The organism is Vogesella perlucida, from assembly GCF_979366545.1.
In genome coordinates this window covers 192,160-249,034 of the sequence record NZ_CEETRO010000006.1, presented here as the reverse complement: position 1 = coordinate 249,034, position 56,875 = coordinate 192,160, and the positions used below count along the sequence as shown (strand labels likewise).

General features: G+C 57.5%; 52 protein-coding genes and 1 tRNA gene (2 of these 53 running past the window's edge). 38 read left to right on the top strand and 15 right to left on the bottom strand.

All coding sequences use genetic code 11. The annotated features are described in order from the left end of the window. The 3 genes from ACZ9XP_RS11185 to ACZ9XP_RS11175 all read right to left on the bottom strand — a co-directional run. Positions 1-1,800: the 5' portion of a DNA translocase FtsK gene (locus ACZ9XP_RS11185; protein WP_147682178.1), read on the bottom strand. Its footprint begins 501 nt before the window's first position; the window shows 1,800 of its 2,301 coding nt (coding positions 1-1,800); it begins with the start codon at positions 1,798-1,800; the stop codon falls past the left edge of the window. 73 nt (positions 1,801-1,873) lie between these two features. Then, positions 1,874-2,983 (bottom strand): anhydro-N-acetylmuramic acid kinase, encoded by a 1,110-nt coding sequence (locus tag ACZ9XP_RS11180; RefSeq protein WP_465188472.1) that lies wholly within the window; start codon positions 2,981-2,983, stop codon positions 1,874-1,876. 52 nt (positions 2,984-3,035) lie between these two features. Continuing rightward, positions 3,036-4,370, bottom strand: coding sequence for a peptidoglycan DD-metalloendopeptidase family protein (locus tag ACZ9XP_RS11175; protein ID WP_147682176.1), 1,335 nt, complete (start codon positions 4,368-4,370; stop codon positions 3,036-3,038). Positions 4,371-4,638: 268 nt separating this feature from the next. On the opposite strand from ACZ9XP_RS11175, the gene ACZ9XP_RS11170 reads away from it, so the two are divergent. Both ACZ9XP_RS11170 and recJ read left to right on the top strand, forming a co-directional pair. Further along, positions 4,639-5,646 (top strand): hypothetical protein, encoded by a 1,008-nt coding sequence (locus ACZ9XP_RS11170; RefSeq protein ID WP_147682175.1) that lies wholly within the window; start codon positions 4,639-4,641, stop codon positions 5,644-5,646. Next, positions 5,643-7,328, top strand: a complete 1,686-nt coding sequence (gene recJ, locus ACZ9XP_RS11165) for a single-stranded-DNA-specific exonuclease RecJ (RefSeq protein ID WP_147682174.1) — start codon at positions 5,643-5,645, stop codon at positions 7,326-7,328. Before ACZ9XP_RS11170 ends, recJ begins: the two co-directional genes overlap by 4 nt. 55 nt (positions 7,329-7,383) lie before the next feature. Here recJ and ACZ9XP_RS11160 read toward each other — a convergent pair whose 3' ends face one another. After that, positions 7,384-8,070: a hypothetical protein gene (locus ACZ9XP_RS11160; RefSeq protein WP_465188470.1), complete on the bottom strand. Its 687-nt coding sequence runs from the start codon at positions 8,068-8,070 to the stop codon at positions 7,384-7,386. Here ACZ9XP_RS11160 and ACZ9XP_RS11155 point away from each other — a divergent pair. From ACZ9XP_RS11155 to ACZ9XP_RS11105, 11 genes are all read left to right on the top strand, one after another. Beyond that, complete coding sequence (locus tag ACZ9XP_RS11155; protein WP_465188468.1) at positions 8,069-8,392, top strand: single-stranded DNA-binding protein; 324 nt, start codon at positions 8,069-8,071, stop codon at positions 8,390-8,392. The two genes, ACZ9XP_RS11160 and ACZ9XP_RS11155, sit on opposite strands and share 2 nt — an antisense overlap. Positions 8,393-8,394: 2 nt before the next feature. Then, positions 8,395-8,613: a hypothetical protein gene (locus ACZ9XP_RS11150; protein WP_465188466.1), complete on the top strand. Its 219-nt coding sequence runs from the start codon at positions 8,395-8,397 to the stop codon at positions 8,611-8,613. Next, positions 8,610-10,430, top strand: coding sequence for a replication endonuclease (locus ACZ9XP_RS11145; RefSeq protein ID WP_465188464.1), 1,821 nt, complete (start codon positions 8,610-8,612; stop codon positions 10,428-10,430). Before ACZ9XP_RS11150 ends, ACZ9XP_RS11145 begins: the two co-directional genes overlap by 4 nt. After that, positions 10,427-10,780, top strand: a complete 354-nt coding sequence (locus tag ACZ9XP_RS11140; RefSeq protein ID WP_465188461.1) for a hypothetical protein — start codon at positions 10,427-10,429, stop codon at positions 10,778-10,780. The genes ACZ9XP_RS11145 and ACZ9XP_RS11140 overlap by 4 nt, the downstream gene beginning before the upstream one ends. After that, a complete protein-coding gene (locus ACZ9XP_RS11135; protein ID WP_465188459.1) occupies positions 10,780-11,049 on the top strand; it encodes a hypothetical protein in 270 nt (89 codons plus the stop codon). Before ACZ9XP_RS11140 ends, ACZ9XP_RS11135 begins: the two co-directional genes overlap by 1 nt. Before the next feature lie 22 nt (positions 11,050-11,071). Further along, positions 11,072-11,284 (top strand): hypothetical protein, encoded by a 213-nt coding sequence (locus ACZ9XP_RS11130; protein ID WP_465188457.1) that lies wholly within the window; start codon positions 11,072-11,074, stop codon positions 11,282-11,284. A 1,093-nt stretch (positions 11,285-12,377) separates the two neighbouring features. Beyond that, entirely contained in the window at positions 12,378-12,962 is a 585-nt protein-coding gene (locus tag ACZ9XP_RS11125) for a hypothetical protein (RefSeq protein ID WP_465188455.1), read from the top strand. Between the two features lie 172 nt (positions 12,963-13,134). Then, entirely contained in the window at positions 13,135-13,470 is a 336-nt protein-coding gene (locus ACZ9XP_RS11120; protein WP_465188454.1) for a hypothetical protein, read from the top strand. Continuing rightward, positions 13,471-14,703 carry a zonular occludens toxin domain-containing protein gene (locus ACZ9XP_RS11115; RefSeq protein ID WP_465188453.1) on the top strand — a complete coding sequence of 411 codons (1,233 nt, stop codon included), beginning with the start codon at positions 13,471-13,473 and terminating at the stop codon, positions 14,701-14,703. It begins immediately after the preceding gene. Between the two features lie 487 nt (positions 14,704-15,190). Continuing rightward, entirely contained in the window at positions 15,191-16,447 is a 1,257-nt protein-coding gene (locus tag ACZ9XP_RS11110) for a hypothetical protein (RefSeq protein WP_465188451.1), read from the top strand. Positions 16,448-16,702: 255 nt separating this feature from the next. Continuing rightward, the gene (locus tag ACZ9XP_RS11105; protein ID WP_465188449.1) at positions 16,703-17,401 is read left to right on the top strand and encodes a hypothetical protein; all 699 of its coding nucleotides are present in this window, start codon (positions 16,703-16,705) and stop codon (positions 17,399-17,401) included. On the opposite strand, the gene ACZ9XP_RS11100 is transcribed toward ACZ9XP_RS11105, so the two are convergent. Both ACZ9XP_RS11100 and ACZ9XP_RS11095 read right to left on the bottom strand, forming a co-directional pair. After that, entirely contained in the window at positions 17,376-17,753 is a 378-nt protein-coding gene (locus ACZ9XP_RS11100) for a hypothetical protein (protein ID WP_465188447.1), read from the bottom strand. The genes ACZ9XP_RS11105 and ACZ9XP_RS11100 overlap by 26 nt on opposite strands. Positions 17,754-17,947: 194 nt before the next feature. Then, positions 17,948-18,349 (bottom strand): hypothetical protein, encoded by a 402-nt coding sequence (locus ACZ9XP_RS11095; RefSeq protein WP_465188445.1) that lies wholly within the window; start codon positions 18,347-18,349, stop codon positions 17,948-17,950. Between the two features lie 45 nt (positions 18,350-18,394). On the opposite strand from ACZ9XP_RS11095, the gene ACZ9XP_RS11090 reads away from it, so the two are divergent. From ACZ9XP_RS11090 to ACZ9XP_RS11055, 8 genes are all read left to right on the top strand, one after another. Beyond that, positions 18,395-18,631 carry a hypothetical protein gene (locus tag ACZ9XP_RS11090; RefSeq protein WP_465188444.1) on the top strand — a complete coding sequence of 79 codons (237 nt, stop codon included), beginning with the start codon at positions 18,395-18,397 and terminating at the stop codon, positions 18,629-18,631. Positions 18,632-18,641: 10 nt separating this feature from the next. Then, positions 18,642-18,968: a hypothetical protein gene (locus ACZ9XP_RS11085; RefSeq protein ID WP_465188443.1), complete on the top strand. Its 327-nt coding sequence runs from the start codon at positions 18,642-18,644 to the stop codon at positions 18,966-18,968. Positions 18,969-18,973: 5 nt separating this feature from the next. Further along, positions 18,974-20,125, top strand: a complete 1,152-nt coding sequence (locus ACZ9XP_RS11080; protein WP_465188442.1) for a phage/plasmid replication protein, II/X family — start codon at positions 18,974-18,976, stop codon at positions 20,123-20,125. Positions 20,126-20,339: 214 nt separating this feature from the next. Continuing rightward, positions 20,340-20,555 (top strand): major coat protein, encoded by a 216-nt coding sequence (locus ACZ9XP_RS11075; RefSeq protein ID WP_465188441.1) that lies wholly within the window; start codon positions 20,340-20,342, stop codon positions 20,553-20,555. A 162-nt stretch (positions 20,556-20,717) separates the two neighbouring features. Beyond that, entirely contained in the window at positions 20,718-22,430 is a 1,713-nt protein-coding gene (locus ACZ9XP_RS11070) for a hypothetical protein (RefSeq protein WP_465188440.1), read from the top strand. A gap of 5 nt (positions 22,431-22,435) precedes the next feature. Next, entirely contained in the window at positions 22,436-22,756 is a 321-nt protein-coding gene (locus ACZ9XP_RS11065) for a DUF5455 family protein (protein WP_465188439.1), read from the top strand. Further along, positions 22,753-23,844 carry a zonular occludens toxin domain-containing protein gene (locus ACZ9XP_RS11060; protein WP_465188438.1) on the top strand — a complete coding sequence of 364 codons (1,092 nt, stop codon included), beginning with the start codon at positions 22,753-22,755 and terminating at the stop codon, positions 23,842-23,844. Before ACZ9XP_RS11065 ends, ACZ9XP_RS11060 begins: the two co-directional genes overlap by 4 nt. Further along, on the top strand, positions 23,841-25,064 hold the full coding sequence (locus tag ACZ9XP_RS11055; protein ID WP_465188437.1) for a type II secretion system protein GspD: 1,224 nt from the start codon (positions 23,841-23,843) through the stop codon (positions 25,062-25,064). Before ACZ9XP_RS11060 ends, ACZ9XP_RS11055 begins: the two co-directional genes overlap by 4 nt. A gap of 115 nt (positions 25,065-25,179) precedes the next feature. Here the strand turns inward: ACZ9XP_RS11055 and ACZ9XP_RS11050 are convergent, their stop codons facing one another. Continuing rightward, on the bottom strand, positions 25,180-25,509 hold the full coding sequence (locus ACZ9XP_RS11050; protein WP_465188436.1) for a hypothetical protein: 330 nt from the start codon (positions 25,507-25,509) through the stop codon (positions 25,180-25,182). 190 nt (positions 25,510-25,699) lie between these two features. Here ACZ9XP_RS11050 and ACZ9XP_RS11045 point away from each other — a divergent pair, with 190 nt between their 5' ends. Beyond that, positions 25,700-26,233 (top strand): DUF2726 domain-containing protein, encoded by a 534-nt coding sequence (locus tag ACZ9XP_RS11045; protein ID WP_465188435.1) that lies wholly within the window; start codon positions 25,700-25,702, stop codon positions 26,231-26,233. Positions 26,234-26,382: 149 nt separating this feature from the next. Further along, positions 26,383-27,282, top strand: a complete 900-nt coding sequence (locus tag ACZ9XP_RS11040; protein ID WP_465188434.1) for a hypothetical protein — start codon at positions 26,383-26,385, stop codon at positions 27,280-27,282. On the opposite strand, the gene ACZ9XP_RS11035 is transcribed toward ACZ9XP_RS11040, so the two are convergent. The 4 genes from ACZ9XP_RS11035 to ACZ9XP_RS11020 all read right to left on the bottom strand — a co-directional run bounded on the left by ACZ9XP_RS11035 (position 27,283) and on the right by ACZ9XP_RS11020 (position 31,476). Further along, complete coding sequence (locus ACZ9XP_RS11035) at positions 27,283-27,726, bottom strand: hypothetical protein (RefSeq protein WP_465188433.1); 444 nt, start codon at positions 27,724-27,726, stop codon at positions 27,283-27,285. Between the two features lie 66 nt (positions 27,727-27,792). Then, positions 27,793-28,092, bottom strand: a complete 300-nt coding sequence (locus tag ACZ9XP_RS11030) for a hypothetical protein (RefSeq protein ID WP_465188432.1) — start codon at positions 28,090-28,092, stop codon at positions 27,793-27,795. Positions 28,093-29,054: 962 nt separating this feature from the next. Further along, the gene (locus ACZ9XP_RS11025) at positions 29,055-30,662 is read right to left on the bottom strand and encodes a DNA recombination protein RmuC (protein WP_147688861.1); all 1,608 of its coding nucleotides are present in this window, start codon (positions 30,660-30,662) and stop codon (positions 29,055-29,057) included. A 124-nt stretch (positions 30,663-30,786) separates the two neighbouring features. Next, the gene (locus ACZ9XP_RS11020; RefSeq protein ID WP_147688860.1) at positions 30,787-31,476 is read right to left on the bottom strand and encodes a Bax inhibitor-1/YccA family protein; all 690 of its coding nucleotides are present in this window, start codon (positions 31,474-31,476) and stop codon (positions 30,787-30,789) included. A gap of 157 nt (positions 31,477-31,633) precedes the next feature. Between ACZ9XP_RS11020 and ACZ9XP_RS11015 the strand changes: the two genes are divergently transcribed. After that, positions 31,634-31,718 (top strand) — tRNA-Leu (locus ACZ9XP_RS11015). A 194-nt stretch (positions 31,719-31,912) separates the two neighbouring features. On the opposite strand, the gene purL is transcribed toward ACZ9XP_RS11015, so the two are convergent. Next, the gene (gene purL / locus ACZ9XP_RS11010) at positions 31,913-35,794 is read right to left on the bottom strand and encodes a phosphoribosylformylglycinamidine synthase (protein ID WP_147688859.1); all 3,882 of its coding nucleotides are present in this window, start codon (positions 35,792-35,794) and stop codon (positions 31,913-31,915) included. Positions 35,795-35,944: 150 nt separating this feature from the next. Between purL and ACZ9XP_RS11005 the strand changes: the two genes are divergently transcribed. Then, positions 35,945-36,283, top strand: coding sequence for a P-II family nitrogen regulator (locus ACZ9XP_RS11005; RefSeq protein ID WP_017509599.1), 339 nt, complete (start codon positions 35,945-35,947; stop codon positions 36,281-36,283). A gap of 235 nt (positions 36,284-36,518) precedes the next feature. Here the strand turns inward: ACZ9XP_RS11005 and ACZ9XP_RS11000 are convergent, their stop codons facing one another. Beyond that, positions 36,519-37,310, bottom strand: a complete 792-nt coding sequence (locus ACZ9XP_RS11000; protein WP_147688858.1) for an outer membrane protein assembly factor BamD — start codon at positions 37,308-37,310, stop codon at positions 36,519-36,521. 150 nt (positions 37,311-37,460) lie between these two features. Beyond that, entirely contained in the window at positions 37,461-39,650 is a 2,190-nt protein-coding gene (locus ACZ9XP_RS10995; RefSeq protein WP_147688857.1) for a PhoX family protein, read from the bottom strand. A 179-nt stretch (positions 39,651-39,829) separates the two neighbouring features. On the opposite strand from ACZ9XP_RS10995, the gene rluD reads away from it, so the two are divergent. The 9 genes from rluD (at position 39,830) to ACZ9XP_RS10950 (ending at position 51,980) form a co-directional block, all read left to right on the top strand. Next, positions 39,830-40,960: a 23S rRNA pseudouridine(1911/1915/1917) synthase RluD gene (gene rluD, locus ACZ9XP_RS10990; RefSeq protein ID WP_147688856.1), complete on the top strand. Its 1,131-nt coding sequence runs from the start codon at positions 39,830-39,832 to the stop codon at positions 40,958-40,960. Beyond that, positions 40,950-41,714, top strand: coding sequence for a peptidoglycan editing factor PgeF (gene pgeF, locus ACZ9XP_RS10985; RefSeq protein WP_465188431.1), 765 nt, complete (start codon positions 40,950-40,952; stop codon positions 41,712-41,714). Before rluD ends, pgeF begins: the two co-directional genes overlap by 11 nt. A 451-nt stretch (positions 41,715-42,165) precedes the next feature. Beyond that, positions 42,166-45,033, top strand: coding sequence for a ribonucleoside-diphosphate reductase subunit alpha (locus ACZ9XP_RS10980; RefSeq protein WP_465188430.1), 2,868 nt, complete (start codon positions 42,166-42,168; stop codon positions 45,031-45,033). A gap of 93 nt (positions 45,034-45,126) precedes the next feature. After that, on the top strand, positions 45,127-46,326 hold the full coding sequence (locus ACZ9XP_RS10975; protein WP_465188429.1) for a ribonucleotide-diphosphate reductase subunit beta: 1,200 nt from the start codon (positions 45,127-45,129) through the stop codon (positions 46,324-46,326). 75 nt (positions 46,327-46,401) lie between these two features. Further along, complete coding sequence (locus ACZ9XP_RS10970; RefSeq protein ID WP_465188428.1) at positions 46,402-47,505, top strand: ParA family protein; 1,104 nt, start codon at positions 46,402-46,404, stop codon at positions 47,503-47,505. Further along, positions 47,441-48,172 carry a hypothetical protein gene (locus ACZ9XP_RS10965; RefSeq protein ID WP_465188427.1) on the top strand — a complete coding sequence of 244 codons (732 nt, stop codon included), beginning with the start codon at positions 47,441-47,443 and terminating at the stop codon, positions 48,170-48,172. The genes ACZ9XP_RS10970 and ACZ9XP_RS10965 overlap by 65 nt, the downstream gene beginning before the upstream one ends. Positions 48,173-48,461: 289 nt before the next feature. Continuing rightward, a complete protein-coding gene (locus tag ACZ9XP_RS10960; protein WP_465188426.1) occupies positions 48,462-48,938 on the top strand; it encodes an FKBP-type peptidyl-prolyl cis-trans isomerase in 477 nt (158 codons plus the stop codon). A 254-nt stretch (positions 48,939-49,192) separates the two neighbouring features. After that, entirely contained in the window at positions 49,193-50,059 is an 867-nt protein-coding gene (locus ACZ9XP_RS10955) for a carboxylate/amino acid/amine transporter (RefSeq protein WP_465188425.1), read from the top strand. Between the two features lie 163 nt (positions 50,060-50,222). Beyond that, positions 50,223-51,980, top strand: coding sequence for an alkaline phosphatase family protein (locus ACZ9XP_RS10950; protein ID WP_465188424.1), 1,758 nt, complete (start codon positions 50,223-50,225; stop codon positions 51,978-51,980). Between the two features lie 176 nt (positions 51,981-52,156). Here ACZ9XP_RS10950 and ACZ9XP_RS10945 read toward each other — a convergent pair whose 3' ends face one another. Next, entirely contained in the window at positions 52,157-52,381 is a 225-nt protein-coding gene (locus ACZ9XP_RS10945) for a helix-turn-helix domain-containing protein (RefSeq protein WP_147688848.1), read from the bottom strand. A gap of 358 nt (positions 52,382-52,739) precedes the next feature. Between ACZ9XP_RS10945 and ACZ9XP_RS10940 the strand changes: the two genes are divergently transcribed. The 4 genes from ACZ9XP_RS10940 to yghU form a co-directional block, all read left to right on the top strand. Next, complete coding sequence (locus ACZ9XP_RS10940; RefSeq protein ID WP_147688847.1) at positions 52,740-53,795, top strand: RNA methyltransferase; 1,056 nt, start codon at positions 52,740-52,742, stop codon at positions 53,793-53,795. A gap of 103 nt (positions 53,796-53,898) precedes the next feature. Further along, a complete protein-coding gene (locus ACZ9XP_RS10935; protein WP_147688846.1) occupies positions 53,899-54,600 on the top strand; it encodes a pirin family protein in 702 nt (233 codons plus the stop codon). Between the two features lie 605 nt (positions 54,601-55,205). Further along, positions 55,206-56,363, top strand: coding sequence for a GGDEF domain-containing protein (locus tag ACZ9XP_RS10930; RefSeq protein ID WP_206211463.1), 1,158 nt, complete (start codon positions 55,206-55,208; stop codon positions 56,361-56,363). A 141-nt stretch (positions 56,364-56,504) separates the two neighbouring features. Continuing rightward, positions 56,505-56,875 carry the 5' portion of a glutathione-dependent disulfide-bond oxidoreductase gene (gene yghU, locus ACZ9XP_RS10925; RefSeq protein ID WP_465188423.1) on the top strand. The gene runs 478 nt beyond the window's last position, so only the first 371 of its 849 coding nucleotides appear in the window; the start codon lies at positions 56,505-56,507; its stop codon lies beyond the right edge, outside the window.

Sequence of the window (56,875 nt, the reverse complement as noted above, 5' to 3'; positions counted from 1 at the left end):
CTTGATCAAGCCGGTGATCACATCCACCGACGGGCGCTGGGTGGCCAGAATCAGGTGGATGCCAGCCGCACGCGCTTTTTGGGCCAGGCGGGCGATCAGCTCTTCGATTTTTTTACCTGCCACCATCATCAGGTCGGCCAGCTCGTCGATCACCACCACAATCAGCGGCAGCGTTTCCAGTGGCTCTGGCATGTCGGGTGTCAGGCTGAACGGGTTGGGTATTTTTTCACCGGCTTTTTCGGCATCACGGATTTTCTGGTTAAAACCGGCCAGGTTACGCACGCCCAGCTTGGACATCAGCCGGTAGCGGCGCTCCATTTCGCCCACACACCAGTTCAGTGCGTTGGCCGCTTGCTTCATGTCGGTTACCACGGGGGCCAGCAGATGCGGGATGCCTTCGTATACCGACAATTCCAGCATTTTCGGGTCCACCATGATCAGGCGGGCTTCTTTTGGCGTGGCCTTGTATAGCACCGACAGAATCATGGCGTTGATCGCTACCGATTTACCGGAACCGGTGGTGCCTGCCACCAGCACGTGTGGCATCTTGGCCAGGTCTGCCGAGACAGGCTGCCCGGCAATATCCTTGCCCAGCGCCATGGCCAGCTTGGACGGCATGTTTTGATAGCTTTCCGATCCGACGATTTCGGACATGCGTACAATCTGGCGTTTGGGGTTCGGCAGCTCCAGGCCCATATAGGTTTTGCCCGGGATGGTTTCTACCACGCGGATGGATACCAGGCTCAGGGCGCGGGCCAGGTCTTTCATCAGGTTGACGATCTGCGCGCCTTTTACCCCAATGGCGGGCTCGATTTCATAGCGTGTAATCACCGGGCCGGGGTAGGCGGCAATGACCTTCACATCCACGCCAAAGTCGGCCAACTTGCGTTCGATCAGACGCGAGGTGTATTCCACCGTTTCGGCAGACACCGGTTCGCCTTGTTCTTTGGGCGGCGCAAGCAGGGTCAGCCCTGGCAGGGCGTCGTCACCCGGGGCAGCAAACAGCGATTGTTGTACCGGCTTCACCGCTTTGGGGGAGACCGGCACTTCCAGCACCGGGGCTTCTATGCGTACCGGTGGCTTCTCGTCGATCTTTTTCTTTTCCTGCACCACTTTTTCTTCGCGCTGCTTGGCCACCTCTCGGCCGATCTCACGATCCTTACTAGCCTGCCAGGCTTGCCAGGCGCCTACCGTGGCATCTTCGATCTTGCCGCCCAGGCTTTCCATCAGATTTAACCAGGACAGACCGGTGAAGAGCGAGGTGCCAATGGCCGCAAGCACCAGCAAGAGCAGGCCCGCGCCGGTACCGCCAAAAGCATGTGCGGCGGCATAGCCCAGCGACTTGCCCAGCATGCCGCCAGCACCGGCCGGCAGTGCCAGTACCTTGTTGCCCAGTATCAGCGCTTCGATACTGGCGACGCTGGTGAGCGTGACGAGAAAGCCCAGTAGGGCCGCCCAGGTCATGGGGCCGGTTTGGAAATCGGCTTGTTCGATCTTGCGGTAGCCCCAGGCAATGGCAAACAGGCAGAAACCCACCAGCAGCCATGCCGCATAGCCAAACAGATAGAGCAGGATGTCGGACAGCCAGGCACCAAAGGTGCCGCCGTAATTGCGCACCTGGGTATCGGCGGAGCTATGCGACCAGCTAGGGTCGGCCGGATTGAAGCTGGCCAGGGTGATAACCAGATAAACAGCTGTCACGGCCATAAGTAGCCACCACGCTTCGCGCAGCAGCGCGGTGAGCTTGGGTGGTAGGGGTTGGGTATTTCGTACGGCAGCTTTACGCTTGAACAGGCGCATTGTTATTTAATGTATGAAGTCAGCCATGCATTATATCGGCAATTTACCCGGTATTTTATCGATCACATTACATTTACCGCGGATAAAGTGCGCCGAGTACGCGCAAACCGCGTGCGCCGGTCACTTCTGGCAGGTTGGCCGCGTGGCGGTGGCTGAAGCACCAGCCCAGCCAGGCAAACGCCGCCGCTTCGACTTGCTGCGGGCCCAGGCCCAAAACCTCAGTAGTTTCGATATGAATACCTGCAAGGTTGGCCGCAAGGCTCGCCATCAGTACCGGGTTTTGTGCGCCCCCGCCGCAGACATACAGCTCGCGGCAGCATGGGGCAAAGCGCTGCACGGCCGCGGCAATGCTGTGGCTGGTGAGTGCCAATAGCGTGGCTTGTACATCGGCATCGCGCATCGGGCCGTGTAGCTTGGTATGCGCGGCTAGCTGCGCATCCAGCCAAGGCAGGTCAAACAAGTCCCGCCCGGTGCTTTTGGGCAGGTTGGCCGCAAAATAGGGCTCTGCCAGCAGGCGATCGAGCAGTGCGCTCTGCACTTGGCCACTGGCCGCCCATGCCCCACCTGCGTCGTAATCCAGGCCGCGATGGCGGCGTATCCACGCGTCCAGCAGCATATTGCCAGGGCCGGTATCAAAGCCGATCACCGGCAAGCCCGGGCTCAGGCGGGTCAGGTTGGCGATACCGCCAATATTCAGAATGACGCGCGATACGCTGGCGCTGGCAAACACGGCCTGATGAAAAGCGGGCACCAATGGTGCGCCCTGACCACCGGCGGCGACATCACGGCTGCGCACATCGCCTATGACATCGATACCGCATAGCTCCGCCAGCAAGGCATGGTTGCCGATTTGCAAGGTATAGCCATGCTGCGGGGCGTGGCGGATGGTCTGGCCGTGGCAAAGCACCGCCCGTATGTCACCAGCAGCCAGGCCGCTGGCCTGCAGTGCCTGCTGCACAGCCTGGGCATACAAGGTGGCTAGCGCATTGCCCAGCACGACACTGCGCGCCAGCTCATCATGGCCAACCGGCTGCAGGGTAAGCACCTGCTCGCGCACGGCGGCGGGGTAGGGTACAAAAGCTTCGCCCCGTACGCGCATGGGCTGCGTGGCAAAGTCCACCACAAGGGCGTCGACACCATCCAGACTGGTGCCAGACATTAAACCGATATAAATCTCAGACATAAAAAAGCCCTGGCAAAGAGGGCTGCCAGGGCGGTACATAGGTGGGGCCGGTTTAGTCCAGCTGCGCCACGCTGACCGGAATATCCCTGAGCAGCCGAAGGTTGGCCGCCAGCTTAACGCTAGCCTGACGGAAGGCCAAGCGCTGGCTTGGCGCCAGGCCCGGTACTGGCAGTGCGGTGGTGGCCGGGTCGACTGGCTGGCCGTCGATCAGCACCTCCATATGCAGGTGCGGGCCGGTGGAGCGGCCAGTGCTGCCAACAAAGCCGATGACGTCGCCGGCTTTTACCTTGTCGCCAGGGCGCAGATCTGGCTGAAAGCTGCTCATGTGGGCGTACAGGGTGGACAGCTTGTTGCTGTGCTTCAGCACCACTACATTGCCATAGCCGCTTTGCTGCGCCACGGTGGCCACCGTGGCATCCGATGGCGCCACAATGGGCGTACCGCTGGCGGCTGCGTAATCCACCCCCTCATGCATGCGCAATGAGCGCAAAATAGGATGGAAGCGCATGCCAAAACCGGAGCTGATACGGGCGTTAACCGGCTGCATGGTAAAGCCCTTTTTCAGTGGCTTGCCGGCTGCGTCGTAATAGCCACCAAACTCGCTATCATGCTCAAAGTAAAAGGCCTGGTAGGTTTTGCCTGCACGCACGATTTCCGCCCCCAGGATATTGCCACTGGCCAGTGGCGTGCCCTTGTACTGCAGGGTTTCGTACACCAGGCTAATCTTGTCGCCAGGCCGCAGTGCGGCCAATGGCAGCTGGTCGGCAAAAATCTCGGACAAGCTGGTGCGAATCTCTACCGGCACTTGTGCTTGTGCCAGCGCGCCGGTGGCGCTGGTTTTGACCAGTACGGACCTGACCGTTTGCACGGTTTGCATTTCGGGCGCATCGGCGCTGGCTTGCCACTGGTCACCGTTTTTCTCGATCACCACCAGCACTTTTTCGCCGTTTTCATCATCATTCAGAAAACGCAGGCCAAACAGCTCGCCTTGGTCGTTAAGTTCTACCGACAAGGTGGCACCGGTACGCAGTTTCAGCAGGTCGCGTGACAGCGGGCTGGCATGGATAAAGCGCGTGGCTTCGCCGTCGTCTACGCCCAGCCGGTTCAGCAGGCGGGCGATGGTGTCGCCACGCTGCACCGCTTCGTCACGCCAGTAACGCAGGCCAGAGGGCTGCGTGGCTGCCGGTGGGGGCAGGGCCAGTTGTTCGGTAACTTGCTGCGCCAGTGGCGCCGCAGGCTTGGGCAGCGCCTGCTCCTGGGTAATCGCCAGCGCCGTCACGGCACCCATAAACGGCAGGCAGGCAGCAGCACCCAGCCAGGTCATAGGGTTGTTGATCAGCCGTGCTACCCACTTTTGCGGGAAGGCCAGCAGTTTGCGATAATCCATATTCTGATGACTCGTGTGGCATAAGCCTTCATCGCAGAACGAATCAGCTTAAATACTGTGCTGCCAAAGGGCTGCTTTGACAGCAATAAATAACGAAGCAGGGCATGCTAGCAAAAACACGGTGCCACTGCAAACCAGAAACTCCTGCCAAATCAACCTACTAGTCAAACGGACAGGGCATCCTGAACCAAAAGACAGCGCGCAGGGGCGGATGGTTCTACACACCCCAAAATTGTTTTGTTAAAAACAAAAACAGCCTGGCACTTTTATGAAACTCACCCTGCACTTGCCCGGCCTGGCCTGGTACGACGCTTATGATGGCGCAGACGTCTGCCGTGACCTCGCCACCCCGGCACTGTCGCTGATGCTAGCCCGCGGCCAACGTAGCGCCCGCCCGGCTCTGCCAAGCCAGCACCTGCTGCAAAGTTTTAACGTGCCCGCATTGGCCATCGCCGCCACCCTGGCTCGCCAGGCCGGGCTGGATACTACCGGCCGGCACTGGCTGATTGCCGACCCGGTCAATTTGCGGGTAGACCGCGATCGCGCGTTGCTGGGCGATGTAGGCATCATGAACCTGGCGCAAAGCGAAGCTGACCAGCTTGTCGCCAGCCTGAACCAGCTCTTTGCCGAAGATGGTTTTACGTTCCACGCCCCGACACCGGCGCGCTGGTTCATTTCATTACCGGCAGCCACCGGCGCCAGCTTCACCCCCTTGCCCGATGTCATTGGCCAGGACATCAACCACCATCTGCCAAGCGGGCAAAACGGTATGCGCTGGAGCCGTTATCTGAACGAAATGCAGATGCTGCTCTACACCCATGCGGCCAACGATGCGCGTGAGCTGCGTGGCGATACGCCGGTTAACAGTGTGTGGTTATGGGGAGAGCAGGGTGCCAGCAGCCCCGCGCCGCAAGCCTTTGCCCCGCTGCTATATAGTGACAACCCGCTTTATCAGGCACTGGCAGCAGAGTGCGGCATGGCTATTGAAGCTGCCCCGTATCAGTTTGCCAGCCTGCAGGGCGAGCAAGTGCACCTGGTGCTGGACTCGCTGGAAGCGGCAGCACAGTTCCGCGACGCCTGGGGTTGGCGCGAAACACTGAAGCGGCTGGAGCAAGACTGGTTCGCCCCCATGTTGGCCGCACTCAAGGCCGGCAAACTACAGGTGCTCGAACTCAGCTGCGATGGCGATGCCGGCTTCACCCTGCGCATCACCCCGCGCCAGCTGTGGAAATTCTGGCAGTCCGGCCAACCTCTCGCCACTTTGTACCCGCAATGACCCAGATCACCACCCGCAGCTACCCGGCCAGCCGGCAACAAACCCTGTGCGAGCAGGGCATCCACCCGCTGATGGCACGCCTGTACGCCGCCCGCGGCATCGATAATGCTGGCGATGTAGACTACGCACTCAAAGGCCTGTTGCCATACCACAGCATGAAAAACATCCTGGCGATGGCAGCCAGGCTGGCCGATGCCATCAGCCAACGGCAGCGCATGCTGGTCGTGGCCGATTACGACGCCGACGGCGCCACCGCCTGCACGGTGGCGGTAAAAGGCCTGGCGGCCATGGGTGGCGTGATTGACTTTATCGTGCCAAACCGTTTCGAGTACGGCTACGGGCTAACACCGGAAATCGTCGAGTTGGCCGCACAAAGCCAGCCAGACATCATCCTCACTGTCGATAATGGCATCGCCAGCGTGGCGGGTGTGGATGCCGCCAAAGCCCTGGGCATAGAGGTGCTGATCACCGACCACCACTTGCCCGGCGACACCTTGCCCGACGCACTCATCGTCAACCCCAATCAACCGGGCTGTGATTTTCCCTCCAAAAATCTGGCCGGTGTCGGGGTCATGTTTTACGTGCTGATGGCCCTGCGTGCCGAGCTGCGCCAGCGCGGCCACTTTGCGGCCAACCCCGAACCCAACCTGGGCGAGCTACTCGACATCGTCGCCCTGGGCACAGTAGCCGACGTTGTCCGGCTGGATAGAAACAACCGCATCCTGGTCGATAACGGCTTGCGCAGAATGCGGGCAGGGCGCATGGCCCCCGGTATTGGCGCGTTGTTTCGCGTTGCCGGGCGCGCAGCGCACAAAGCCAACACCTTTGATCTGGGCTTCACCCTGGGCCCCAGACTAAACGCAGCAGGGCGCCTGGACGACATGAGCCTGGGCATCGCCTGCCTCTTGGCCAGCAGCGAAGACGAAGCCATGCGCCTGGCGCAAGAGCTGGACCGCCTCAACCGCGAACGCCGCCAGATAGAACACGGCATGCAAGACGAAGCACTGGCGGCACTCACTGCCATCGATGCCGACAAATGTTACACACTGGCGCTCTATCGTGATGACTGGCATCAGGGCGTAGTGGGTATCGTGGCCTCCCGTCTGAAAGAAAAATACCACCGGCCAACCATTGTTTTTGCCCCGGGCGACGAGGGCGAAATCAAAGGGTCAGGGCGCTCCATACCCGGTTTTCACCTGCGTGATGCGCTGGACCTGGTGTACAAGCGCCATCCGGGCATGATCCTGAAATTTGGCGGCCACGCCATGGCAGCAGGGCTCACCATCGCCGAGCAGGCATTGCCGGCATTTCAGCAGGCATTCGAGGAGGTGGCGCACAGCCTGCTGGATGAAAGCGCCTTGACGCGCACACTGGAAACCGATGGCAGCCTCAGCGCCAGGGAATTGAGCCTGCCCATGGCCGAAACGTTGGCCGCAGAAGTATGGGGTCAGGGCTTTGCGCCACCCACATTTCAGGACCGCTTCCAGGTCATCAGCCAGCGCATGGTAGGCGACAAACACCTGAAGCTGCGTCTAGCCAAAGACGGCGTGCAATGTGATGGCATGATTTTCAACCGCACAGAGTGGCTGCCCGATGAAATTCATGCCGTCTATCAGCTAGCAGCCAACGAATGGCAAGGCCGCAAAGAGTTGCAGATTTACCTGCAGCACGTTGCGCCGTAGCGCTGGGCGTAAGTATGAAGCTGCATGGCGGTGCAAGCGCGTCGCCATTCAGCGCTTATGGCAACCTGTGCGCAGCAGCGACAATGTGGAAATAATGAGAAAAGGGGCGAGAAAGGCGGCTTTTTCTGCAGCAAATTTGACATAATAAACATTTGTCATAAACCGCATTTTTAACGACAGAGGCGTGCGCAGGGCTAGGCGCTGCCATCGTCGTTACCCCCAGTGCTGCCGCTATCGCTAGGCCGCTGAGGGTGCTTCTGAAATCCCGCCAAAACTCTTTACGTTCTTGATTTTTCTCACGTTCTTCTTGGCATGCGGCAATGATCTTCATGGGGTCAATGCCTAGCATCCTGCCGACCATGATGCATGCGAAATCATCCATGATTCGCTCGCCTCGCTTGTATTGCGACAGCGTGTTCCCTGAAATTTTAAGCGCTTTCGCCTTTTCCTCACCTGAGCTGCCGGGTGTCTTCTCCAGCGCTTCTAGCAAGTAGTCCCTTGACGCCTTCACGCGTTTCTCCTTGACGACTCCCTCACATGAGGGGAAAAATCCATTCCGCATCCACTCACCCGAGGGATGTTGTTCATAACCGGATTCTAGCAGGGGAACGCGATGCATATCGAACTCGCGATAGTGGTAGGGCTTCTTGCCCTGTCTCCGCTTCTTGGTCGCGCTGTTGCCGTCCTCCTGCTCCGTCTTTTTGCCGCCTGACGTCGGCTTTTTATTCGGAGTGCGCCACATGATCGTTATCGAAGTTGAAGACAAGCCCGTCACGGAAAAGCCATGGCAGCGTGATGGCCGTTCCGGTGTAAGCCGTAGCCAGACCGCCTACGCCGCCACCTACGATCAGGAAACCGGCAAGCTGAAACGTTACCCGGTTGAAACTCGCATTCGCCTTGCTGCTGATCAGGTGCCTTATGCGCCGGGTATGTATGTCCTTTCCCCGGTGTCTGTCTACGTTGGCGAGTATGACGCCATGACGCTTGCCCCGAAGCTGATTTCGGTCGAAGAGTTCATGGCCACGATTGCCCCGGCTATGGCCGCTCTTAAAAAGGCTGCCTGATCATGTTCGCCCCGAACCTGCCCGAACTCATCCCGTCACAATTCCCCGGCTATAAGCGCGTGGCGTTTGACGATTTGACCCTGTCGGAAAAGCACCACCTCCGCAAGCTCGGGGCGGAACACATGCCGGAATATACCGTTGAGCAGCTGTCTATCTACCGCTGCCCGGAAGGTATTACTTTCCTGTCGCCCCTGACTGCTGAAAAAGGTCTGGTGCGATGAACCCGCTTCGCACCGTTACCCCATTGTTTGCGCCTGTGAAGGGTCTCCACGCTCCCGCGCTGGCCGATCAGCAGTGGGCAATGCGCCGTATCAAGTCGGCTGACCTGTCCCCGGATATGTCGTCCGTCCTGCTCCGTGCATGGTCACGCAAACATGGTAGCGGTGCTGGCCGTTCTTGGATTGATGCCAATGACTGGCTTAAACGATTCGTCCATGGCGGAACTGTGGCCGGGCTGCCCCGTGATATTTGCACAGCAGCTAGAAAACGCCATGTGTACCTTGATCACGACGAAATCAGCGCGGCCGCGGAAAAACTTGCTGATGCTGTCATGCGTAGCAGCTGGCCCTATCACCCAGCGCCTGAGGTCGATGAGCTGGCAGCTGCCGCGCTACTTCCTTTGCCGTCCTCCGACATCTCAAGGGCAATCGACAAGGAAACCGGCGAGTGCGACCGGGACAAAATCGTTGCCATCAGAAAAGCCGCAAGGCTCCGCGGATGCGACCCCGTCTATTGGAAGCGTCAGATTAGGGCGGTACACGGTAGCGCTTTCGAGCGTCTCGCTGTCAATGCCGGACTCGTCAGCCGCAATAGAGCTTTGTACGTCTCCGATAGAACCCACGCCGTAGTACAGGCGCGGCGCCGCCGTTCCGCTGACATTCTGGCTAACCTCGTTGCCACCAACGAACAGGGCGACCAGTTCACCCTGCAGGAACTGGCCGACAAGTCCCCGGCCAACCCGGTGATAAAACGCGCTGAACTCATGGTGCGGGCACGTGGCCTTGAAGAGTATGCAAAAGAACAGGGCTGTGCCGCCGTTTTCGTGACGCTCACGGCTCCCGGTCACATGCACCCACGCCTGAGCAAAGGCGGCGGGGAGAACCCAAATTACACGGGCGAGGATGGCCGCCAGGTGCATGAGTACCTGAACACTGTATGGCGTCGCACCCGTGCGCAGTGGGCGCGTGATGGCGTCCAGTTCTTCGGCGTCCGCACCGTTGAGCCGCACCACGATGGAACGCCCCATTGGCACATGCTGCTTTTCGTTCAGCCCGGCCAGATAAAGACCGCGCTCCGCACTTTCCGCGCTTACTCCCTGCAGGACAGCCCGAACGAAAAGGGCGCTTGGCTGCGTCGCTTTACCTTCAAGCGAATTGACCCGGCTAAGGGCTCGGCTGTTGGCTACCTCGCCAAGTACATCAGTAAAAACATTGATGGCGGCTGCGCTGACGGTTCCACCTTGACTGGCGTAGACCATGAGTCCGGCAAATCCTCACTGGTGGAATCTGCAGCCCGTGTTGGCTCGTGGGCTTCCACAAATCGCGCTCGTCAATTCCAGTTCTTCGGCACTGCCTCTGTCACTGTTTGGCGTGAGCTTCGCCGCCTTACTGCAGATCAGGTGCAAGAGGGCTTGCGGGATCTCTTTGCAGCTGCTGACGCCTCTGATTGGGCGCAATTCATGCGCCTGTCGCTTACCGCTGACGTGCTGCCATACCGCGAAGAACGCACAAACCGCTATGAAGAGCCGGTAAAGGTTGTGCGCGGTATCACCTTCAATGGCGAAGCCATCATTACCCGTGTTCACGAATGGCGCATTGAAAGCGCGAGGGCTCGGGCTGATGCGAGCGCCAGCGAGCACAGCCCGAAGTCCTCGCCTTGGACTCGTGTCAATAACTGTACGGCTCCGATTACTTACACCGGCAGGATGCCGGAAGTACCCCCCCAGGACACACCCATTACACCCATTCCCCCGTTAACTATACCTGCTGGTCGATTGCATCCTGATTGGCATGGCTTTTTGAATGGGCTGGCATCATGAATTTTGCAGCTATCACAGAGGGGCTATCCGCAGCTATTCCGCCAATTGTCGGGGGGATTACGCTGATTGCTCTTTCCATGTTTGCGGTTCGCTTTTCACGCTACGCATACGATCAAATCATGTCTTTTCTTGCGCCTCGCTCGGAAAGCGAATCCGCACCTTCTTTTGATTTGCGCGACTTGTCAGGCTTTGAATACATAAATGACGAGGATGCCGAAGAGTTAAGGTCAATTGCCAGCAGCGGGGGCAAAGTAACTTATCAGGACGTTTATTTGTTGAATCTAACAAATAGGCTTGAGGTTGAAGACACTTTCGAGCGTCAACGTCTGCGCGATGAGGAAAGTATTTAATGCCTCAATGCGTCCGATTTGAAACGATCAAGGTTGGCGCTACCAACCTCTCAAAACCCGTCTTGGTGCTTTCTCCGCAGGATTTGGCCAGCTGCTCAACGTACATGCTAGTCACGCCTGCTGAATATACCGCCATTCAAGTTGGCGATATTTGGGCTTTTGATCCGGTGCAATCCGGCAAGTTTTTTGGCTTTAGTTTCACGCTCATTCTGAGCGTTTACCTCGTCGCATGGGGTTACGGGCAATTGCTCGACTTTGTGCGGCGTTAATTCAACCTGAAAGGGAAATACCATGAAAATCAAATCTATCGTTCTGGCCGCTGCTGCAGTACTGGCTACCGCTGTTGCTCCTGCTGCCATGGCGGCAGGTCCGGACTACTCCACTATTGCAGCTTCGGTTGACGCCACCACTATTGTTGCCGGTATCACCGCTATTGCTGGCGTAATGATGCTGCCTAAGGTTGCTCGTTGGGGCTACCGTCAGGTCATGTCCTTCCTGAAGTAATCGCCTGTCGCCGGGTGATTTTCGGGCCGGCTTTTGCCGGCTTTTTTCTTATCAGGGGTGCTACATGATCTGGAATGTACTGTTCTTTTGCCTTGGCATTGCCTGCGCCTTGGCCGTCAAGGCGGGGTTGCGAGGATGAAACGCTATCTGGCCTTCTTAGCTATCACGCTTGCTGCGACAGCACAGGCGGGGCCATTGCAGCCGGGCGGTTCTCGCTGTGTGCAGGCGGGGCGTTTTTCCACGTGCGGCGCGGCTACCACGACGTACTCACGCGTAAGCGTCACGGTTGCCGAGGCTGGTACTGACTTGATCGTAAGGCGCTCCGGTTCTGCATCGGTGCCAATTATCGTCAACGGCTCTCACCGTGACGTGCCTGTCGGTGAAACCATCGAGGCAATCCGCGTTAGTAAAAAGTCCGTTGTTCCCCCCGTTAAAAGTCTTGCATCCCGCGTTATACGCTCTCCGAACCTATGGGGCATTGTTGGCAGCATGGTAGCCAACGAACTTGTCCAGATGGGCTACGAGTGGATGGAGGAACAGAAAAACTACATGAAGCGGGAAGTCCCTAAGGATGACCCGCTAGCGCCTACCTATAGGGCGTGCAATCAAACTACGGGGGTATGTGCTGATTCGCTGCTTCGCCCCGGTGGTGACACTCTGGCGCAAGTAGCCGCACGAAACGAACTGTGGGCAAAGGTTTGCCCCGGCCTTGAATCGGGCATTCTCTATGTTAGAGCGCCTCGCTGCCCCGGCGGCTATAACGATCAGCACATTCAAGAGTATCAAATTTGCAGTACAAAGGACGGCGGTGAATATGCTTTATATCCGGGCAACTGGGTTGGCCGCTGTGACTGGCCGAAGGAGAAGAAAGTACCTCTGACTGATGAGGATTTGGGCAAGGCTTCTGAGCGGGTCGTGGAAAAGGACGGCGCTACTGTGCTTAAGGAGCTGTCAAAAGACCCAGTTTTTAGCATCAGCGGCGGCTATGAAAACCTTACCCCTAAAACAATCGGTGGCAGTCAGTTCACCATAACCATTAACCGCGCTGGCGGCATATCGGTGCTAGGCAATGGCGGTGCTTCTGTGTCTGTTGGTGAGTCTGGTTCTGGTGCGGGTACCGGTTCTGGCACTGGCTCCGGCTCTGGCTCCGGCTCTGGTAGCGGCTCTGGTAGCGGCTCTGGTACAGGCACTGGTACAGGCACTGGTACTGGCACTGGTACAGGCACTGGTACTGGCACAGGCACTGGTACTGGTACTGGCACAGGCACTGGTACTGGCACAGGCACTGGTACTGGCACAGGCACTGGTACTGGTACTGGCACAGGCACAGGCACTGGTACTGGCACAGGCACAGGCACAGGCACAGGCACTGGTACTGGTACTGGCACTGGTACTGGCACAGGCACTGGCACAGGCACTGGCACAGGCACAGGCACTGGCTCCGGTGAGGGCACGGACCCTGCAACCCCTCCGGGTGGTGGCGGTTCTGAAAAGCCAGACTGCACTACAAAGCCGGATTTACCCGAGTGCCAAAAGCCACAAGAGGGCGATTGGCAGGTGCCTGACTTCTACGAGTCCAGGGGCAGGACGTTTGTTGATGAGTGGCGAGAGTTCAGCAAGACGATCGACAAAACGCCCCTTGTTAAGTCCGTTGGCGGCTTCTTTGACGTTCAGATGATTGGCGATTGTCCAGATTGGACTATCCCGGCGTTTTCCGTGGGCTTCGCTACGCTTGGCCCTTGGCCTGTCACGGTTCAATGCGAGCCATTGTTTACCAACGTGCTGCGACTGTGCAGCGCCATTCTGATTCTTGGCGCTTCTATCGTGGCTTTTAGAGTGGCCGTATCAAAATGATGAGCTTCCTGCAGTCAATCATTAACATGATCGTCAAGCTTGGGCGATTCATAAGCAACATAGTCATTCAGGTATTCAAAGATGTATGGGAAATACTGAATGACATTGCCGTCTATCTCTTCAAATCATTGCTGGCGCTGTTTTCGGTAATCATTTCGTCCATACCCGTGCCCGATTTTATGGCTAACGGCCTGCAGGATGTTATCAGCGCCATTGACCCTGCCATCCTTTACTTTCTGGTCATGAGCGGCGTGCCTTATGCCATGTCCATCATTGGGGCAGGGTATGCCTTCATGATTGTTCGCAAGATAGCCACGCTGGGGATTTGGTAAATGATCGTCTTTCACGAAGGTTTGCCCCGAGCGGGTAAGACTTGGGAAGCCATGATGTACATGGCTTTGCCAGCCCTGAAAAAAGGCCGCCACGTCACAACCAACGTCAAGGGCGTTTCATTCGGCAAGATTGCTGAACTGCTGGAAATGGATCAGGACACCATCGAGGCACTGATAACAATCTGCCCTTGGGACTCCTCCAAGAACATCCACGCCTATGCCAAGAATGACGGGCTGGTGATACTGGATGAAGTGCAGGACTTCTTTCCACCTAACTGCAAGCTTGATGCCGACCAGACAGAATTCATCACCCAGCACGGCCAGCGTGGTATTGATATTGTTCTCTGCGGCCAGTCCTACCGGAACGTGCACGTTTTCTGGCGTGACCGTATCCAGCGCCTGATCTACTTCAAAAAGCTCTCCGCCTTGGGCTCTGAAAGTCGCTATCAGTGGCAGATGCAAGAAAAGTCCGGTCCCAACTCTTGGGCAAAAATGGGTACCGGCGTCCGTTCCTATGAGCGAAAGTATTTCGGTGTCTACAAGAGCCATACCGATGGCACAACGAACACAGGCAACCTGCAGGACGAAAGGGCGGTAATCTGGAACCGTCCTGCCGTGCGCTACGGCATACCCTTAGTGCTGGCTATTGGCCTTGGTGCCGCGTGGTTTGCCTCCTCGCTCTTCACCGGGCAAACCGACATAACCGGGCAGGGCATTGCTACTGCAGTACAGCCGGCCTCTGCGCCATCAGCTGAAAGAATTGCCGGGGTAGTTACCGAATCGGCAGTGCAGGGCGAGGAGGGGCAAACTGTCCGCGAACCTGTCACGCTTCCGCCAGATCAGTACATCCTCGCACTAGCCAAAAAGTATCGCCCTAGGTTGGCCGCATTCATGTCCATGAAAGGGCGCGTTGACGGTCTTATTGAGTTCCGCGATGAATCCTACAAGGTGCGCGAACAGATGCGGATTGCTCAACTAGTGCAATTCGGCTGGGGCTTTGAAGAGCGTGACGGATACCTACTCATGACGCGGGATGGCGCTTCTGGCGTACGTGACACAATCATTGTCACGGCATGGCCGATAGATGAATGGGGCAGGGCGAACGTGCCTAGAGAATCCATTGCAGACCGCCAATCAGGACAGGCCAGCCAGCGGCCAGAATACCCGCCAGCCATCACCACGCTACCGGATGCTACGTCCAGCATGCGAAACACGCCTTATCAGCCTGCTTGATTGTTACATCATATTTGCATAGCATCGCCATGATCAATGGGGGTGCTATGTTGTCATTTCTTCGTTCCTTGTTCACTCGCCGTAAGCTGCCGCCCGAAGAGGCGCCACGCATTCCTGGCTACACCATCAAGACATTGAAGGGCGATGTGCCCAATCCGGGAGCTCAGGCCACAAGAGAAGTGCGCCCGCCTGTCCAGCGTTCCGACTGGTTGCCCCCCAAGGGATGGAAGCCACCAGAAAAGGAAATGCACTCACACCAAATGCCCAAGCTCGTTTTGGCATGCCTTGGCGATGCCGAAAAAGCAAAGCGTCTTGCGCTATACGAATTAAGGCGCCAGCCGGGCATGTCGTTTGATGCTGCGGTTTCGTCGGCACTTCAGAGATTGCATGTTGACCGTCAGCGGTAGATGACGAGTTTGCATGCTTTTTGAATTGCCCAGTACTGTTCTTGTCGTGACATAATTTCAAAAATTAATATGGATCCCAAATGAGTTTAGAGCAGATTGAAAAACTTTGCAGCGATAACAAACTAGCCTTCGAAAAGTCACAAACCAAAGGAGGCAAGCCGTATCTGGCCGTAAAAATACCAAAAGAAAGAGATTTTACGCATATTTATATCGACGAAAGAAGGGGCGCAGCACTACTTGATGAGCTGCCAGATTTTTATTGCTATCGCTTTGTAAAGGGCTTTAATGCAATATGGTCTATGCAGAAGAAAATGCTTGAGTGCCAGGTTGATACTGGCGTCATCGGGATGATTACTGATCGCATTGTTACTAGATTAGATCCCTCTTGTTTTACACTGCAAAATGACGAATGGTTGGTAAGAATTCCAAGCCCCATAGCCGGCACAGTCATAGAATTGACACAAGCAAGTGATGCATTTGATACACTATCGAATCTTAAGAACGCACCAGCCCCAAACTTTATTAGGATTCATCAGGGCAAGCAAACGACCTTAATCATTAAGAATGTAGATATTTCAACTCACGCTGAAGCATTAAAATTAATCAAAGATATTCTTTCTTCAGTATGCTTCCAGATAAATATAAAAACTGATGTCCCAATTCAGTTGTGCTCCGAACGGAACCCCAAGGGGAGGCGAGCCTCAAGGGGTCAGGAGGCTGTGCTATCCATCCCAAATTATAAGTATGATTCCGAGCCACTTTCAATGTTTTGGGTTGCTGAAAACATTACAGATACACCACTCCTGAAATATTTCTCTTACTATCAGGCTATTGAATTCTATTTCACTATTTACTCTCAGATGGATGCGCAACGTCAGGTTAAAAATCTGCTGAAAAATCCAATGTTTGATATTGAGAATGACAAGGACCTATCAAAAATCCTCAATATTGTTAAATACAGCGGATCAAGCAATTCGTTTGGCAATGAATTAAGCCAATTGCACTCCACGCTCAGTTTGTGCGTTAACAGGGATGAGCTTAAAGCATGGCTTATTTCCAATGAGGATCGAGTTAAGCACTTTGAATCAAAGAAGGGTTCGGACAAAATAGCTGGCGTCGATTTGAAGTCAACCATGTCAGGAGATGAGTTGATGGATGCAGTGGCAAAGCGTGTTTACGAAATGAGATGCCGCATTGTTCACACAAAAGGTACGGAAAACAATGCAAACGTCCTTTATCACTTATCTAATGAAACATCCAAAATGAAACACGAGATTGAACTAATTCAATACTTGTGCAGGACTGTTATCATTTCAAACGGAAAGCCTCTTAACTGAACGGCAGGGCGTCTACACCGAGTCAAGGCCAGCAAAGCTGCCCGAAGGGTTTAGCCTTGACGCGGCCCACCAACCAATAAGCTCATGGCTGTTTCGGGGAGTTGCAAAGCACACCCCCGGAACTGCCCAGCGGCGAGCGAGGTTTTCATGCCTTCTTGTTCACTTTGCAAAAAATCCGTTCCCCAGCTATCCAAATCACATATTATACCCAATTTTATACTCTCTTTTGTTCGATCAAAAAAAAGCGGTCGATCAATGATAATCAAAGGAGCCCATTCCGCTCGGGAATCTCAATTTAACTGGCATGAAAGATTGCTTTGCAGCGACTGTGAGTCATATTTATCAGAAAATCTTGAGGTTCCATTAAAACATGTACTGTTTAAAAAACCCTCTGCCAAAAATTCGAAATTGTTGAGCATAAGTGCCGATATCGATAAGATCAGAGGTGTCTTGCTTAGCTCTCAATCGCCAAAAGTCCTCGACAGCTTGTTGAGCATCCTGTGGAGGGCATCAATATCTAACATAGAGGCATATAAGCACATTAAACTACCGGAATTTTTCGAGGAGATTCTCAGGTTGCAACTTATTACCGCGAATGCATCAAAGAGTAGGGTGGATAACTACTTCAGCGTTCGCATTATTAAGATTCTGTTTCCAGAAATTTCCAGAGAAACCCAAGGCGCCATGATTGTTCAGCCTGTCATGATTTATGCGCAGGATGATTTGCTAGTTTTTCAATTCGTCATTGGAAGGTATGCGGTGCTATATTTTCTGCACCCAAATGGGGTTTCCGGCAAAACGACTGCAGGGCTTTTGCCAAGACTTAAAAATTTACGTCGCCACAGCCGCTATATTCGATACGACAAGTTACCATTTCACGATCTTAGTACTTCCAAGAACTTGATTGATTGTATTCGGCAGGAGCAAATCAATCGGGGAATATTGAATTTATAATCATCCCGTATTTTGCCTGTTTGTGGCATTGGTTTTTAAAGTAGTCTCGTTCAACTAATAATTGTTCAATTAAATCTGCTTGTTTGCTGTAGAGGTGGTAAAGCTGCCGGTAGCGTGGCAAGCGTTCCAACTCGGCAAATTCGATGGACAGGCTTACGCCGGGGTCGATCACAAGGCGTTCGCCAATGGCCACCGTACCGTTCCATGGGCTGTCTGCCTCAATCACGTTCCGGCGTTTCCAGCGTTGCAGATATTTAACATAAATGCCCGGCACGGCTTCCTTGCCGTTTTTCCAGCGTTGTATCTGTGCAATGGTTACGTCCAGCTCAGCGGCCAGGTCGTTTTCGTGCATGGAAAAGTAAAAGAGCCTGACAAGTTCGTCAGGCTCTATCTGTTTCCACTTGGTGTGGATGGGGAAGTCTCTACGCATAACCAAAGTGGGTATTGTATCGGTTGTGCAACAGTCGATAAAACAGGCGGGAGAGAGGATTTTGGCGGCTTTTTCTGCGGTAAATTTGACATAATAAACATTATACGACGTAAATACTAAACCCCTGAGGGGGCTTTTTGAGCGTCAACTGGGCTCATTAGCGTCGTCAGAACCATCAGACCGGCCACGGCCAATGCGCCGATCTTTTTGCGAAAATCCGCCCAAAAGTCCCGTCTGGCTTGGGTTTTCTCGCGTTCCATGTTCGCTGCGGCGATGACTTCCAGCGGGTCTATACCCAGTTGGTTGGCCACCATGATGCACGCGAAGTCATCCATGATCCTGTCGCCAGATTTGTAGCCACTCAGTGCCTGAGGGCTGATCTTGAGAGCCTCAGCTTTTTTCCCATCTGGCATTTTTCCGAGCTTTTCCAGCGCCTCAATCAAGTAGTCCGTTGACAGCTTCATTCCTTTTTCCTTGTTTCTACGCAGCTGAGTAGATACGATTTTGGCTATACGCATGTGCGTATACGCATTTATTCCCCAATTCTAGCAGGCCAAAGCCCAATGGAATCCACGCGATACACGATCACTCTCGAAGGCAGCCAGCTTTATCGATTTGGTGGTGTCGGTTTGCTGCCGGTGCTTTGCTGGTTCAGCAAGCCCACAGCGCCAGACAGCGGCCGTTTCTATGAGCCTATCTGTTTTGAAAATACCGAAGCCGCACAAGCGTTTATGGCCCGTTCACCCGTGTTTTTCCGTAATGCAGTTGTGATTCCGGTAGCCAGCGCTGCCAACTCCTGAGGTAAACATCATGCAAGCAATCGCCATCGGCCTAGCCAAAATGTCCGGCACCTCCAAGGGTTCCGGCAACCAGTACGAAATGCACCGCCTAACCATCATCATCCCGAACAAAAGCGTGACCTCGGCCAAGTTCAACAAGATCGGTTTGGGCTACGAACCCATGGATTTGGCCGTTGCTGAGTCTGCTTTTTCCAAATTTCAGTCCGTTTCTTTTCCGTGCCGCATCGAGCTGACCATGGATCACGAACCACGCGGCGGCAAGGTTGAAGCCGTTGTGGCTGGCTTTACTGGCACGCCTGTTTACATCGATCTTACTGCACCTGGAAAAGCTGGCTAATCACCATGTCCGGCCACTTCATCGACTTTATCCGCATTCAGCAAACGCATGCCGTTGGCCATATGGGCGACGGTACATACCGCGAGCGCTTGCCCGTCGTTGAAGATGGCATTGTCTACAAGTTCCAGCGTGATGAAACCGGCGAATTCCCGCACGATGAGGATGGAAACCCGATTCCTGTTTACGAATCGGTTTCCCGCCGCTTCATTACCGGCTCGTATGACTCGCTTTATGTTATCCGCTGTGATGGTACCAAAGTCGAATTTGAAGGCAATGTTGGCCGTTTCTGTCGGCCTGACAATCTGTTTAACCTGGACTTTGACGCCACCATCCAGAAAGTAAACGAAATTCTGGCCACCTATGGTTTGCCGCCGTTTTCCGTTGGTGAGCCCTACGAGAAAAGCCAGCCCAGCGCCCATGATCTCAAGCATGGCTTGTTGATCGATTGGACAGGCGCAACGGTTTCAGAAGTCCACATTACCCAGAACTTCATTACCGGCTCGGCTGGCAACGCCCAAGCCGCCATTGATTGGCTTTCCACCCAATCAGTTAGCCACGTTAAGCGCACCCGAGCTCATGACACCACGGTTTCATGGGGACGCAAAGCAGGGCGCAAATACCTGAAAGCCTACCTCAAGGCGCCGGAAATGCTGGTTCATCGGCATGGCAGGCACAAAGAGGAAATCGAGCAAGACCCCGTTTACCAATACGCCCACAGTCACGGAATTTTGCGCTTTGAGCTTGAAGCCAAGCGCCTTTTGCTGCGTGACAACCATTGCCGCTTTTTGGGGGAAATCACCATGCAAAAACTCGTCCGCCTCTTTGATGACGAAGTTCAGCCACTGCTTGGCCGTGTGAAAGAAGACATTAGCCGCCTGGAGCTGGAAAGCCTCCCTGCCCCTGTGCGCATGACTGCTTCGGCCTATCTACGTGGCGAGAACGTCGCCGCCCTGCTCTCCCGCCGTACCTTTTACCGCCACCTTAAGGCGCTGCGCGATTACGGCCTGGATATCAGCGAGCCTCTGCCCACGCTGCACAAGTTCAGCCCCGTTATCAACATTGTGCAGATTCAGCCCGTGGCCTCGGTGCCGGATTGGTACTGGCAGCACCAACGCCGCATGACCTTGCGCGCCCTGCCCCAACAGGAGGCCGCCTAATCATGCTTGACCAGTATTCCGTTCAGGATCTGATTTTTATCGCCGCCCTCGTTGTGCTGTGGGCGCTCGGCTTTGCTGCGGGGTTGAAACGATGAGTACCGCAGATGCCGCCCAATTAGTCGGTTACCTGTTTTCTGCCTGGGTAGCTGGCTATGTTTGTGGCCTTTCCATTCTGGCCTTTCGTCGCTTCGTTGAACAAATCTAGGAGTTCACCATGAACCTGAAACAAAAGCTGTTTGCCGTCCCTGCCCTGCTGCTTGGTCTGGTTGCTGCCGCACATGCCGAACTGCCCGCCTCCGTTGCCACCACAGTGAATGGTGTTAAAGCCGATGGCCAAGCCATGTTTGACCTGGTCTTTCCGGTTATCGGCTTCATGCTCGGTCTGGCCATTGTCATTAAGCTGTTCAAGCGCTTTACCAACAAGGTTTAACGGCTAACGCCGTCAGGCAAAAAGGCGGCGAAAGCCGCCTTTTTTTGTAGGTTGGTTTTTGTTGTTACTCCCAACGGGAGTAACGGCAAAAGCCAACCCGCCAAGCGCAGCGCGGCAGCAAGACGTTTGTGAAGTACATGTTTGCAAGGAGCAGCCCACGCCATGAAAAACGCCCTCTCCCGATTTTTCCTGATTGTCTTTTTGATATTGCAGGTCACGTTTCCCATGCGGGCCTATGCCTACATCCCGCCGCCCGTCGTGTATGCCGGCATTCTTTCCATTTCGGCGCATGCCTCCTTGCTACTTCTCAAGTTGAGCAGTCTTTCTGTCGGTTCGTCTTCGTCCAGTTCTGGCGGTGGCGGCAACGACACGGGAGGCATGATTATTAGATTAGATGGCAATACCAGTACCCCTGTGCCTGGCTGGCCCGTAAAGCCAGGCGCTGATGGCAAGCCAGTTTCGACCCCTCCAACTTCAGCACCTAAAACGCCAGGGCGAACTGCTTACGGTCGAATCATTAACTATCAGTGGGATCCGGCGACGTCCGAATTTGTACCAGCGCCTTACACGCAAGCTCAAGTTGATGCTGCTTATGCCTCGTCATGCGCAAAAGCTGGTCTTTCCCCTGAGGGGCGCGAGTGCATTACTTGGCGCAAGGGTTTTCGCGAGAATGTGAATTTGAATAATTACGATGGCGAAGGGGCGGTTCCGGCCTCGTGCCCTACTGGTTATTCCGCTGCTTCTGGTGGCTGTGCTCTTTCCAACAGCTCGCAAGTTGAAAAGCCTTCCGGCGTGAAGTGCGAGGCCATTTTCAAGAATGGTCAGTTTGAACTTGATCCAAATAACCCAGCTTGCGATGGAAAAACCAAAGTCCAGGAGGCCAACGGTTGCGAAACTGAAGTGGCCGCAGGTGTGTACAAGCTTAATTGCGTTGGTGTGCAGGTAAACGTTTCTTCGTCTGCGATTACCTACCAATCGCCAGATTGGTCTGGAACGGTTCCCGTTTCAGTGGTTGGTGGGGCACTGACCATTTCCGTTCCATCCGATAAGCCTATGCAGTTTCCTGGTGGGTTTATGCCTGTCACCGTCGATGTGCTTGGCACCTATAACTGCGATCAACAAGGTCTTTGTGTTCCGGCTGGTATTGGCTCTGGCGGTGGGTCTACTGGCGGTGGTGGGTCTACTGGCGGTGGTGGGTCTACTGGCGGTGGTGGGTCTACCGGTGGCGGTGGGTCTACTGGTGGCGGTGGGTCTACTGGTGGTGGTGGGTCTACTGGTGGTGGTGGGTCTACTGGTGGTGGTGGGTCTACTGGTGGTGGTGGGTCTACTGGTGGTGGTGGGTCTACTGGCGGTGGGTCTACTGGCGGTGGGTCTACTGGCGGTGGCGATTCATCGGGCGGCGGTACAGGCGGTGGTGCTGCTGGTGGTGGTACTGGCACAGGCTCCGGTGAAGGTTCCGGCTCCGGCTCCGGCTCCGGCTCCGGCTCCGGCTCCGGCTCCGGCTCCGGCACAGATGGTGGCACAGGTACCGGCAACAACAAGACCACGCTGGATGACTCCGGTTTTCAAGGCCTGGGTGACAAGGCAGGCAAAGCCGGTACCGATGGTTCCGGCGCGGATGATGGCGCACTTGCATCTCTGAAAGATGGCTTGGCCGACAATTTCGCATTTCTCGATAGCTTTGGCCATGAGTGGGTTCCCATACCTCGTGATTTCGGCCAGTGCAAGCCTATTCCTATTGCGTTCCTTGGTGCGTCATTTTCTTGGGATGTTTGTCCTTACGTCTCACTGATGACCGTAGTAATGGGATACCTGTTTTACGTATTCACCGCTTGGTACTTGTTCCGTTTGTTCACTGACACCTCCAAGGAGTAACCGATATGAATTTTCTCGCAGGTTTCCTGATGTCGGCATTCAATGCCCTGCTCGTCTATCTAAGTAATCGGTTTACCAAGACGATTGGAATGGCCATTTTCACAGCTGGCGTCCTGTCAACGCTCGCAGTTGGCTTTTATGTTTTCCTCAAAAGCTTAGTTGTAGGTATTTCCTACTCAATAACGAACGAATGGGTACTCATGGGCATGGGCATACTGTGGCCTAGCAATGCAGAAGCTTGTATTACAGCGATACTTACTGCTGAGCTCGCCGCATATGTCTTCCGGTACAAAAAAGCCGTTTACTGGGCAAGCCTCCCTAAATGAGCACCGGCATTCTGCTAACCGGCAAGCGCGGCCAGGGCAAGACCTTGGCCGCAGTCGGCAAAATCCGCGACTACCTGCGCGAAGGCCGCGCCGTGGCCACCAATCTGGATTTGTTCCTGGAGCGCATGTTCCCGCCAGATGCGCGCAAGGTGCGCGTGTACCGTCTGCCCGACTACCCCACACACCCAGACCTGCTAAACCTGCCGCTGGGCAACGCCAAGCTCTACTGGCGTGAAGATGGCACCATCGGCCAGCTGGATGGCTACACCGACGAGCAGAACGGCCTGCTGTGCCTGGATGAAGTCGCCAGCTTCCTGAATGCACGCGACTGGAACGACCGCGACAAGAAAGCCCAGCGCGACGCCATCAACGACTGGCTGCGCCATTCCCGTAAATACGGCTGGGACATTCTCATGCTGGTGCAGCATGAAGACCTCATCGACAAACAAACCCGCTCGGCCTTGTTTGAAATGTGGGGCGTGTGCAAGCGGCTAGACCGTCTGAGCATCCCTTTTGTGACTTGGTTCACCAAACAGCTCGGCTTTGCCCTGCGCCCGCCCAAGGTGCATATCGCCATCATTCGCTATGGCATGTCTGAGCTTTCCCCCGTGTCAGACCGCTGGATGTACCGCGGCCACGACCTTTACCGCGCCTACGACACCAACCAGGTGCTGGGCAATTCCCCTGTATCTGGCGTGTCCACCCTGCTGCCGCCCTGGCACCTGAAAGGCCGCTACCTCTCACTAGGTCAATACGCGCTCATGTACGCCAAAATCGCCCTGATTTCCGGCCTTGTCGGCCTGTTCGCTGGCGGCGCTGCCGTCCACTACTACGCGCCCAGGTTGCAGCAGGCCAACCCAGCTGCGGCCAACCTGCCCCGCGTTCTCTCCCTGGACGAATTCAACAACGCCGCCACGTCCCCTGTGCGCCTGCTCGGCACCTTTACCCAGGGCAATGAAGTGTTTGCCGCACTTGATAACGGCCAGACCCTGCGCGCCGACATCATCAACCGTTTGCCAGGTGAAACCCGGGTGCGCATTGCCGGTACCTGGTACAGCACCACACCCAAGCCAAAGGAACAGCCATGAAACGCCTGTTGCTAGCCCTGCTGTTTGTCGCCGCTCACGCTACCGCCCAGCCGCTGGCCTTGCAGTTTGATCGCATAGGCCTGGTGCAATTTGGCGAGGCCACCTTTAAAGCCATCCTCAAGGAAGATTTCATTGTTGACCCGCAGCTGGTAGAAGACTCCCGCCGCGTCACCGTGAATGTGGCCAACATCGAGCGCGCCGAGATTCGCCCCTTGCTTGAACGTGTGCTGCTCGATGCCGGCATACAGGTAGAACGCCGCAACGGCATTAACTGGCTTACCCCTGCCAAGTCCGTGCAAGCGGGCTCTTTGGCTGTGCCAGGTGCGGCGCAAGGTGGCCAGGCCACCCTTGCCCCAACGCTTGCAGCTGAAAGAGCCGCCACAGCCCAGGCCATGCAGCTGGATGCCGTAGAGCTTTACCGCCCACGCTTTCGCCCCGTAGAGCAGCTACAGCGCGTCATCAATGGTTTTTTGGGCACCAGCTTTGCTGATGCCGAATTTGTCGTGTTGGCTGCCCAGGACAAGCGCCGCAAGGCCGCGCTAGCCTTGCTTGAACAGTACGACGTCAAACCTCTGGAAATCGTCGCCCGTGCGGCCGTGATCGAGTACTCGGAAGAAAACGAACAGGGATTCAGCTTCAAGACAGCGTTTAGCGCCTTTGCCGGCAAGTTGTCGCTATCCTACGGCGGCAGCCCCATGGGCAACTTCATCACCTTCAAGAACAGCACCATCGAAGCTGTGCTATCCGCCCTGGAAGGAGATTCCCGCTTTGCCTTGGTATCACAGCCTACCCTGCGCATAGCCAACGGCGCACAAGGCCGCTTTACCGTGGGCTCTGATGTACCGGTGCTGGATTCGGTGCAAACCGACAAGAACGGCAACCCTGTGCAATCCATCACCTACCGGCAGTCGGGCGTGATCTTCTCGCTCAAGCCCGTCATCATGCGCGACCGCGTACAGGTAGAAGTCTGGCAACAGCTGTCGAACTTCCAGCGCACCAGTACCAGCAGTATCGATTCCCCAACTTTGCTGAAACGCGAGCTGCAAACCACCGTGGGGCTAGAGTCCGGCGATATCATCGTTCTGGCTGGCCTGGAAGAAAGCAAGGACTCGTCCAGCCATGCCGGTTTCAGCTTCCTGCCCGACTTCATGAAGACCACCAAGCGCACCGATGGCCGAACCCAGCTGCTCCTGGTGCTGGAAGTGCAAAAGGTGTCGTGACCGGCGTGCCATGCGCAGCGTGGCCGCCGGAAACGACCCCGCACAACAAAAACCCCCGAGCCGCTACGGTCGGGGGTTTTGCTTTTGCTACAGTCTGCTTCGTTGTTGGTGCCTGTCAATCTGGCCTGTCCCTATCAGAAAGGTGACCAATGCCCCCTGCTCTTTCCAGTTTGCTGATGGCGAACTGTGCCGCAAGGTCGGCGTTCAACTTCCTGTTGTCGGCCATCTCCATCATGACTACCTGGTGAGCCAGGTCTGTCCGGCCACCGCATAGCCTGGCTAGTTGCATGAACAAAGCATCGGACTTCACGCGATAGCGCGTGTTTCTTCTGTTACGTACCGTACGCCACCATTGCTTTGCAAAGTCATAGATAACAAGCCATGCAACCAGCCCGCCAAGCATTGCCAAGCCCCAGACTACCCATGTCGATAAGTTAGCGTTCATTTTGCCATCCACCAGATATGCAAAATGGAATAGTAGCCAGTGGCAGTTGTCGCGATAAAAGCGTTTGCTAAGTATCCCTAGGCGGTGCACTGATAACTAACCGCCTTTAGTCTCAATTTGAGATTCCCACACCGCGCAAGCCGCCCATTCCGGTTTGCTTACGGCCAGCCTTGTTTGTTACTCTTTTGGCATGACGCTACTTACAATTTTCATCATTGCCGCCCTGTTTCTTGTCGTCTTGGGTATCGTAACCAAGGCTGCGCAGAAGAAAGCCAAAGGGTCTGACGACGCTGCGACCGATGCCGGCCCGCAATCCCCCCTGTCTGTGTTCCGCAGCAAGCCCCCGCTTACAGAGCGCGAGGCAACTTGCTACTGGGCGCTAGCCAAGCAGTTGAACGGTCATTACATCGTGCTGCCGCAGGTGGCGTTCAGTGCGTTCCTGCGCGTTGAGGGTGGGGACAGCAAATCCAACTACCGTCGCTTTGCCACCATGCGCCAGAAGGTGGCCGATTTCCTCATCGTGCGCCCGGACTTCACTATTGTGGCGCTCATCGAGCTGGACGACAGCACGCACGCCAACAAGAAGGAAGCCGACCAGCAGCGCGACGCCGCCATTAAGCAGGCCGGCATTCGCGTTTTCCGCATTCCGAAAGTGCCGCACGCCGACCAGGTGCAACGCCTGTGTGATGTGCTGCTAAAGCTGGATCAGCTCAAGCAAGCGTGAAGGTGTGTGCCGGTACCTCCGGCACTCGGTGTCACTGACGGGTGACTGGTAATACCCGTCTTTTGTGCCATTTTGGCACTAACCCTGTGAAGTGTCGTTGGTGGTGCTGTTTGCCAATATGCTTGATTGCATCAACAAGTGGAAAAATTATGAATGACTTCAAAAGTCTTATTGCCTATCCGCTATTCACTGCCTTCATCGTTTTTTTGAGTAGCTCCATGTGGTTTAATTACCAATCATCCTCGGGTGAGATATCCATTGGGACTGGAGTAGCGGCCGAAAAATCATTCATCAAATCAGTCTCAATTGGCAATACGTCTAGCAATTTCATTGATGGACTTATATTGACACTGCCAGACCATGTTAAAATTGAAGACATTCACTCCTCTGCCATTATTGCAGTGGAGGATGTGACGCCAAAAAATATAACGCATGGGCATATTTTCAGAATTGATAAAATACCGCCCTCGAAGCGGATTGAGATTTTTATAGTATCCTCGGGGAAGGCGGATTACTCAATTACATCGAATGCCAAGTCCATAGGTTTTGATGTTGCCAATGAAGGCTCCAATGGGGGCAATATAATTCTTTTCCTTGTCTTTGCTGGTTCCTCGGCCGTGATTTCTTTTCTCGCCACACTTGCCATAAGCATGGTCGAGCATAGAAATTTCAACGCAAGATACACTCTAGTAATTGAAGATAAGAATAATTTAAAAACCTCTATGGATTCGTTGCTTGCAATGAATAATGATTTAAAAGTCACTCAGGAAGAGTTGCGAGAAGAGATGTGGCAGAGTAAAAAGCGTGCCGCTAGAATTCGCCACTTGCAAAGTTCAAAATTGCATGAGTACTCTCGAGAGCTGAATTTCTGGAGGGACTTGGTTTCCTACTGTGTTCGCTCTAAATTTACGGGCCAAGAAATATCCTTGGCCGTTTCAAAGAAGCTAAAAACTTACGCCACACTTCATACCTTAAAAAAGCCAGACAGGCATTCGGAAAATGGCGAGGAGTTTGATGTGCATAAGTTTGTGGAAGGGAGTGATGATTGATCATTTAAAGATTTTGTTGATCATTAAACCGAACCGCGCCTCCCTATGGCATTGGCCCTTGTAAAAATCACGCTCCACAATCAGCCGCTCGATAGTCTCTGCCTGCTCCACCACGAGCCTGTCGAGCCGGCGATACTCCCTTAGCTTCAGCACATCATCCAGGCTGACAGCGGCGCGGTATTCATCCGATACCAGCCGCCCTCTGTCCAGGTAGAAGCCCTGCCACTCGCCCCACGTTTCACCCAGCTGCGGTTTGTCCTGCGCTTTCAGCGTGGCGTACACCGCATACGGTACCGCCTCCTGTCCCGTTCGCCAGCGTTCTATCTGGTCTACTGTCACGTATAGCGAAGCGGCCAGCTTGTCAGCGTCGCCAAAGCAAACAACCCTGATGAGGTCATCAGGGTTGCAGGGGAAGTCGCAGCGGGGGAATCGACGAACTCGCATGGCCAGGTACCGTCAGGGCTTAAACACCGCTTGATTGTTTATCTGGCATGTTTTGCGTTAAAAATCTTATCGCTTTCCTTGCTTTGCCAGATACGCCATGTACCCCCACGGGATAGCAAACATAGCGAGAAAAGCGAGTTGCTTGATGTTGTATGACGCTGAGTCGGCAATTTCTTCATGCCAAACTGCGATAAGAAACATTGAAAAAGCACTGAAGATGATTATCGAGAAAAGCCTTAACTTATATGAAGTCATGAAATCTTTAAGATCACGAGGTGGGCGCTTTAGCTCATGGTTGAACATCAGCACCTTGAACGTGACTAGGCAACTCATCATGATCAGAACATCAACAACATATACAAACATGCCTGCTCCAGAAGTCTAGGGGTGGTTGCTTGGTTGCCATGTGCCGCTGCTGTCGCATCGGTACCACATGGTATTTATACGTATGCGGCATGATACAACAGTCTGTGATGCGTTTTACATAAGGCCGAATTATACGACGTAAATACTAAACCCCTGAGGGGGCTTTTTGAGCGTCAACTGGGCTCATTAGCGTCGTCAGAACCATCAGACCGGCCACGGCCAATGCGCCGATCTTTTTGCGAAAATCCGCCCAAAAGTCCCGTCTGGCGTTGGTTTGGTTGCACTTGGTTGCGCTTGGCTGGGTATATGCAGCGTGCATTTTGGTGTCTGTTATGACTGCTCGTTCTTGTTAGGATGCCTATCGAAAATCGGCCGGGACGCTGGCTTGGGTCGTCTCTTGGTCATGGTTGGTTAATCTCTGCGGATGTGCTCTTTTGAAAAAGTACAAATTCAAAAAGCGGTAATGATTGATGTTTTCGGGCATTCAATACCAGCACATCAGCCTTCTAGCTGGTTTTGCGGCAAGATCACGTAACTACCGAAAGAAAAAGCAGAAAAGGCATGAATCCCAATGCGCACAACAATAGACGCAGCGTGTTGAAGAACTGACTTGTCCTGCAGTGTGCTTTTATTCTAGTAACGGTGAAAATGACAAAGCCGGCCAATGGCCGGCTTTGTGTTGGGGTGAGTAAAACTAAAGGTTCGTCTGACTAAACATTGCTTCAAACTACTTCATTCCAAACACCACAAACAGGTATCAAAAAAGGTTGGAGCGTTGCCGGCGGGAGGCCGGGTGCTGCGTGCGCACGACGATACGTGCTCGCTTCTGGACTAACGCTTTACGGCTAAAGAACGCAACAAATCCAACTGCAACTACGAGTAAAACCAGCGATTCCAAGATTTGCTCCCTCCTTTCTGTTACCTGATTTTTTTATAGATGACTGGTCATGCCAGTGCAAGAATTATTCTGCGTTTTCTACTTCATTTTCTGCCAGGGTCTCGGCCAGCAGGTGGCCTGGCAGGCTTTTGCTGCTTTTGGCACCCAGCTTGCGCAGCTTTTCGGCGCGGCCTAGCAGGTTGCCGCTGCCGCTGCTGAGCTGGCGCATGGCTTGCTGGTGGCTGTCTTGCAGCTGGCCGATCTGGCGGCCAACCTTTTCCAGTGACTCGGCCAGGCTGGCCAGCTTGTCGTACATGGCGCCGCCTTGACGGGCGATTTCCTGTGCGTTCTGGTTCTGGTATTCGTAGCGCCAGATGCTGGCCACGGTGCGTAACGTGGCCAGCAATGTGCTGGGGCCGACGATCATGATGCGGCGCTCAAATGCCTCATTGAACAGGCTCATGTCCTGCTGTACGGCCAGCAGGTAGGCGGGCTCGACCGGGATGAACATGAACACAAAGTCCAGTGTGTTGAGCTTGTACAGGTCCTGATAGCGTTTGTCGGATAGTGTGCGGATATGCTGACGCAGTGCGGCGATGTGTGCCTTGAGTTCAGCCTCTTGGGTGGCGCGGTCTTCGCTGGCGGTATAGCGCACGTAGGCGTTGAGCGATACTTTCGAGTCGATGACCAGTTGCTTGCCTTCCGGCAAGTCGATGATGACATCGGGCTGGTACCGCCGCTGGCTGCCGTCTTCCTGCTCAACGCGGTCGGATACCTGCACGCGATACTCGCGGTTGCGCGTGAGGCCGGAGCTTTCCAGCACTTTTTCCAGCACCATTTCGCCCCAGTTGCCCTGGGCTTTGTTATTGCTGCCGGTTAAGGCATTGGTCAGGGCAATGGCGTCCTGGTTGAGCTGGGTATTGAGCTGCTGTAGCTTGCGCAGCTCGTGCTCCAGCGTCAGGCGTTCTTTGCTGTCTTTGTCGTAGGTGTCTTGCACCAGTTTGCCAAAGGCTTGTAGTCGTTCGCCCATGGGCGCCAGTAGCTGGTCGAGGTTTTGCCGGTTTTGCTCGGTAAAGCGCTGGCTTTTTTCTTCCAGGATATCGTTGGCCAGCAGCTTGAATTGCTGGCTCAGGCTTTCGCGCGCGTTGGCCAGGATGGCCAGCTTCTCTGCGGCCTGCAGCCGTTCTTGTTCCAGCAGGGTGTGCAGCTGTTGCTTGTCTACCTGTAGCTGGGCGCCCTCTTGCTGCAAGGCAGCCAATTGCGCCTGAAGTTGGCCGCGCTCTTGCAGCAGGCGTTCCATTTGCCTGCCCTGCTCTTCGCTGGCGGCCAGGCGTGCGCCCTGCTCTGCGGCCAACTGTTGTTGGCTCTGCAGCTGCGCTTCGCGTGCTTGCAGGCGGGTTTCCAGCTCGGGGATGCGCTGCAGGTGGCTGGCCAGGCTGGCGAGCTTTTGCTGGCTTTCGGTGTACTGCGCATGCAGGGTTTGCAGGCTGTCTTGTGCCTGCTGTTCGCGCTGCTGTAGTGCTTGCCATTGCTGGTTCATGCTGTGCCACTGGCCCTGCAGCTGCGCCAGCTCCAGCTGTACCTCTGCCCTGCCCTGCTGGTAAGCGGCATCGCTTTTGCCGCGTAACAAGAGCCATGCCAGCCCCCCGCTGCTGCCTGCTGCCAGAATGGCTGTAATGAGGATGTCTAGCATGTGTCGTGGCCCGTGGTTTTTGCTATTTTGATTATGTACATTTTCAGGTGCCAGCGCTAGCCCGCCAGATGCAAAAACGCCGGCACAAGGCCGGCGTTGATCAGTTTGCGCTATCTGTCAGGGCTTAGTCGCGGTCACCGGCAAACGCCATCAGCAGATGCAGCAGGCTGGTAAACAGGTTGTAGATGCTGATGTAGATGCCCAGTGCGGCAGAGATGTAGCTGGTTTCGCCGCCATCCACAACGTTTTTCACTTCCCACAGGATCATCAGCGAGCTGAAGATCACAAAGGCTGCGGAGATGGCCAGGGCCATGGCAGGCAGCTGCAGGAAGATGTTGGCAACGATGGCTACCATCAGCACCACGGCGCCTACGGTCAGGAATTTACCCATGCCGGACAGGTCACGCTTGGTGGTGGTGGCAATGCCTGCCATCACGGCAAACACGGCTGCGGTACCGCCGCCGGCAACCATGATCAGTTGCGCGCCGTTGGACAGCTTCAGGGCGACTTGCAGCAAAGGCCCCAGCATCAGGCCCATGGCAAAGGTGAATACCAGCATCAGCGGCACACCCAGCGCATTGTTGCGGTTGGCCTGTACGGCAAACATCAGGCCGTAGATCACCACCATCATGGCCAGAACGCTCATGATGGGGCTGGCAGCCATGAAGGCAAAGCTCATGTTGGCGCCCAGGGCGCCACCAATCACGGTGGGTACCATGGACAGGGCCAGCAGGCCATAGGTGTTACGTAGAACCTTATGGCTTGCGCCGCTATAAGCGGTGGTTTTGTAAGCAGTGTGAAGGTTCGGTTGCATGGCGACGATTCTCCTCGCGCGTGTTATTCGGGACGGCAATGTCATGGACAACATATTGTTACACAAGTTTCTGCCGATGCCTATTTTGATCAGAATGCTTGCCAAAAAAAGCTGATTGGTCTATTATCCGTTTCCTCAAAGCAGTACTGATGTCGTGGCGAGAGTGGCGGAATTGGTAGACGCACTGGATTTAGGTTCCAGCGCCTCGCGGCGTGAGAGTTCGAGTCTCTCCTTTCGCACCACGCAGCAGTACAGCATGCATAAGCGCCTGCACCGTAATGGTCTGGCGCTTTTTGCATTGTCATCGCGGTAAATGATGGCAGCTCCGCCCATTTCAAGCGCGGCCATCGTGAATACGATCACCCTGCGACTTGGCAGGAGGTAAAGAAAACGCCCCGACTCGTCGGGGCGTTTTGCTATCAGCGTGCGGCCAACCTTAGCCGATCCAGCGGCGTGCGCTGGCAAACATGCGGAACCAGCCGCCGTTTTCGCCCCAGCTTTCCGGGTGCCAGCTGTTTTGCAGCGTACGGAACACGCGCTCCGGGTGCGGCATCATGATGGTGAAGCGGCCATCCGGCGTGGTCACGCCGGTGATGCCTGCCGGCGAACCGTTCGGGTTCATCGGGTAGGTTTCGGTGGCCTGGCCGTTAAAGTCCACATAACGCAGTGCCGTCAGCACTTGCGCCTGTGCGCCCGGGGCAAACACTGCGCGGCCTTCACCGTGCGATACCACTACCGGCAGCTTGGAGCCGATCATGTCTTGCAGGAAGATGGACGGCGACTCGGTGACTTCCACCATCGCGAAGCGGGCTTCAAACTGTTCGGACGCGTTGCGCTTCAGCTTGGGCCAGTGCTGCGCGCCAGGGATGATGTCCGACAGGTTGGACATCATCTGGCAGCCGTTGCACACGCCCAGGGCAAAGGTGTCGCTGCGACCAAAGAAGGCTTCGAACTGCTCGCGCGCCTGGCCGTTGAACAGAATGCTCTTCGCCCAGCCCTCGCCCGCACCCAGCACGTCGCCGTAGCTGAAGCCACCGCAAGCGGCCAGGCCTTTGAAGTCGGCCAGCTGTACACGGCCGGCAATCACGTCGGACATGTGTACGTCTACCGCCTCGAAACCGGCACGGGTAAAGGCAGCACCCATTTCGATCTGGCCGTTCACGCCCTGCTCGCGCAGGATGGCGATGCGTGGGCGTGCGCCGGTGGCAATAAACGGTGCTGCCGGGTTGTCTTCGGTATTGAAGGTCAGCTCGGCAAACAGGCCACGCGAGGCTTCGTCGGCAATCTGCGCGTATTCGCTGTCGGCACCCGCCGGGTTGTCACGCAGGCGCTGCAGGCGGTAGCTGGTTTCCGACCAGGCTTGCTGCAGGGCCACGCGGCTCTGGGCAAATAGCTCGTCTTCGCCATGCACCAGGCGCAGCACGCCATCGGTAGCCGGCATGCCGATCACCGATACGTTGGCCGCCAGGCCCATGATCTCGAAGCGCTTCAGTACGTTGTCGATTTCATCGGCAGCCACTTGCAGCACCGCACCCAGCTCTTCGTTGAACAGTACCGCGTTTACGTTGGCCGCATCGCCACCGGTCAGCATGGACAGCTCGACTTGCGCGCCCAGATGGCCGGCAAAGCACATCTCGGCCAGCGTGGCGAACAGGCCGCCATCGGAACGGTCGTGGTAGGCCAGCAGCTTGCCGTCTTCTACCAGCGATTGCAGTACGGTAAAGGCAGAAGCCAGCTTGTCGGCGCTGTCCACGTCCGGCGCCTGGCCGTTCATGTCGTTCCACACCTGGCCGAAGATGGATCCGCCCAGGCGGTTTTTGCCCTCGCCCAGATCCAGCAGCAGCAAGGCGCTATCGGCAGCGCGCAGCTGCGGGGTCACGGTCTTGCGTACGTCGGCTACAGGGGCAAACGCCGAGATGATCAGCGACAGCGGTGCGGTCACGGCTTTTTTGTCGCCGCCCTCTTCCCAGACGGTTTTCATCGACAGCGAGTCTTTACCTACCGGGATGCTCACGTCGATAGCTACGCACAGGTCGGAGATGGCTTTGACGGTGGCGTACAGCTTGGCGTCTTCGCCCGGGTGGCCGGCAGCGGCCATCCAGTTGGCAGACAGCTTCACATTGCCCAGCTCGCCCACGTTGGCCGCAGCCAGATTCAGCAGCGATTCGCCTACCGACACACGGCCGGCGGCCGGGGCGTCGAACAGGGCCGCCGGGGTGCGCTCGCCCATGGACATGGCTTCGCCCAAGGTGGTGTTAAAGCCCATGGCCGTCACGGCCACGTCGGCTACCGGCACCTGCCACGGGCCAACCATCTGGTCGCGGGCGGTCATGCCGCCTACGGTACGGTCGCCAATGGTAATCAGGAAGCTCTTGTCGGCTACAGTCGGGTTGCGCAGCACACGGTAGGCCGACTCTTTCAGGTCGTACTGGGTGGCATTCAGCGCGGCAGTGTTCACCGGCACGGTTTTCACGTCGCGGGTCATGCGCGGTGGTTTGCCCAGCAGCACTTCCAGCGGCATGTCGACCGGATTGTTATCGAAGTAGTCGTCGCGCACTTGCAGGTGGCCGTCGTCGGTGGCCACGCCCATCACGGCAAACGGGCAACGCTCGCGCTCGCAGATCTCGGTAAAGGTGGCCAGGTCTTCCGGCATCACTGCCATCACGTAACGCTCTTGCGATTCGTTCGACCAGATCTGCATCGGGGTCATGCCTTTTTCTTCCAGATGCACTTTGCGCAGGTGGAAGATGGCACCACGGCCGGCGTCGTTCACCAGCTCGGGGAAGGCGTTGGACAGGCCGCCGGCGCCCACGTCGTGAATGGACACGATAGGGTTGGCCGCACCGCGCTGCCAGCAGCGGTCGATCACTTCCTGACAGCGGCGCTCGATTTCCGGGTTGCCGCGCTGTACCGAGTCAAAGTCCAGGTTTTCGCTGTTGGCGCCGGTATCCATGGAGGATGCTGCGCCGCCGCCCAGGCCGATCAGCAGGCTGGGGCCGCCCAGCTGAATCAGCAAGGCGCCTTCAGGAATCTCGTTCTTGAAGATTTGCTGCTCCTGGATGTTGCCCAGGCCGCCGGCGATCATGATGGGCTTGTGGTAGCCACGGCGCTCGCCCTGGAAGGTGTCTTCGAAGGTGCGGAAGTAGCCTGCCAGGTTCGGGCGGCCGAATTCGTTGTTGAACGCGGCGCCGCCAATCGGGCCTTCGATCATGATGTCCAGCGCCGACGCGATGCGGCCTGGCTTGCCGTACTGCTGCGCTTCCCACGGCTGCTGGAAGCCAGGAATGTTCAGGTTGGACACGGTAAAGCCGGACAGGCCAGCTTTCGGGCGCGAGCCGCGGCCGGTAGCGCCTTCGTCGCGGATTTCGCCGCCGTTACCGGTAGACGCGCCGGGGAACGGGGAAATCGCTGTCGGGTGGTTGTGGGTTTCCACCTTCATCAGGATGTGGGTCGGCTCTTCGCTGAAGGCATAGGTATGGCTGCCTGGCTGCGGGTAGAAGCGCTCGATGGTGGCGCCATCGATCACCGACGCGTTGTCCTTGTAGGCTACGCGGGTGCCCTGCGGGTGGGCGTCGTGCGTGTCGCGAATCATGCGGAACAGCGACTTGCCCTGCTCTACGCCGTCAATCACGAACTGCGCGTTGAAAATCTTGTGGCGGCAGTGCTCCGAGTTGGCCTGGGCAAACATCATCAGCTCGACATCGCTAGGGTTGCGCTGCAGCTTGATGAAGTTTTCTACCAGGTAGTCCACCTCGTCCGGCGACAGGGCCAGGCCCATGTCGGCGTTGGCCGCGTCCAGCGCAGCCTTGCCACCACCCAGGATATCCACGGTGGAGAGTGGTTGTGGGTCAACATGCACGAACAGACGGTCCGCGTCGGCCAGGCTGGCCAGCACGGTTTCCGTCATGCGATCGTGCAAGAGGCCCGCCAAACGCTGGCGAGCCTCTTCGGTAAACGGGGTGGTGGTCTGGATGTGGTACGCAATGCCGCGCTCGATGCGCAGGACATTTTCCAGGCCACAGTGGCGAGCGATGTCAGTCGCTTTGGACGCCCACGGTGACAAGGTGCCCAAACGGGGCGTAACCAGGAAAAACTCACCCGTTGGTTCCTGTGCCAGCGGCGGTTCGCCATAGGTCAGCAGTTTTTCCAGCACGGCAACTTGTGCCTCGGATAGTGGCGACTCGCTTTCGGCGAAGTGCCAGTATTCGGCGGCAATAGTCAGGTCTGGTAGACCCGCTTCGCGCGCATTGGCCAAGAGTTTATCAAGTCGGAACTGGGACAGGGCGACGCCGCCCCGCAGCTTAAGAATGTGCGACATTGTATACCCGCAACAATGGAGACAAGGATCAGGAAAGCGCGTAATAATACACGCAATCCCCCGCTTTTATAAGGCCGCAGGTGGAATATTGCCAGACAATCATGCTGCCAACAGCCCGCTTTGCCCTATCCATACAAGGAGTTGCGATCCATGAAAAAAGTCGAAGCAGTCATCAAACCGTTCAAGCTGGATGAAGTGCGCGAGGCTTTATCTGACATTGGCATCAATGGTCTGACCGTTACCGAGGTGAAAGGCTTCGGCCGCCAGAAAGGCCATACCGAGCTGTACCGTGGTGCCGAATACGTGGTGGATTTCCTGCCCAAGGTGAAAATCGAAGTGGTTATCGCCGACGATCTGGTAGATCGCGCTATCGAAGCCATCATCCAGACTGCGCGTACCGGCAAGATCGGCGACGGCAAGATCTTTGTCTACCCGGTAGAGCAAGTGGTGCGTATCCGCACCGGCGAAACCGGCGAAGACGCGGTGTAAGCACACACCCAGGCAAGGCGTTGGTATGGCACGGCCATGCCTGCCCTTGCCCATCCGGCCAAAAAAAAAGACCGTCTATGCGACGGTCTTTTTTGCTTGTGCGGCAAGGCGCAGGGCTGCGGATTCAAGAGCTTGCGTGGTGCCGCCCTGCCTTGCTGGATCCATTACAAGCTTGATCGGTGCTGCTTGTGCAGCCCGAAAGACCGTTTGTGCAACGGTCTTTTTGCTTTCCGGCTTAGCCCCAGAACTTCCACCAGGGTTGGCCGCGGTATTCCCACGGCTGGGTCAGGTAGGCGCTTTGCGGAAAGTTCAGTGCCAGAATGCGGCGGGTATCGGCCTGCAGTGTGTCCATGCCCAGCTTGCCGTAAGCCTGCACCATGATGGCCAGTGCCTCTTCGTTGTGGCCGGTATTGGCGTAGGCCTGCACCACGGTCTGGGCGCGGTTGGCCGCAGCCAGCCAGGCTTCGCGCTTCATGTAGTAACGGGCTACGTGCATTTCGTGCCCGCCCAGCGCGGCGGCCAGATGCTGCATCTTCTGCGTAGCGTCTTCTGCATAGCGGCTGGCTGGGTAGCGGGTAATCAGCTCGCGAAAATCGTTAAACGATTCACGGGCGGCTTTCGGGTCGCGCTCGCTAATGTCCTGGCCGGTGGCGCGCGCCAGGAAGCTGGTGTCGTCGTTAAAGTGCACCAGGCCTTTCAGGTAGTACATGTAGTCGGCACTGGCGTGCGCCGGGTACAGGCGCAGAAAGCGGTTGGCCGCAGCAATGGCCAGCTCCGGCTCGTTATCCTTGTAATGCGTATAGGCTTGGTCCATCAGCGCTTGCTGCGCGTGGCGGCCGTAAGGGAAGCGTGCCTGCAAGGTTTCATAAAGCTTGAGGGCGCGGGTGTAGTTGCCGCCATTCAGCTCGTCGCGGGCTTCGCTGTAGATCTGGTCTACCGTCCAGCCACGGGTTTCGTCCTGCGGCTCCACCGAGGCACAACCTGCCATCAGTACGACGGCCAGCAAGGCTACAAAGCTTTTTTTCATGAGGTGTCCTTGTTTGACTGCGCACGATTATAACCAAAACTGCTGTTTGCGCACGCCCGGCAGCGGTTTCTTGCTGCCATCTGCGCCGTTGCCATGAAAAAACCGCCTGCCGGGCGAGCCGACAGGCGGTGTGGCCAGTACAGCCTGGCCTTAGGTGCCGATACGGCCACCGTCATTCTTGGTGATCATCACGGTCGCCGAGCGGGGGCGCTGGCCGGCACCATAGCCGCTATTGGACGGCCACTGGCTGACATACTTGCTCGGGTCGCCCAGGTCGCTGACTGCGGTACCTTCGCCCGGGTGCTGGATGTTGACGAACATTACCTTGCCGTCCGGTGTTTCTGCCACGCCGGTAACCTCGCAGCCTTTCGGGCCTACCAGGAAACGCTTCAGCGTATCGGTGGTGGGCTTCTTGCCGACATAGGTATCCACCAGCACGCTACCGTTGGCTACCGACACCTTGCCGCCGTCGCCTACGCGGCCAGGCAGTGCGGCCAGCATCTGGTCGTTGGTCATGTCACTGTAGTTGCCATCGTCGGTCTGGATCCAGCAAATGCCGGTGCTTTCGGCAAACTGCAGGCCATCCGGGCTGGAAAAGTCATTCACATCGGTCAGGCCGGACAGGTTGATGCTGGCAATGGCGCCCGCTTCGGAGCCAAACAGATACACGTCCCACTTGAAGGTGGTGGCATTGGCATCGCCCTGCTCGGCCAGACGCAGGATGTGGCCGTTCACGTTGCCGCGCTGGGTGGTGGTGCCATTCTTGACGTCGGTGTAGCTGCGCGGGTTGGCCGCATCTACAACCTTGCTGGCATCGCTACCGCTGGTCACGCGGCCGCTGTTATTGGTCAGCGTAAAGTAGATGTCGCCGGTGGTCGGGTGGGTAGAGCTCCACTCCGGGCGGTCCATTTTGGTGGCGCCAGCGGCGTCGGCCGCGATGCGGGCGTTTACCAGAATATCGGCCTGGTCGGCAAAGGCGTAGCTGGCATAGCCGGCAATCAGCGGGTTGGCCATGGACAGCTCCAGCCAGGTGCCGGTGCCGTCGGCGTTGAACTTGGCCACGTACAGCTTGCCGTTATCCAGATATTTGTCGCCGGTGGCCATCGGGTCGGCCGGTTTGGCGTCGGCCGGGTCCCACACGGCGTTCGATACATACTTATAGATATATTCGAACTGCGAGTCGTCGCCCATGTAGATCGCCAGTGGCTTGCCGGTTTTCAGCAGCGAGAATGCAGCGCCTTCGTGGGCAAAGCGGCCGGTAGATGTACGCTTCTTCACCACGCTGTTGCGGTCGTAGGGGTTGATTTCGGTCATATACCCCTGGCCGTTGATCTCGTTGCGGTAGTCGGTGGCGGCGGTGCCGGCCGCATTGGCGGTGATGTCCCAGCGCACGTAACGGTCGTCGGTGCCGGCGGTTTCCCAGCCGTAGCGGCTGCTGGCACCCGCCGCACGGCCATAGCGTGTCAGCGCGGCGATTTCTTTGGCGCTGCGGGCGGCGGCGTCGCTGCCGCGCTTGAAGTAGCCGGACCAGTTTTCTTCGCCGGTCAGCAACGTGCCCCACGGGGTTTTGCCCGTGCCGCAGTTATTCAGCGTGCCGCGGGTGCGGGTGCCATCGGTCGAAAACTTGGTCACCAGCAGGCTGCTGCCGCGTGCCGGGCCAGCCAGTTCGATGGTGGTTTCGGCAGTAACGCGGCGGTTGAACGGGCTGGTTTGCACGGTGGCAAAGCGGCCGTTACTGCCTTTGGCCACCTCGACGACCGATACGCCGTGGCAGGCGATCTCGATATCTGCCTCGGCGGCCGGGCGTGGTAGCGCGGTGGGGCCGGCGGTAAACAAGGTGGTCTGGTCGATGTACTCGTGGTTCATGGCCAGCAGGCCGCGGCTGGCGCCAGCCTGGTCGGCTTTGCCGGCGGCATTCAGGCCAAAGTACTGCATGCCGTCGTGGTGGTCGCCGGCGCGCTGATCGTAGCCGGTGTCGGTGCCATCGTTCTTGAATGCGGCTACGCCGGCAAACAGCGGGTCGCCTTTGGCGTAGATCACGCTGGCGGTATAGCCCTCTGGCACGATAAAGGCATCGGCCAGGCTCTTGGCGACCGGCTTGAAACCCAGCAAGGTTTCGCTAGCGGCGGCCGGCGCGCTGCTGCCAGCGCCACCCAGGCCCAGACAGCCGGTGAGCCCCATGCTGCCAAACACGGCAGCGCCGGCCGAGCCCAGCATAAAGGTGCGGCGGCCCATGCGCGCAGCCAGGATGTCCTGCATGGTGGGGTTGTTCGAGGTGTTGTTGCCGATATCGTCCGGGTCGGCGCCGTTCGGCAGCGGGGTGAAGTTGTTTTTGCTCATGGCACTATTTAATAGGTGGTTGATTGGTTTGAAACAGCTGTTTGATGGTATGGGCTAATGATTACCCCGCCATGAAGCGCCAGTTTCATACCAGTTACCTGTCATCTAGCTGCCACGCCAACAGGACAAGCTGGCCAGACTGCTTTAAAATCGCCCGATTTACCTCACGCCACAAAGCCATGAACGAACAAGACATTCTCGCCGACGAACTGCTGGACGACGATATTGCGGACAGCGAAGGGGAAAGCGGCGCCGGCGGCGAGGCGCAGCAACTTTCCGTACCTTACGAATTTTCCGGCGAACGCCTGGATGCGGCGCTCACCAAACTGCTGCCCGACTACTCGCGCAGCCGCATGACCCAGTGGATCAAAGACGGCAAGGTGCTGCTGGACGGCAAGCACATGCCCGGCAAGACCAAGCTCCTGGGTGGCGAAGTCATCACTGTAGAAGTGATCCCGCAGCCCGAGGCGCTGGCCTACACCGCCGAGCCGGTAGACTTCCCCGTGGTGTACGAAGACGAACACATCATGGTGATCAACAAGCCGGCAGGCCTGGTGGTACACCCGGCGTCCGGCAACTGGACCGGCACCCTGCTGAACGGCCTGCTGCACCGCAACCCCGAACTCACCCACATTCCGCGCGCCGGTATCGTGCACCGCCTGGACAAAGACACCTCCGGCCTGATGGTGGTGGCCAAGACCCTGCTGGCGCAAACCGATCTGGTACAGCAGCTGCAGGCGCGTACCGTGAAGCGCATCTACCGCTGCGTGGCCACCGGCGTGGTGCCCTACGATGGCAAGATCGAAACCCTGATCGGCCGCGACCCGCACAACCGCCTGAAAATGGCCGTGCTGCGCTTTGGCGGCAAACCGGCCATTACCCACCTGCGCGTGCTGGAACGCTACGAAGACTTCAGCTACGTAGAGTGCAAGCTGGAAACCGGCCGTACCCACCAGATTCGCGTGCACATGCGCGAAGCCAAGCACCCGCTGGCCGGCGACGCCACCTATGGCAACCCGCGCCACCACGGTAGCGAAGCGGCCGACGCCGCCGTCAAAGCCCTGGCGCGCCAGGCGCTGCACGCCTACTCGCTGGCACTGGTGCACCCGGCTACCGGCAAGGAAATGGGCTGGAAAGCCCCGTTGCCGGACGACATGAAACAGCTGCTGGCCCTGCTGCGCGCCGAACGCGACGAAAAATTTGCCGCCGCCAACGCCAAAGCCGCCGCCAAGGCCGAAGCGCTGGATGAAGAAGACGACGATGACTGGGACGACGACAACTACGATGTCGAAGTGCACTATGTTCGCTAAGCCTGTGCACGCGCCCGCAGCAGACACCGGCTGGTTCACGCCAGCCTGGCCCGCTGCGGCCAACGTGGGCAGCCTGGTCACCACCCGGCACGGTGGCGTCAGCCCCGCGCCCTACGCCAGCCTGAACCTGGGCGACCACGTAGGCGACGACGCGGCCAACGTCGCAGCCAACCGCGCCCTGCTGCGCGCTACGCTGCCCGCCGAGCCCGCCTGGCTGCAACAGGTACACGGCATTGCCGTAGTGGACGCCGCCACGGTAGCGCCGGGCAGCGTGCCGGTAGCCGACGCCAGCGTTAGCCGCACCCCCGGTGCCGTGTGCGCCGTGATGACCGCCGACTGCCTGCCCGTGCTGCTGGCCGACCGTGCCGGTACCGTGGTGGGCGCCGCCCACGCCGGCTGGCGCGGCCTGTGCGGTGGCGTGATCGAAGCCACGCTGGAGGCCATGCAAGTCGATGCGGCCAACGTCATGGCCTACCTGGGGCCGGCCATTGGCCCCGAGGCCTTCGAGGTGGGCGCCGAGGTGCGCGCCGCCTTCATGGCGCACGACAGCCATGCCGCTGCTGCATTCGAGCCTATCGCCGACGGCAAATACCTGGCCGACATCTACCTGCTGGCGCGGCAAAGGTTGGCCGCAGCCGGCGTGACGGCCATTTACGGCGGTGACGCCTGCACGGTGATCGAGCGCGAGCGCTTCTTTTCCTACCGGCGCGACCAGGTCACCGGCCGCATGGCCAGCCTGATCTGGCTTGGCTAAACACAAGATATAGTGTTCAAGGGCGGTAAAAACCGCCCTTTTTGCATTTTGGGCGTCGCAACAGCGCAACAGCCGTCATACAACCGCCACTGTGGCAAAACCGACCCAGCTGCAAACCCTTGTTGTAGCTAGCTCCGCTGCACGCCCCCGGCAGGCCGTAAAAAATAGTTTGCCGCGCAAAGCCAATACTGGCGCGGCTTTCAGCTTTTTAAGGCAGCTGTCAAGACTTGTCCCGCACACACTTCACCACTAGAATTTGCGTCACCTTCCGGTCAAAACAGCATATATTGTGTTTGTGCACAGCTGGCGCACAGCTTTTCAACAGAGTTGTCCACAGCCCGCCTGCCACCACCGCTGCGCGACCCCTTCCGCCCGCGTGCCGCATGCCAAAAACACATGCCCGCCGCCGCCGGAAGCATCGAATAACCTACCCATCACGAGGGCAATGACAATGCCACTGACCACTACCGACGCCAACACCGCCGCCGAACTGGGCCGCGCAGCCGCGCCACAAGCCGACTACAGCCAGTACAAGACCATTCGCCGCAATGGCGCCGTGGTGGCATTCGAGCCGGTAAAAATCTCTATCGCCATGACCAAAACCTTCCTGGCGGTAATGGGCTCGCAAAGCGTGAACTCCGCCAGCATCCGCGACAAAGTGGCACACCTTACCGAGTCGGTGGTCAGCGCCCTGATGCGTCGCAAACCGGAAGGCGGCGCCATCCACATCGAAGACATCCAGGACCAGGTAGAGCTGTCGCTGATGCGCGCCGGCGAGCACGACGTGGCCCGCGCCTACGTGCTGTACCGTGACCAGCGCTCGCAAGAACGCGCCGCCCGTGGCGAAGCCCTGCACCAGATCCAGATCAACGTGATCCGCAAAGATGGCCGCAAGCTGCCGCTGGATGTGGCCCGCCTGCGCGCCACCATCGAATCCGCCTGCCAGGGCCTGGCCGCCACCGACGTGGACGCCATCCTGTCCGAAACGCTGAAGAACATCTACGACGGCGTACCGGAAGAAGAAGTCAACAAATCGTCTATCCTGGCTGCCCGCGCCCTGATCGAACAAGACCCGGCCTACGATTACGTGACCGCTCGCCTGCTGCTGGGCAATATCCGCCTGGAAATCCTGGGCGAAGCCATCAGCCAGGAAGAAATGGGCCAGCACTACCCGCTGTACTTCCCTAGCTATGTGAAAAAAGGCATTGCCGCCGAGCTGCTGGACGAAAAGCTGGGCGAATACGACCTGAAAAAACTGGGCGCCGCGCTGAAACCGGAACGCGACCTGCAGTTTGGCTACCTGGGCCTGCAAACCCTGTACGACCGCTACTTCCTGCACATCGACGACACCCGCATCGAAATGCCGCAGGCTTTCTACATGCGTGTGGCCATGGGCCTGGCGCTGAACGAAGTGAACCGCGAAGAAAGCGCCATCGCCTTCTACAACGTGCTGTCCAGCTTCGACTTCATGTCGTCCACCCCTACCCTGTTCAACGCCGGTACCCGTCGTAGCCAGCTGTCCAGCTGCTACCTCACCACCATCGCCGACGACCTGGACGGCATCTACGAAGGCATCAAGGAAAACGCCCTGCTGTCCAAGTTTGCCGGTGGCCTGGGTAACGACTGGACCCCCGTACGCGCCATGGGCAGCCACATCAAAGGCACCAACGGCAAATCGCAAGGCGTGGTGCCGTTCCTGAAAGTAGTCAACGACACCGCCGTGGCCGTGAACCAGGGTGGCAAGCGCAAAGGCGCCGTGTGTGCCTACCTGGAAACCTGGCACGCCGACATCGAAGAATTCCTGGAGCTGCGCAAGAACACCGGCGACGACCGCCGCCGCACCCACGACATGAACACCGCCAACTGGATCCCCGACCTGTTCATGAAGCGCGTGATGGAAGGTGGCGAGTGGAGCCTGTTCTCGCCTAGCGAAACGCCAGACCTGCACGACATCTACGGCCAGGCCTTCGAAAAAGCCTACACCGCCTACGAGCAAAAAGGCCGCAACGGCGAGCTGCGCGTATTCAAGCAGATCCCGGCCCTGAGCCTGTGGCGCAAAATGCTGACCATGCTGTTCGAAACCGGCCACCCATGGGTTACCTTCAAAGACCCGTGCAACATCCGTAGCCCGCAGCAACACATGGGCGTGGTACACAGCAGCAACCTGTGCACCGAAATCACCCTGAACACCAACGACGACGAAATCGCCGTGTGCAACCTGGGCTCTGTGAACCTGGCACGCCACCTGAAACAAGGCGCCAACGGCCCCGAGCTGGACACCGAGAAGCTGCAACGCACCGTACGCGTGGCCCTGCGCATGCTGGACAACGTGATCGACATCAACTTCTACCCGGTGAAAAAAGCACGCAACTCCAACCTGAAGCACCGCCCGGTAGGCATGGGCATCATGGGCTTCCAGGACTGCCTGCACCAGATGCGCGTACCGTACGCCAGCGACACCGCCGTCGAGTTTGCCGATATCTCCATGGAAGCCGTGGCCTACTACGCCTACCTGGCTAGCACCGAGCTGGCCGAAGAGCGCGGCCGCTACCCATCGTACAAAGGCAGCCTGTGGGACCGTGGCATCCTGCCACACGACAGCATCAACCTGCTGGCAGCCGAGCGCGGCGGCTACCTGGAAATGGACCGCAGCGAACGCATGGACTGGAGCAGCCTGCGCAAGCGCATCGCCGAACACGGCATGCGTAACTCCAACGTGCTGGCCATTGCCCCTACCGCCACCATCGCCAACATCATTGGTGTGTCTGCCTCCATCGAGCCGACCTACCAGAACCTGTTCGTGAAATCCAACCTGTCCGGCGAATTCACCGTCACCAACGAATACCTGGTGCGTGACCTGAAAAAACTGGGCCTGTGGGACGAAGTGATGGTTGCCGACCTGAAATACTTCGACGGCAGCCTGGGCCGCATCGACCGCGTACCGGCAGAGCTGAAAGCCATCTATGCCACCGCGTTCGAAGTAGACCCGAGCTGGCTGGTAGAAGCCGCCAGCCGCCGCCAGAAATGGATCGACCAGGCACAATCGCTGAACCTGTACATGGCCGGCGCATCGGGCAAGAAGCTGGACGAGCTGTACAAGCTGGCCTGGGTAAAAGGCCTGAAAACCACCTACTACCTGCGCACCCTGGGAGCCAGCTCCGCCGAGAAATCCACCGGTCGTGGCGGCGAACTGAACGCCGTACCGGTAGCAGGCGGCGCAGCCGCAGCACCCACCCCGGCAGCCGTGGTAGACACCACCCCGGCCACCGATGCCAAGTTCTGCAGCATCGACAACCCGGACTGCGAGAGCTGCCAGTAAGGCAAACGGGCTGATTCATCCGTAACCCGGATCGGTAGCCCGGATAAGGCGCCAGCCGCATCCGGGGAATCAGGTAAAACACAAGCCCACAGGTTGGCCGCATGCGGCCAACCCATCCTCAAGCCGGTTGCCCCCAGCCGGTTTCGGGATGACGCGGCGCCCTCCCACCGGACGGCGCGCCAGAAACACGATCAAACCCATACAGCATCCGGAGCAAGAATAATGAGCCTGTCCTTCGACGACACCCCCGCTACCGCCACCCCAGCCGCCACCGCCGCCGGCCGTGTAAACGCCGTAGACAAACGTGTGATCAACGGCAAAACCGACGTGAACCAGCTGGTACCGTTCAAACACAAATGGGCATGGGAAAAATACCTGGCCCAGTGCGCCAACCACTGGATGCCGCAAGAAGTCAACATGCAGCGCGACATCGAACAGTGGAAAACCGGCCAGCTGTCCGAAGACGAAATGCGCATCGTCAAGCGCAATCTGGGCTTCTTTGTTACCGCCGACAGCCTGGCCGCCAACAACATCGTACTGGGCACCTACCGCCAGATCACCAGCCCGGAATGCCGCCAGTTCCTGCTGCGCCAGGCCTTTGACGAAGCCATCCACACCCACGCCTACCAGTACATCGTGGAAAGCCTGGGCCTGGACGAAGGCGAAGTGTTCAACGCCTACAACGAAATCAAATCCATCCGCGACAAAGACGAATTCCTGCTGCCGTTCATCAACGTGCTGTGCAACCCGGAATTCAAGACCGGCACCCTGGAAACCGACCAGACCCTGCTGAAATCGCTGATCGTGTTTGCCTGCATCATGGAAGGCCTGTTCTTCTACGTCGGCTTCGTGCAGATCCTGGCGCTGGGCCGCCAGAACAAGATGACCGGCGCCGCCGAGCAGTACCAGTACATCCTGCGCGACGAGTCCATGCACTGCAACTTCGGCATCGACCTGATCAACACCATCAAGCTGGAACAGCCGGAAATCTGGACCGACAGCTTCAAGGCCGAGATCACCGAGCTGTTCAAGCACGCCGTAGAGCTGGAATACGCCTACGCCGAAGACACCATGCCACGCGGCGTACTGGGCCTGAACGCCAGCATGTTCAAGGAATACCTGCGCTTCATCGCCAACCGCCGCATGCAGCAAATCGGCCTGGACCAGCTGTTCCCCGGCGTAAACAACCCGTTCCCGTGGATGAGCGAGATGATCGACCTGAAGAAAGAGAAAAACTTCTTCGAGACCCGCGTGACCGAGTACCAGACTGGCGGGGCGTTGAGCTGGGATTGATATTGCATTTTTATTGACATGTACTTATGCAAAAGGCACACTCTTGAGTGTGCCTTTTTTTTGGGATGAACAATTATGCCTTGCAAGACATTATCAATTTTTAATAATAAGGGTGGTGTCGGCAAGACTACGCTGACATTCCACTTGGCACATGCTCTAGCAGAGTTAGGGAAAAAGACATTAATTGTTGACCTAGACCCTCAATGCAACCTGACGATTTTGGCGATGGATCACGAAGAGCTGCATGCCATATGGGAAGCGGAAGATTCATTTATATCCGATTTCCAAGCTGCTCTCAATACCAATGGGCAAGAGAAGCTAGACACTTTACTTCAGACAACACGAACAATTCACTTCCTTCTTAAGCCGACTGAAGATGGTCAGTCAGACCTTCCAAGCATGCCAGAGCCACAGGTCCTTTCTAAAAATCTTCATTTAATACCTGGTCGACTCACACTGCACACCTATGAAGAGAAAATTTCAAATCGATGGTCAGATGCATTGAGAGGCGATCCACTCGCCATTCGTACCATATCGAAACCAAGAATAATTGCCTTGGAGTATGCAAGAAAAAATAACTATGATTTTGTTATCTTCGACACCTCTCCGAGTCTAGGCATTCTAAATAAGACCGTAATATCTACCGTTGATGGCTTTGTAATACCATGCGGCCCAGATATGTTCTCCCTGTATGGAATTAGGAATATTGGAAATTCTTTAAAAGCGTGGAAAAAAGACTTTGAGATACTTCACAAATTACTACCCGAAGATAAGAAAAAGTACTTCCCCGAGAACTTTGTCAAGCTGCTTGGGTATACAATATATAACGCTAAAAAATATGCAAGCAAAAGTAATAGATGGGACCTTGCCACTGCTCATTTTAACTACGCCGAACAGATACCAGTATTAATATCGAGCTATATTGAGAAAGCCATCTGGGAAAACATCCCAATTGAAATCCTAAGAGAGCCCATAGGTGGCACTGCTGTTATGCATACTCACAACACTCTTCCGAATATGGCTCAAAAATATCACACACCCATGTGGAAAGTGCCGTCAAGTTCATATCTCGAGCCAGATGATGTATCAACTGTCTCTGGAAATAGATATGCATATGAAAGCACGCGATATAAGTATATTGAACTTGCTGAATTCTTACTCCAACGAATGGGGGACTGACATGCAAGAAGATCAAAATAATGAAATTATTTCAATTTACAGAAATCGATACGCCGAATTCAATTATTTACTTGGCACGGTGGCTAACTACTTCACCAATCACCCCACTGGGAAAGTTGGTGTTCATACGGTAAGATCAAGGGTTAAATCTGAAGACAGCCTAATTGACAAGATCAAAAGGAAAGAGAAAAAAGGAATATTGGTAACGCCAGAAAATTTATTCCGAGAGATAACGGATATCGCAGGCTTGCGCATATTACATCTCAGATCTAGCGATTTTGTACAGATACACAACTCCATTTTGAAAATGAAAAGTTTGGGATACTGGTTTTTTTGTGAGGATCCCATTGCATACAGCTGGGATCCGGAGGCAATAACAAGATTCGAAAAACTAGGAATAAAAACAATCAACAACGAGCGACATTATACATCTGTCCACTATCGCATTACTGATAATGCAGATTCGAACATTTCTTGCGAAGTTCAAGTAAGAACTCTTTTCGAGGAAGCTTGGGGTGAAATTGACCATGCAATAAATTACCCACATCAGTCATCCGTTCAAAGCTGCAAAGATCAGATACTTGTCCTTGCTAAATTAGTCGGAGCGAGTACTCGTTTGATTGACTCTATATATTCAGCGCATGAAAATGGTGCGGGGAATATTTAGCACGGAAGGTTGGGTTGAGCGTAGCGAAGCCCAACGTTCACCGCGAAGCGTTTAAAAGGCTGGCCGCATCACCCCTTACCCGGTATGCGGCCAACCTTTTTGCATCTACCCTCGCCCGCCACCTGTTTGTCGGTGTTACACCATTCTCCGGATGCGCCGTTGGCTTATCCGGGGTACGGATTGCACACCGTAGCCGTGGGCTGATGCCGCCCGCCACCCCGCCAGCAGTTGACACGCCCCCGCCTAGCTGCCACCCTTCCACCCTCATTTTTTTCTGCCCTCACCTGCCATGAAAATTACCCAAGACACCGCCGTGACCCTGCGCATGAAAGTTACCGATAGCCAGGGCAATATCTACGACGACGGCAAGAAGCCGGTTTCTTACCTGCACGGCGATTACGACAACCTGTTTGCCAAGCTGGAAGAAGCGCTGGAAGGCCAGGAAGCCGGCTACCAGACCACGCTGGAGCTGAGCCCTGCTGACGCGTTTGGCGAGCGTGACGAGGCGCTGGTCACCACCATGGCCAAGGTGGATTTCCCGCCCGGCGTGAAGGTAGGCGGCCAGATTCAGCGCACCGGCCCGGATGGCGAGCCGCGCTACTATTTTGTGACCAAGATCAAAGGCCCTACCGTGCTGCTGGACGGTAACCACCCGCTGTGCGGCAAAACCCTGCGCTTTGCCATCAAGGTGGTAGACGTGCGCGCGGCCACGGCTGAAGAGATTGCCCACCAGCACGTACATGGCGAACACGGCCACCAGCACTGATTGCCCGCTGGCCGGTACGCATTCAGCCCTCCCATGGTGGAAGGCTGCGTGGATGACAAGCCCTGTTTGCCCTGCAAGCAGGGCTTGTTTCATTAACAGCACGGCGCTGGCCGCTACCTTGTCAGCAGCCAGGGCTTTGTGCTGCCTGCGCTGCCGTACCGCGTGCGGCGCGGGCGAGCCATGTTGGCCGCAGGGCACTAGCCTGCTGCGCGGCAGCGGCCTATCATCCCCCCCCGCTCTTGTTGCGAGTTGCCATGCCCTATTTATTGATTGTTACCGCCCTGTGGGCGTTTTCTTTTAGCCTGATCGGCCAGTACCTGGCCGGGCAGGTGGACAGTGATTTTGCCGTGCTGCTGCGCGTGCTGATTGCCGCCGCGCTGTTTTTGCCGTTTACCGTGTGGCGCGGCCTGCCCGCCCGCCTGCTGGGCGGTTTCTGGCTGGCCGGGGCACTGCAGTTTGGCGTGACCTATCTGTGCCTGTACCGCAGCTTTCATGTGCTAACCGTGCCGGAGGTGCTGCTGTTTACCGTGCTGACGCCGCTGTATGTGACGCTGTTTGACGATGCGTTGGCGCGCCGCTTTAACCCCTGGGCGCTGCTGGCGGCTGCCGTGGCGGTGGGTGGCGGGGTGATCATCCGCTTTCAGCCGCTGACTGGCGAATACCTCACCGGTTTCTTGCTGCTGCAGCTGGCCAACTTTACCTTTGCCGCGGGCCAGGTGCTGTGCCGCCGCTTGCTGCAGCAGTACCCGGTGAGCCAGCCGCTGCACCGCTACTTTGGCCACTTCTTTCTGGGCGCGCTGCTGCTGGCGCTGCCGTCTTTCCTGCTGTTTGGCGATATGCAGCGCCTGCCGCATACCGCGCTGCAGTGGGGCGTACTGGTTTACATGGGGGTGTTTGCCACGGCGCTGGGCATGTACTGGTGGGTAAAAGGCAGCACGCAGGTCAGCGCCGGCACGCTGGCCATCATGAACGAGCTGCACGTGCCGGCCGGCCTGCTGGTGAACGTGATGATCTGGAACCGCGACGCCGACCTGACCCGCCTGGCGCTGGGCAGCGCGGTGATCATGGCGTCGCTGTGGCTCAACCGCTGGGGCCGCGCGCGGTTGGCCACGCAGGCCTAGGCTGGCATGCGGCCAACCCTGTAGCCCGGCACCCTGCCGGGCTTTTTGCTGCCTGCCGTTGTGGCGCATGGCAATATTAAATTCATCTAGACGTATAGATGTTTACACGCCACTGTCTTGCGACATGCCTAGCATGCTGGGTTCCACCAACAAAGGAACCACCATGCAAAACACCCTGAAAAGCCTGGCAGGCGCGGCACTGTGCCTGGCACTGGCCAGCGCGCACGCCGCGCCCAAGGCCCTGCTGATCGGCATAGACGGCGCGCAGCTGGAAAAAGTGCAGGCGCTGAACCTGCCCAACTTCAAGCGCCTGAACATCGCCAAAGGCTATACCGGCGGCGTAGCCGGCAGTGCCAGCGAGCAGGAAACCTACAGCGGCCCTGGTTGGGCCACCATTCTGACCGGCGTATGGCGCAACAAGCACCAGATCAGCAGCAATAGCGACGGCCTGGCCAACCCGGCCTTTCCTAGCCTGTTCAAGCGCCTGCGCGATGCCTACCCGCAGGCCTACATTGCCAGCGTCACCCACTGGGGCAATATCAACAAGCAGTTCTTTGCCAATGATATCCGCCGCAATAACTACAACGCAGACGGGCTCAGCGACGAGGCGGCCGTGGCCAAGACGGTAGAGCTGATCAACACCACACCGGCCGATTTCATCTTTGTGCACCTGGATGACCCGGACCACGTGGGCCACGACAGCGGCTTTGGCCCGGCCTACGACAAGGCACTGCGCCAAGCCGATGCCCACCTGGGCCGGCTGCTGGACGCGGTAGCCACCCGCCAGGGCGCCAGCGGTGACAATTGGCTGGTGCTGGCCACCACCGACCACGGCCGCGACCCGGTAAAAGGCCAGCACCACGGCGCGCAGACCGGCAGCGAAAAAACCGTGCTCATTGCCAGTAACCAGCCGATGAATGCCGAGTTCACCAGCCCGGTAAGCCCGGTGGCCAACCCGGCCTTTGACGGCCTGTACGGCCACATCGCCCAGACCTGGATCGCCCCTACCGTCTTGCGCCACATGGGCATTGAGCCGCAGCGCAGCTGGCTGCTGGACGGCGCCCCGCTACAGGGCAGCGTAGGCGTGCGCAAGCTGCTGCCTGCCAGTGGCACGGCCAATGGCTTTAGCTGGGCCGCCGCCAGCGGGCAGGTGGAGATTTATCGCAACCAGCAGCTGCTGGCCACCGTGCCGGCCAGCCAGCAAAGCTATGTGGATGCCACCAGCCCGGCCGGGCTGCAGGACTACACCCTGCTGCTGGGTAGCGTGCCGGTCAGCCTGCGCATGGGCCGCCCCGGCCTGCGTACCGCACTGGACTGGAGCGCCAGCCGCAGCTATTTCTTTCTGGATGACGGCAGCTATGTCCGTTACAACCAGACGGCAGACAAGGCCGATAGTGGCTACCCCAAAAGCACCAATAACAGCAGCTGGCCCGGGCTGGGCAGCTACGCCGGCCAGCTAGCCGCCGGCTTTAGCAAAGACGCCAATACCGCGTATTTCTTTCTGGGCAATGGCCAGTACGTGCAGTACGACAAGGTGGCAGACAAAGCCCTGCCCGGCTACCCGCAGCCGGTAAGCGAGCAAAGCTGGCCGGGGCTGGCGGCCTACGCCACCCAGATCAAGGCCACGCTGCGCCTGCCGGGTAACAAGGTGGCGTTCTTTCTGAAAGATGGCCGCTTTATCCGCTACGACCTGGCGGCCAACCGTGCCGATGGTGGCCCGCAGGCCATGGACAATGCCAGCTGGCCACAGCTGGGGGTGGACGCGCGCCGTATCACGGCGGCCTTGAAATGGGACGACAGCCGCGCCTATTTCTTTCTGGATGATGGCCGCTATATCCGCTACAACCTCACGCAAAACCGTGCCGAAGCGGGCTTCCCCAAACCGGTAAACAATCAGACCTGGCCAGGCTTGCTACGGTAAGCTCACCCGGCATGGCCACGCCCTGCTGGCGCGGTGTGCAGGCAGGGCGCGCCCGTCATGGGCACCAGGCCGAGTATGAAAAAACACGCCCCGCATGCGCTGCACGCAGGGCGTGTTTTCATTGCCGCTCTACAGCCCCAGGCTGGCTGCTTGGCGGGGCATGCGGCCAACCCTGCTTAGTCGCGGCACCAGCGCTGGCGCAGCAGGGCATCCATGGCCACCAGGTGCGCAGGGCTGAGCGGCAGCTTGCGGCGCGGGGCGGGCCGCTCGGTTTTGCTTTCGTGCAGCCATTTGTAAAACGTGCCGCGCGATATACCGTGCTTGCTGCACAGTACCGATACATTGCGCACGGTTCTGTAGTCGTTCAGCACATCCAGACGCTTTTTATCCGGGTAACACATCAAGCCTCCTCGGGCTGTGGGTTCACTGGCTGGCAGTGACAAGCCGCCGTACCAGTGTGTGGTGTTGAATACTGTTTAAAGTGATATTGGGTTTTTTTGTCTTTCGGCGTATTGCCGCTGCCATCTTTAATAAAATTCGATTACTTTTCAATTGAACGCATTGTAATAAGGGCCTTTTTCATCCGGCTTGATGCAGGTCAAATGACAAAGCCATGATTGCAAGGTGGCCTGGTGCGCAGCATGCCGGGCGTACGGGCACTCGGGGTGCAATTGCCCACCCGGCCACCCCGGCCTTGAGGTACCCTGTGCGCCGTTGCCAACCCTGCGGCCACCGCGCCGCCGCCATACCGAAGCACCCATGCGTATTCAGGACTTACACCAGATGCTGGCCGCCATTGGCGCCCGCCCCTGCCATATCGGCCGTATCAACCGCGCCTGGCTAAAAGGCCTGCCGCTGGATAGCGGCACACGCCACCAGAAAAGCGAACATTACTTCCCCCTGCCGGTGCGCGAGGGCTTGCCTGCCATTAGCGCGCAGGTGGAAGCGCTGGCACGTATCCAGTCACAACACCCCGGCGCCGATGGCTCGCTGCGCTTGCTGGTGGCACTGGCGGATGAACAAAGCGTGGAAAGCGTGCTGCTGCCGCGTGACGGGCTGTGTGTGTCCAGCCAGGTAGGCTGTGCGGTGGGCTGTACCTTTTGCATGACCGGCAAAAGCGGCCTGCTACGCCAGCTGGGCAGCGCCGAAATCGTGGCGCAGGTTGTACTGGCGCGGCGGCTGCGCCCGGTCAAGAAGGTGGTTTTCATGGGCATGGGCGAGCCTGCGCACAACCTGGACAATGTGCTGGAAGCGATCCACTGGCTAGGTACCGACGGCAATATCGGCCACAAGAACCTGGTGCTGTCTACCGTGGGCGACCCGCGGGTGTTCGAGCGCCTGCCGCAGATGCAGGTCAAACCCGCGCTGGCGCTGTCGCTGCACACGACCGATAGCGCCCTGCGTGCACGCCTGCTGCCGCGCGCACCGCGCTACGACCCCGCCGAGCTGGTGGCACTGGGCGACGCCTATGCCCGCCAGGTGGGCTACCCTATCCAGTACCAGTGGACGCTGCTGGCCGGGGTAAACGACAGCCAGCAGGAAATGGACGGCATTATCCGCCTGCTCAAAGGCCGCTTTGGCTTGCTGAACCTGATTCCGTACAACAGTGTAGAAGGCGATCACTACCAGCGCCCGCCCGCCGAGGCGGTGGCCGACATGCGCCGCTACCTGCACAGCCACGGCGTGCTGACCAAGGTACGCGACTCTGCCGGGCAAGACGTGGATGGCGGCTGCGGCCAACTACGCGCCAGGGCGGCCGATATCATCGACCATAGCCGGCTGCTGCGCCGCGCGGGCACAACCAAGCCGGCTTGATACAAGCGGCAGCGCTTCAAAAAAACCGACACAGCCCGTCAGCTTTCTTCGTCATGCGGTGGGCGGCAATGCGTGACAATAAGCCCCTGACCAAGGAGGCATCATGTTGATCAAACGCCCGGCCGCCGAGCGCGGCCATGCACATCACGGCTGGCTGGAGAGCTTCCACAGCTTTTCTTTTGCCGGTTATCACGACCCGGCACACATGGGCTGGGGGAATCTGCGCGTACTGAACGACGACCGCGTGGCTGCCGGTGAAGGCTTTGGCCGCCACCCGCACCGCGATATGGAAATCATCAGCTACGTGCTGGCCGGCGCGCTGGCACACGAAGACAGCCTGGGTAACCGTAGCACCATCCGGCCCGGCGAGGTGCAGCGCATGAGCGCCGGCACTGGCGTACTGCATAGCGAGTTCAACCACGACAGCCACGCTACCACGCACTTTTTGCAGATCTGGCTGTACCCGCACACAAGCGGCATGGCACCCGGCTACGAGCAAAAGACGATCCCGCCGGCCAGCAAACGCGGCCAACTTTGCCTGATTGCCAGCCCGCAGGGCGGTGAGCACGCGGTACAGGTACACGCCGATGCCCGGCTGTATGCCGGCCTGTTTGACGGGCAGGAGCAAGCTACGCTCGCGCTAGACCCGCAGCGCAAAGCGTATGTGCACCTGATAAGCGGCACGCTGCTGGTGAATGGCGAAGTGCTGCACGGTGGCGATGCGCTGAAAGTGGCGGGCGAAAGCCAGCTGCATGTCAGCCAGGGGCAGGCCGCCGAAGTGCTGGTATTCGACCTGGGCGACTAGGGTCTGTTATCACTCATTCTTGCTGAGGCGCAGGCGCGGGAAGCATTGCAATGACAGGCCAAGGGCAATGTGCCGGGCATTTCCCGGCGTAAGCCCGGCAGTGCTGCAGTCAGCGGCTTACCTGGCCCTGTTGCGTGTGGTAAATCTGGCCGCACACGCGCAGCCGGCAGCCTGGCACATGGCCCCACCTCGGCTGGCTGACTTTGCTTTCCGCAGCGGGCGTGTCTGGGCAGATTGCACGCCTCGCACATTTAAAACAAACGATTTATTGATAATTATTTGTTTATATTAGTGACTAAAACCCTGCTTACCATGCCGTGTGGCTTTTTTATTTTCACGGCATACGCCGCGCAGCCTGCCTTGCCTGGTCGACCAGCCAGGCCTGCCTGTGCCTGGGTGCGCACTGGCGAGCAAGCCATTGGAATACATGGCCCTATGGCATTTCTATAGATTAGCGTTGTAAAGCCATGGCCGCATATAATAGTGCTGCGCACGCTCGGCAAGGTCATGCCCCACCGTAGCTGGCACCTATTTCCCCGTGCTTCCATCCCGGTACGCCTGCGTGCGCAGCGTACGAAGCCGTTCTTAGCCAGGACATCATTTCTTTGCATAGCCCCACCCTTGTTGCCATCGCTGCCATCCTGATGGTGCTCATGACGTTCATGCTGCTGGCCGCCTGGCGCCTGAACCCGCACATTCCTGGCCTGAAAGGCTGGACGCTGGCGTTTGGCTGCGGTCTGCTGGTCTGTCTTAACCTGCTGCTGCGTGATAGCGGCCATGAATGGCTGATGGTGATCATGACCCAGCTGTCGTCATTCCTGCTGGCGTGGTTGAACCTGGCAGCGGCACGGCGCTACCTGGGGCGGCGGGCATTACCGGTGCTGGCAGGCGTGGCCGGTGCCGTATCCGTGCTGGCCTGCGCCTTGTACTTCACCCTGCTGGAGGTAAACCAGGGGGCCCGCTTCCTGCTGCAAAGCACTACCGCCGGCTTGCTGTTCTTGATGGCGGCCCGCCAGATGGCCACCGGGGGGGTGCGCGAGTACCCGGCCCGCTACCTGTTTGCTGCCATCAGCGGCAGCCATGGCCTGTTTTTGCTGCTACGCCCCTGGCTGTTCAGGCTGGGGGAGCACGGCATGTTTGATCGCCACGGTACGCTGGTGGTGTCGCACCTGGCGGTGGTGGAATCCATTATTGCTGTCGTGATGCTGGGGTTTAGCGTGGTGATGCTGGCCAACGAGCAGGTAACGCAGGCACTGAAACACATGGCCGACCGCGACCCGCTGACTGGCACCTACAACCGCCGCGCCTTTATGAATATGCTGGAAAAAGCCACGCACTATTCATCCCGGCTGGGTTTCCCGGTATCGGTGCTGCTCATCGACCTGGATCACTTCAAACGTATCAACGACACCTGGGGCCACCAGCGCGGCGACGACGCGCTGCGGCACGTGGTAGGCGTGGCGCACGACTGCCTGCGCGAGGGCGATATTCTGGGCCGCCTGGGGGGCGAGGAGTTTGCCATTGCCCTGCCCAATGCCAACCAGCACGAAGCCGAGCAAATCGCCAGCCGGCTACGCCAGGCCATTGCGGCCCAGCCACTGCAATACGCAGGGGCCCTCCTGCCGCTTACCACCAGTATTGGGGTGGCCGCCTGGCGGGCGCCAGAAAGCCCCGACGGCCTGCTGCACCGCGCCGACGAAGCCATGTACCAGGCCAAGCGCCAAGGGCGCAACTGCGTGGTACTGGCTCCGCAAGCCAGCTAGCACGCGGCCGCTGCACAGTGTGTTCTGCCCTGTTTCAACTGGCCGGGCTTTAATCCGGCCGGGCACGCCCCATCTAAAGGCCATGCCGTGCGCACGCGGCCAACCTTACGCTGCCCCGCGCAGCCAGATACGGAGCGTTTCATGAGCGACACCACCCCGCAGTACACCCCGCCACGCATCTGGGAATGGAAACAGGCCAACGGTGGCCAGTTTGCCAATATCAACCGCCCCATTGCCGGCGCTACGCATGATCAGCCCCTGCCGCGTGGCGCGCACCCGCTGCAGCTGTATTCGCTGGCTACCCCCAACGGCGTAAAAGTCACCATCCTGCTGGAAGAGCTGCTGGCGCTGGGCCACACCGGCGCCGAGTACGATGCCTGGCTGATCCGCATTCAGGAAGGCGACCAGTTTGGCAGCGGCTTTGTCGGCGTAAACCCGAACAGCAAGATTCCGGCGCTGATGGACTACAGCGGCGAGGCGCCGGTGCGCGTGTTTGAGTCCGGCTCCATCCT

What these genes read in the sequence shown, in the direction of transcription:
- ACZ9XP_RS11180 (WP_465188472.1), bottom strand. Translation starts at nt 2,983, where the DNA reads ATGTCTGAGATTTATATCGGTTTAATGTCTGGCACCAGTCTGGATGGT.
- ACZ9XP_RS11175 (WP_147682176.1), bottom strand. Translation starts at nt 4,370, where the DNA reads ATGGATTATCGCAAACTGCTGGCCTTCCCGCAAAAGTGGGTAGCACGG.
- ACZ9XP_RS11170 (WP_147682175.1), top strand. Translation starts at nt 4,639, where the DNA reads ATGAAACTCACCCTGCACTTGCCCGGCCTGGCCTGGTACGACGCTTAT.
- recJ (WP_147682174.1), top strand. Translation starts at nt 5,643, where the DNA reads ATGACCCAGATCACCACCCGCAGCTACCCGGCCAGCCGGCAACAAACC.
- ACZ9XP_RS11155 (WP_465188468.1), top strand. Translation starts at nt 8,069, where the DNA reads ATGATCGTTATCGAAGTTGAAGACAAGCCCGTCACGGAAAAGCCATGG.
- ACZ9XP_RS11160 (WP_465188470.1), bottom strand. Translation starts at nt 8,070, where the DNA reads ATGTGGCGCACTCCGAATAAAAAGCCGACGTCAGGCGGCAAAAAGACG.
- ACZ9XP_RS11150 (WP_465188466.1), top strand. Translation starts at nt 8,395, where the DNA reads ATGTTCGCCCCGAACCTGCCCGAACTCATCCCGTCACAATTCCCCGGC.
- ACZ9XP_RS11145 (WP_465188464.1), top strand. Translation starts at nt 8,610, where the DNA reads ATGAACCCGCTTCGCACCGTTACCCCATTGTTTGCGCCTGTGAAGGGT.
- ACZ9XP_RS11140 (WP_465188461.1), top strand. Translation starts at nt 10,427, where the DNA reads ATGAATTTTGCAGCTATCACAGAGGGGCTATCCGCAGCTATTCCGCCA.
- ACZ9XP_RS11135 (WP_465188459.1), top strand. Translation starts at nt 10,780, where the DNA reads ATGCCTCAATGCGTCCGATTTGAAACGATCAAGGTTGGCGCTACCAAC.
- ACZ9XP_RS11130 (WP_465188457.1), top strand. Translation starts at nt 11,072, where the DNA reads ATGAAAATCAAATCTATCGTTCTGGCCGCTGCTGCAGTACTGGCTACC.
- ACZ9XP_RS11120 (WP_465188454.1), top strand. Translation starts at nt 13,135, where the DNA reads ATGATGAGCTTCCTGCAGTCAATCATTAACATGATCGTCAAGCTTGGG.
- ACZ9XP_RS11115 (WP_465188453.1), top strand. Translation starts at nt 13,471, where the DNA reads ATGATCGTCTTTCACGAAGGTTTGCCCCGAGCGGGTAAGACTTGGGAA.
- ACZ9XP_RS11110 (WP_465188451.1), top strand. Translation starts at nt 15,191, where the DNA reads ATGAGTTTAGAGCAGATTGAAAAACTTTGCAGCGATAACAAACTAGCC.
- ACZ9XP_RS11105 (WP_465188449.1), top strand. Translation starts at nt 16,703, where the DNA reads ATGATAATCAAAGGAGCCCATTCCGCTCGGGAATCTCAATTTAACTGG.
- ACZ9XP_RS11100 (WP_465188447.1), bottom strand. Translation starts at nt 17,753, where the DNA reads ATGCACGAAAACGACCTGGCCGCTGAGCTGGACGTAACCATTGCACAG.
- ACZ9XP_RS11095 (WP_465188445.1), bottom strand. Translation starts at nt 18,349, where the DNA reads ATGCGTATAGCCAAAATCGTATCTACTCAGCTGCGTAGAAACAAGGAA.
- ACZ9XP_RS11090 (WP_465188444.1), top strand. Translation starts at nt 18,395, where the DNA reads ATGGAATCCACGCGATACACGATCACTCTCGAAGGCAGCCAGCTTTAT.
- ACZ9XP_RS11085 (WP_465188443.1), top strand. Translation starts at nt 18,642, where the DNA reads ATGCAAGCAATCGCCATCGGCCTAGCCAAAATGTCCGGCACCTCCAAG.
- ACZ9XP_RS11080 (WP_465188442.1), top strand. Translation starts at nt 18,974, where the DNA reads ATGTCCGGCCACTTCATCGACTTTATCCGCATTCAGCAAACGCATGCC.
- ACZ9XP_RS11075 (WP_465188441.1), top strand. Translation starts at nt 20,340, where the DNA reads ATGAACCTGAAACAAAAGCTGTTTGCCGTCCCTGCCCTGCTGCTTGGT.
- ACZ9XP_RS11070 (WP_465188440.1), top strand. Translation starts at nt 20,718, where the DNA reads ATGAAAAACGCCCTCTCCCGATTTTTCCTGATTGTCTTTTTGATATTG.
- ACZ9XP_RS11065 (WP_465188439.1), top strand. Translation starts at nt 22,436, where the DNA reads ATGAATTTTCTCGCAGGTTTCCTGATGTCGGCATTCAATGCCCTGCTC.
- ACZ9XP_RS11060 (WP_465188438.1), top strand. Translation starts at nt 22,753, where the DNA reads ATGAGCACCGGCATTCTGCTAACCGGCAAGCGCGGCCAGGGCAAGACC.
- ACZ9XP_RS11055 (WP_465188437.1), top strand. Translation starts at nt 23,841, where the DNA reads ATGAAACGCCTGTTGCTAGCCCTGCTGTTTGTCGCCGCTCACGCTACC.
- ACZ9XP_RS11050 (WP_465188436.1), bottom strand. Translation starts at nt 25,509, where the DNA reads ATGAACGCTAACTTATCGACATGGGTAGTCTGGGGCTTGGCAATGCTT.
- ACZ9XP_RS11045 (WP_465188435.1), top strand. Translation starts at nt 25,700, where the DNA reads ATGACGCTACTTACAATTTTCATCATTGCCGCCCTGTTTCTTGTCGTC.
- ACZ9XP_RS11040 (WP_465188434.1), top strand. Translation starts at nt 26,383, where the DNA reads ATGAATGACTTCAAAAGTCTTATTGCCTATCCGCTATTCACTGCCTTC.
- ACZ9XP_RS11035 (WP_465188433.1), bottom strand. Translation starts at nt 27,726, where the DNA reads ATGCGAGTTCGTCGATTCCCCCGCTGCGACTTCCCCTGCAACCCTGAT.
- ACZ9XP_RS11030 (WP_465188432.1), bottom strand. Translation starts at nt 28,092, where the DNA reads ATGTTTGTATATGTTGTTGATGTTCTGATCATGATGAGTTGCCTAGTC.
- ACZ9XP_RS11025 (WP_147688861.1), bottom strand. Translation starts at nt 30,662, where the DNA reads ATGCTAGACATCCTCATTACAGCCATTCTGGCAGCAGGCAGCAGCGGG.
- ACZ9XP_RS11020 (WP_147688860.1), bottom strand. Translation starts at nt 31,476, where the DNA reads ATGCAACCGAACCTTCACACTGCTTACAAAACCACCGCTTATAGCGGC.
- purL (WP_147688859.1), bottom strand. Translation starts at nt 35,794, where the DNA reads ATGTCGCACATTCTTAAGCTGCGGGGCGGCGTCGCCCTGTCCCAGTTC.
- ACZ9XP_RS11005 (WP_017509599.1), top strand. Translation starts at nt 35,945, where the DNA reads ATGAAAAAAGTCGAAGCAGTCATCAAACCGTTCAAGCTGGATGAAGTG.
- ACZ9XP_RS11000 (WP_147688858.1), bottom strand. Translation starts at nt 37,310, where the DNA reads ATGAAAAAAAGCTTTGTAGCCTTGCTGGCCGTCGTACTGATGGCAGGT.
- ACZ9XP_RS10995 (WP_147688857.1), bottom strand. Translation starts at nt 39,650, where the DNA reads ATGAGCAAAAACAACTTCACCCCGCTGCCGAACGGCGCCGACCCGGAC.
- rluD (WP_147688856.1), top strand. Translation starts at nt 39,830, where the DNA reads ATGAACGAACAAGACATTCTCGCCGACGAACTGCTGGACGACGATATT.
- pgeF (WP_465188431.1), top strand. Translation starts at nt 40,950, where the DNA reads ATGTTCGCTAAGCCTGTGCACGCGCCCGCAGCAGACACCGGCTGGTTC.
- ACZ9XP_RS10980 (WP_465188430.1), top strand. Translation starts at nt 42,166, where the DNA reads ATGCCACTGACCACTACCGACGCCAACACCGCCGCCGAACTGGGCCGC.
- ACZ9XP_RS10970 (WP_465188428.1), top strand. Translation starts at nt 46,402, where the DNA reads ATGCCTTGCAAGACATTATCAATTTTTAATAATAAGGGTGGTGTCGGC.
- ACZ9XP_RS10965 (WP_465188427.1), top strand. Translation starts at nt 47,441, where the DNA reads ATGAAAGCACGCGATATAAGTATATTGAACTTGCTGAATTCTTACTCC.
- ACZ9XP_RS10960 (WP_465188426.1), top strand. Translation starts at nt 48,462, where the DNA reads ATGAAAATTACCCAAGACACCGCCGTGACCCTGCGCATGAAAGTTACC.
- ACZ9XP_RS10955 (WP_465188425.1), top strand. Translation starts at nt 49,193, where the DNA reads ATGCCCTATTTATTGATTGTTACCGCCCTGTGGGCGTTTTCTTTTAGC.
- ACZ9XP_RS10950 (WP_465188424.1), top strand. Translation starts at nt 50,223, where the DNA reads ATGCAAAACACCCTGAAAAGCCTGGCAGGCGCGGCACTGTGCCTGGCA.
- ACZ9XP_RS10945 (WP_147688848.1), bottom strand. Translation starts at nt 52,381, where the DNA reads ATGTGTTACCCGGATAAAAAGCGTCTGGATGTGCTGAACGACTACAGA.
- ACZ9XP_RS10940 (WP_147688847.1), top strand. Translation starts at nt 52,740, where the DNA reads ATGCGTATTCAGGACTTACACCAGATGCTGGCCGCCATTGGCGCCCGC.
- ACZ9XP_RS10935 (WP_147688846.1), top strand. Translation starts at nt 53,899, where the DNA reads ATGTTGATCAAACGCCCGGCCGCCGAGCGCGGCCATGCACATCACGGC.